This window comes from Ruegeria sp. CH5 (assembly GCF_056537025.1).
In genome coordinates this window covers 899096-954327 of sequence record NZ_JBQFQT010000001.1, presented here as the reverse complement: position 1 = coordinate 954327, position 55232 = coordinate 899096, and the positions used below count along the sequence as shown (strand labels likewise).

Sequence of the window (55232 nt, the reverse complement as noted above, 5' to 3'; positions counted from 1 at the left end):
GCGTCCGCGCGCGCAACCAATCCGAGCTGCGGTCGAACACGCGGCTCAACCGGCCCGAGACACCGCCCATCACCGGCAGGTAGATCAGCGCCACGATCAGCGAGGCCGACAGAACGAAGATCAGCGTGACCGGCAGCATCCCCATGAATTCACCCGGAATGCCCGGCCAGAACAGCATGGGCAGAAAGGCGCACAGCGTCGTAGCGGTTGACGAGACGATGGGCCAGAACATCCGCTGGGCTGCCTCGACATAGGCGTGCATCGGGCCGACGCCTTCCTTGATGCGTTTGTCGGCATACTCCACGACCACGATGGCGCCATCGACCAGCATCCCCACGGCCAGGATCAGGCCGAACATGACGATGTTCGAGATGCTGACCCCCATGATGGCCAGGAATGCGAAACACAGCAGGAACGAGGTCGGAATCGCGAAGCCCACCAGGAGTGCCGCACGTGTACCCAGCGAAGCCAGTACCACGATCATCACAAGCGCGATGGCTGTCAGGACCGAACCTTCCAGCTGGCTGACCATCGAGCCGACGATGCGGCTCTGGTCATTCGACGTGCCGACATTCACGGCAGCCTGCAGCTCGGCCGGCCACTTGGTCTCGGCCTTGGCGACGGTCTCTTTAACCTGCGCCACGGTGTCGATCAGGTTGAAACCCTTGCGTTTGACGACCTGCAGCGCCACGGTCGGTTCGCCGTTGAACCGGGCGGTCCCTTCGCGGTCTTCGAAGGTGTAGTTGATCTCGGCCAGTTCGCCCAAGGTCACGACCCGGTCGCCATTGACCTTGATCGGCAGTCCGTAGACATCCTGTGCGGTCTTGAAGGACGAAGGAATCTTGACCGAAAACGCACCCTGTTCGGTTTCGACCTCACCAGCGGCGATCAGCTGGTTGTTGTTCTGCACGACGTTGATCAGCTCGGCCGCGGTGACGTTGTACGCCTCAAGCCGCAGCGGATCGATGACCACTTCCAGCATTTCATCGCGGTTGCCGGCGATCCCGGCCTCAAGGACCGAATCCAGCGCCTCGAGCTCGTCCTGGAGATCCTTGGCGACCCGCGCCATCGTGCGTTCGGGCACGGCACCCGACAGGTTCACGATGACGATCGGGAATTCCGAGAAGTTGATCTCGGTCAGCGTGTATTGCTCGGCGCCTTCGGGGAAGTCGGCCTGCGCACTGTTCATCGCGTCGCGCACGTCAGCGGTAATGGCTGTCTTGTCCCAGCCAAAGTCGAACTCAAGCGCGATCCCGGCATAGCCCTCGGCGGCGGTGGCGGTCATCTCCTTCAGGCCGTCCAGATCCGCAAGCTCGGTTTCCATCGGCTTGATCAGCAGGTTTTCACTGTCTTCGGCCGAAATGCCCGGAAACTGAACCGACACGAACAGGGCCGGAATCTCGATGTCCGGCTCGCCTTCTTTGGGCAGGCTGACATAGGCAAACCCGCCGATGATCAGCGAGATGGCAATGAATGCCAGAACCATTCGGGCCCTGTCGGCGGCCCAGCTGACTATGCCAGTCATTGGGAAACGTCCTTGTAGGTGGGCGCTACGACCACACCGGCGGTCACGAACTCTTGTCCGACCACGATGATGTCTACGGTTTCCGCAAGACCGCCGACCTATACACCGTCGGCCGTGTCACGCAACAGGCGGATGGGTACGAAATCGACCACATTACCGGCTCCGACCGTCCGAACGCCCAGCTGACCTTCATTGTTCAGCGTCAACGCCGATTGCGGCAGCAGGTGAGCCTTGGCGCCTTCGGCCGCGATGCGGATACTTGCGGTCTGCCCGTCCCGGATCAGAAGCTCGGGGTTCGGAACGGTGATTTCCACCTCGAATGTGCGGGTGGTGTCGTCCGCCGAACGGCTGAGGAAGGTCACACGGCCCTCGACCTGCAATCCGGTCACCAATTGTGCCTGCGCCGGAGCGCCGACGGTGACACGGTTCACTTCGGTTTCGGGAACAAAGCCGACCAGCTTGATCGGATCAAGCTGGATCACGGTTGCGCACAGCGATCCGGGCTGCATCAGGCTGCCCAATTCGGCGGCATCGCTTTCCAGAAGGCCCTGAAACGGGGCCTCGATGGTGATGCGATCCAATTCCAGTTCGGCAGCCGAAACCGCCGCTTCCGCAGCCTCGATGCCCGCCTCCGTAGCCTTCAACTCGGCCTCGGCCGCCTTGATACCGGCCTTTGCGGTACTCATCTCGGCCTCAGCCGCGATCCGCCGGGTTTCGGAGCCGAAGCCAGTTTCCGACAGTTTGCGGGCTGCAATCAGGTTTATTTCGGCCTCGGCAACGCGCGCATGCGCTTCCTCCAGCCGTGCTTCGGCTTCGGGCACACGGCTTTCCGCCTCCAGCTTGGCCGCCTTGGCTTGGGCAAGCTGTGCCGGGCGTGAGCCGGGATCCAATTCGCACAGCAGATCGCCGGCCTCGACGAAGGTGCCCTTACGCTTGGGTTCCGAAATGACGGTCGACGTGGTTTCGGCCAGAACTTCGACCTGACGGATTGCTTTGGTTTCACCGCGCAGCAGAACGGCGCTGTCGATTTCGCGCGCAGTGGAGCGCAACGCAACAACCCCAACGGCCTGCACGGCGGAGGCGTCGCTTGCCTCAGCGCCAGCGTCAGACTGGCTCGCAGCATCTTCGCGACCGGCAAATGCAAACAGGGCATCGCGCTCGAAAACCACGAAATACAATGCAACGATGACCAATACGGCGTTGACGAGGGATATCAATCGCATGCCGTCATTCTCCTTAAAATATTATGTCCGCACAAATGCCGGTGGGCACGCAATGACATGGGGGCGTGCGTGCGCGAAGTCCATACTGAACTGAATAGTTTGGTTTGATTTTTTTCGCAAGAGCGCCCTGACGCTGAGCAATTGTGCATTTCGGGTACTTGGCTTGCTGATGGCGCCGGGGTATGACATGGCGCCAGAAAGCTGAATGCAACGCCCGGGGGCAGGAATGAGCGACGTCGACAGTTTCATTGATGAGGTCACCGAAGAGGTGCGCCGCGACCGGCTTTACCTGCAGCTGCGTCGATGGGGCTGGGTCGGTGTTCTGGCCGTTGTTCTGATCGTGGGCGGTGCGGCTTTCAATGAATACCGCAAGGCGCGCGACGCCAGTCAGGCCCAGAAGCTGGGCGACGATATTCTGGCCGCGATGCAGCTGAACGACGCTTCCGCACGTGCGGATGCGTTGGCGCAGGTCACGGCCAATTCGGCCGGCGAGCAGGCTGTTTTGGGCTTTCTCCTCTCGGGCGCATTGTCCGAGTCGGGATCGGCCGAAGAGGCGGTTGAACAGCTGAATGCGATTGCAGTTCAGGGTGACCTGCCGGAAATCTACCGCTCGATCGCTGCCTTCAAGGCCCTGTTGTTGCAGTCCGAAACCATGCCCGCCGCCGAGCGCCGGCAACAGTTCGAGGCGCTGGCCGCTCCGGGCGCGCCGCTGCGTCTGCTGGCAGAAGAACAACTGGCCCTGATCGACCTCACCGATGGCGACACTCAGGACGCGCTGGAACGTCTGCAGGCCATCCGTCAGGATGCAGAGGTCAGTGCCGACATCCAGCAGCGTGCAACCCAATTGATCGTCGCGCTGGGCGGAACGCCCGAACCGATCACCGCACCGCAGGGTTGATACGCGGCCCATTTCAGTGAACCAATACAGGCGAGTTCGGAGTTTCATGGCAAAAAGACTATTTTCCCGATTTGGTTTGCCGGTCGCAGCCCTGGCGCTGACGGCGCTGAGCGCCTGCGAGGAACCCGAAGTGATCCTGCCGGGCGAGCGTGAAGACATCCGCCCGGCCCAGGATCTGGAAACCGTTCAGACAACCGGTGCCAAACCGATCAGCCTGCCGGCCGCAAAGCGCAATGCCGAATGGTCACAAAGCCCGGGCACCGCGGCTTTCCGTACCACCAACGCGGCGCTCAGCCCCGCGCCGCAGCGCATCTGGTCAACCTCGATCGGGGCCGGCGACGGGCGCAAGCAAAGGATCACCGCTGATCCGGTTGTCGCAGGTGGCCTGATCTACACCCTGGACGCGGCGGCAACCGTTTCCGCGGTTTCTCCTCAGGGGCAACTGGTCTGGAGCACAAACCTGGTCCCTGCCACGGATGGCGAAGAGCAGGCGACCGGGGGCGGCATCGCCTATGCAGACAATACCTTGTACGTTTCGTCCGGTTTCGGCCGTCTGACCGCTCTGGATGCGCGCACCGGTGGTATTCGCTGGCAAAAGAAACTGAACGCGACCGGTAGCGGAGCACCGCTGGTTTCTGGCGGCCTGCTTTACCTTGTGGCGGGGGATCAGACCGGCTGGGCGGTTGATGCAAAGGACGGGCGCATTGCCTGGCAGATCGAGGGCACGCCCAGCGTCGGCAATGTCCTGGGGGCTCCGGCGCCGGTATTGGCGAACGAGTTCGCAGTCTTTGCGTTTGGGTCCGGTGATGTGGCGGCCGCTTTCCGAAAAGGCGGAATCCGTCGCTGGAACGCGTCGGTCGCCGGCGGCCGCAGGGGGCGGGCCGCAGCGCAGATCGTGGATGTGACGGGCGGCCCGATCGTATCCGGAAACTCGATCTACATCGGCAACCACTCAGGACGCACGGTCGCCTTCGACGCCAGCTCGGGCGAACGGATCTGGACCGCTTTCGAAGGCGCGGTCGATACCGTCTGGCCGGTCGGCAACAGCGTATTCCTGATCAGCGACCGCAGCCAGTTGGTGCGGTTGGACGTGTCAGACGGGTCTGTGGTCTGGGCCATCGACCTGCCGGGCTTCGTCAAGGACAAGCCCAACCGTCGCGGACCGATCTTTGCGCATTACGGCCCCATCATGGCGGGTGGACGCATCGTCATCGGCTCGAACGACGGTTATCTGCGGTTCTACAACCCCGTGGACGGCACGCTTGTGCATCAGGTCGAGGTTCCGGGCGGGGCGACAACGGCACCGGTGGTTGCGAACCAGACCCTCTACGTGGTTTCGACCAAAGGGCAACTGCACGCTTTCCGTTGACGACAAGATGCGTTAAACGGCGCGTCTGAGTCTTGAAAGTTGAGTATCATGTCTTTGACCCTCGCCATCGTGGGGCGCCCCAATGTGGGCAAATCCACCCTGTTCAATCGCCTTGTGGGCAAGCGCCTTGCGCTGGTGGACGACCAGCCCGGCGTTACCCGCGATCTGCGTGAGGGCGAAGGGCGGCTGGGTGACCTGCGCTTTACCGTGATCGACACGGCCGGGCTGGAGGATGCCACCGACGACAGCCTGCAGGGCCGGATGCGGCGCCTGACCGAGCGTGCCGTAGACATGGCCGATGTCTGCCTGTTCATGATCGACGCCCGTGTGGGCCTGACCCCGACCGACGAGATGTTTGCCGAGATTCTGCGCAAGCGCTCCAAGCATGTGATCCTGGCGGCCAACAAGGCCGAGGGGGCGGCGGCGGATGCCGGTGTTCTCGAGGCCTACAACCTGGGTCTGGGCGAGCCGATCCGTCTGTCGGGCGAGCATGGCGAAGGCATGACCGACCTTTACGCGGCGTTGATGCCTTTGGCCGACGCCATGGCAGAAAAGCAGCCAGAGGACGTTCCGCAAACGGATATCGATCTGGACGAGGATGGGGAAACCGAGGGCGAAACCCCTGCAATTACGCCGGACAAGCCGTTGCAGGTGGCCGTTGTTGGGCGTCCGAATGCGGGCAAGTCCACACTGATCAACAAGATCCTGGGTGAAGATCGTCTTCTGACCGGTCCCGAGGCCGGCATTACCCGTGACGCCATCAGTCTGAAGTTGGACTGGGGTGGCACCCCCATGCGCATCTTTGACACCGCCGGTATGCGCAAGAAGGCCAAGGTACAGGAAAAGCTCGAGAAACTCTCGGTGTCGGACGGCCTGCGCGCCGTCAAGTTCGCCGAAGTCGTGGTTGTCCTGCTGGATGCGGCGATCCCGTTCGAGCAGCAGGACCTGCGCATTGCCGATCTGGCCGAGCGTGAAGGACGTGCCGTGGTGATCGCGGTGAACAAGTGGGATGTCGAGGATAACAAGCAGGAGAAGTTGCGCGAGCTCAAAACCTCGTTCGAACGCCTGCTTCCCCAACTGCGCGGCGCGCCTCTTGTGACCGTGTCGGCCAAGACGGGCAGGGGGTTGGAGCGGCTGCGTGATGCGATCCTGCGCGCCCACGATGTGTGGAACCGTCGGGTTCCCACCGCGGCCTTGAACCGCTGGCTGACCGCCATGTTGGAGCAGCACCCACCGCCAGCCCCCCAGGGGCGCAGGATCAAGCTGCGCTATATGACTCAGGCAAAGACGCGCCCGCCGGGTTTTGTCGTCATGTGCTCGCACCCGGACAAGATGCCGGAAAGCTACTCGCGGTATCTGGTCAACGGTCTGCGCGAGGATTTCGACATGCCCGGAACCCCGATCCGGCTGACGCTGCGCGGCCAGGGGGACAAGAACCCCTACAAGGGGCGCCGCAAGAAAAATGCGGGTGCGCTGGCCAAACATCTCAAGGGCAAGGCGTAACTGCGCCAATTTTCAGCATTTTCGGGCTTGGGGCGTGACAGCCCCCAAGCATCGCGCTAGCATTCGCATGCGTGCATTCATTTCGCGCGCGGTTTGCGCGTGCCTGTGACGTGCAAAATTTCGCAAGGACTATTGAACCGGACCATCGTGGGGAGCGGGCTGGATGGACCTGAGAGAATATACGAGACAGTACGCGGTGCAGGACAACCGGCTGGCCGCGCTCAGCTATTTCGGGACGTTCGTGGTGTATTTCGCATCGCTGACGCTGGCGATCGTCTATGTGGATCAGTGGTTCATCATGATCCCGGCCGGGATCGTGTTCGCCTTTTCGGCAGTGCGTCTCTATGTTCTTCAGCATGATTGCGGTCATCATTCGCTGTTCGAAACCCGACGGCAGAATGAATGGGCTGGCCACGTGCTGTCGCCGTTCACCTTCGCTCCTTTCGAAGTGATGAAACAGAACCACAATCTGCATCACGCAGGCATCGGCAATCTCGAACATCGGGAGACCGGTGAAATCAACACGATGACCTTGCGGGAATGGAATGAAGCGGATTGGAAAACCCGTCTGTTCTACAGGCTTTACCGCAATCCCTTCATCTTGGTGCCGGTCGGGGCCCTGTTCACGTATTTCATCCGCTATCGCTGGCCCAAAAACACGGTGCGGTTCGGTGTCCGCGGGGTCGTGCTGCACAACCTGTCCATCGTGGTTTTCCTAGGTTTGTTGTATTGGGTTGCTGGCATGACAGGCGTACTCGTCTGGCTGGCCTTTTCGTTTCTCGGCGGAATGCTGGGTGTGTTTCTGGTGTATCTTCAGCACAACTTCGAGGACACCTACTGGGATCGCCGCCCGGATCTGGACCCGCAACTGGCGGCGCTTCAGGGTTCGTCAGCGCTGGATTTCGGATGGTGGTTCGACAATGCGGTCGCCTGCATCACGCTGCATGACATCCACCATTTCAATGCGCGCATTCCGTCCTACCGGCTGCGCGCCTGTCACTACAACTTGCCACCCGAATACACACCCCGCCGGATCAAATTTCCCGAGGCGGTGGCCGCGCTGAACCTGAAGCTGTGGGATGAAGATGCCAAGCGGCTGGTTCCCTTTCCGCGACAGGGTGAAACCGGTGAGCTGGCACGGGGCAGTTAAAGGCGGTTCTCCAAAGGTTGTGCAGACCGAGGCCTTGTCTTGCCGCCTACCGGACGTAGTTTTTAAGTTGGATCGTTTAGGAGTTTTGGAATGACAGCGGTGACCAAGATTCGCGGCATCGGAGAAGCACTTGGCCGCGCTCTCAACGACAATGGCTTCAAGACGGCCGAGGACCTGGCTAGGGCCAAGCCGGCTGTGCTGGTCGCCGTTCCCGGTATCGGAGCGCGCCGGGCGCCCGGATTGATCGCCGCCGCCAAACAGGCCACCTCCGGCGCTGCACTCGTGGCCAAGACCCGACCACCGAAGGCCCCAACGCGCCAGACGGCGCAATCTCGGACCTCAGCTGCTGCGCGCAAGGCCGACGCAGAGGCCAAGGTGGCAGCCGAGAAAGCCGAAGCAGAGGCCAAGGCCCGGAAGAAGGCCAAGGCCAAAGCCAAGGCCGAAAAGGCAGCAAAGAAAAAGAAAGAGATGGAAGCGGCGATCTCGAAGGCGAAGGAAAAGATAAAATCCAAGGCCAAGTCGAAAAAAGACAAGAAGTCCAAGAAGGCAAAAGAGAAGGCCGACGGTAAGTCCAAGAAAGACAAAAAGGACAAGAAGGCCAAGAAAAAGGCAAAGAATTAGTCACTTCCTTGCCTTGATCTGAAGCAATGCGGTCGCGGCTGGGGTGACCGCCAAAGGTTACGCCAGCGTGCCGTCAGCCTGCAGGGTCAGCTTGCCGCCAAGATACGGCGAAAGAACCTCGGGCAAGGTCACGGTGCCATCGGCGTTCTGGCCGTTTTCCAGAACCGCAATCAAACAGCGACCTACAGCCAGGCCCGATCCGTTCAGCGTGTGCACGAATTCAGGTTTGCCCCCACCTTCAGGCCGGAAGCGCGCATTCATGCGACGGGCCTGGAAATCTCCGCAGGTCGAAACCGAGCTGATCTCGCGATAGGTGTTCTGGCCGGGCAGCCAGGCCTCGATGTCGAAGGTCCGGCGCGCGCCAAACCCCATGTCGCCGGTGCACAAGACGACGGTACGATAAGGAATGCCCAGCTTTTCCAGGATGCCTTCGGCACAGCGCAGCATGCGCTGCTGTTCGTCGTCCGATTTGTCGGGATGCGTGACCGAAACCATTTCGACCTTTTCGAACTGGTGCTGGCGCAGCATGCCGCGCGTGTCCTTGCCGGCCGAGCCCGCCTCGGAGCGGAAGCACAGCGAATGTGCCGTGTAGCGGCGCGGCAGATAGCTTTCCTCGATGACGCAATTGTTGACGATGTTGGTCAGCGACACCTCGGAGGTCGGGATCAGCCACCACCCCTCGCGGGTTTGGTAGCTGTCTTCGCCGAACTTCGGCAGCTGGCCGGTGCCCTGCATCATCTCGGAGAGCACCAGAACCGGGCCGTTCACTTCGGTCAGACCGTTCTCGTTGGTATGCGTATCCAGCATGAACTGCGCGAGCGCCCGGTGAATGCGCGCCACACCGCCCGACAGCAGCACGAAACGAGATCCTGCCAGCTTGGCCGCGGTTTCGAAATCCATGCCGTTCTGAACCGAGGCGATCTCGAAGTGTTCTTTCGGTTCAAAGTCATAGTCCCGCGGCGTGCCCCAGCGTTTGACTTCGACATTGTCATTCTCGTCTTTGCCGTCGGGTACGTCCTCGGCCGGCAAGTTCGGGATGCGAACCAACTGGTCAGTCAGAAGGGCGTCGATATCCTTGGCCTCGGTCTGCATACGGGCGATTTCGGCTTTTTTCTCGGCCACAAGTCCCCGGAGACGCTGGAACTCGGCTTCGTCGCCGCGCGCCTTGGCTGCGCCGACTTCCTTGCTGGCCGTGTTCTGTTCGGCCTGCGCCGTTTCGGCTGCCAGGATCTTGGCCCGACGGCTTTCATCCAGGCGCAGCAGGTCTGACGATACCGGAGCTTCCCCCCGGCGCGCGAGCGCGGCGTCGAAAGCTGCTGGGTTTTCGCGAATTGCGCGGATGTCGTGCATAGGTCAGATCCTTGGCAAGTGAATCACTAGGGCCGCTTATGCACCATCTGACGGGCAGGGTGTAGCACCGGGTTGGAAAATCGGCCTAGTTGTCCGTGTCTTCAACCGCTTCATGTGCCAGTCGACCGTCCCATGGATGGTTCGGGATCTTCGGCTCGGGAGGGTCGGCAACGTAAGATGGCGTCATGATCTGAACGCCGTTCTCGTTGAACACCTCCACGATGTTGCGGTGCAGGTCGGACTTGATCCGCGGGATCGAGTTGCCACGGGTCGTGTAGGCGTTGATCTGGTAGTTGATCGCGTAATCGGCCAGCGCGGTCCACAGGACAAATGGCTCGGGGCGGGCGCGAAGGCCATCGGTACGGCGGGCTGCCTCGATCAGCATGGCTTCGACCTTTTCGGGGGGCTCTTCATAGCCGATCCCGACCGTCGTGTGCAAAAGCAGGCCCTTGCCGTCGGTCTGCTTGGAAAAATTGACCACGTCCGAGTTCATCAATTGGGCGTTGGGAATCGAGATCAGCTCGTTCTTGATGGACTTCAGGTGGGTTTCCATAAGTTTGATCTGCACGACATCACCGATGTGGTCACCGATCTGGATGCGGTCACCGATCGACGTCGACCGGCGATAGATTACGAACAGTCCAGCCAGCATGTTGCTGACAACCGAGTTCGCGCCCAGCGAGAGCATTGCACCAACCAGGATGGTCAGCCCCTGAAAGGCCGCCGAGTCCGAGCCCGGGATGTACGGAACCGCAAAGACAAGGGCGATCAGGATCACCACGACACGCGCGATGTTGAACGTGGGATTGACCCAATGTTTCTCGAAATCGCCCATGTCGAAAGTGCCGGCCTCGACCGCGTCGAAGAACACCCGCATGCCCTTGATGATGTACATCGTCACCCAAGCGATCAACGCCAGCATGATCATGTTCGGGATGTAGCTGAGAATACCCCGGAAAATCAGCAGAACCGGTTCGGTCAGGTAGGTCAGTAGCAGCTGCGCAAAGTACCGCGACTCGGCAAATGCCAGCAGGACGAACGACAGATAGTAATAGAAACCCAGAAAGAAGATGATCAGCAGGCCAAAATTCAGCCCGTATCGGATCAGTGCGGCAATCGCCTCGGCCTGTACACTTTTCGCGGTGGCTTCCTCCACGTCCCTAAGGTATCGCCGGACAAAGATCAGCGTGCGTCGCCGAATGCGCCTGTGCAGCCACAGGATCACCAGGACGAAGACGATGAACCCCAACGTCCACGCCGCCGCTTCGATCGCACCGGACACACGTGCCTCGTCCGTGCGGTTTGCCCGGTAAGCCATGATCGCGTCCCGGATGGCGTCGCCATGCAAGACCGTCAGGACGCTCAGTTCCATTTGCTCCAGCTCGGCATCGGCCTCGGTGACGATGGTGACCATCTGACCGTCCGCCAGAATGCGGGTGCCTATCTCGGTGTCCTGATAGGTGATGTCGACATCCGTGGCATCCGAGGATTCGGCGACCTTGATGATCGCGTCCTGAATGTTCTCGGCCCTTTCCGGCGCGGGCAGGGCGCTGGAGCCTCGAATGTGGAACAAGGTGTCGCCGTCAACGATGACCGGAGCCATGAAGGTCTCGGCGGCGGCGCTGTCGGCTTCGGGTCCGTCCTGCGGGGCATCCTGCGCCATGACAGGCACCGAAAAGGCCCAAGCCGCAAACAGCATGGACAGCAAAACACCCAATGGAAATGGGGCCTTGACGATACTCCGCATGGGTCCTCCCTGACTTTGACTATACCCAAAGCCCCGCACCATCCTAGTGGATATCTGCGGCGTAATTCATCATCTTCGGGGATCGTGACACTGTTGCACGGCATGCCAAGTCGGCCATCGCTTGCAAAGGTTGATTTCAAGGCATAGTTTCCCGGCAAATTCGCGGTGCTCACTCCGCGACCTCAAGAAAAAAGGAATGTCCCATGGAAGGTGGCGCAATCGCCCAGTTTCTCCCGCTCATCCTGATCTTCGCGATCATGTACTTCCTGCTGATCCGTCCGCAGCAGAAGAAGATGAAGGAACATCAGGCCATGGTCGAGGCAGTGCGCCGCGGCGATCAGGTCGTCACTCAGGGTGGCCTCATCGGCAAAGTGTCGAAGGTCAAGGAAGGCGAAAACGAGATCGAGGTCGAGATCGCGGACGGCGTCCGGGTTCGTGTGGTCAAGTCGACCATCGCTCAGGTGCTGAACAAGACCGAACCGGCGAAGTAACTTCGCGTCGCAACTTCCTGAAAAGGCAGGGTAATGCTGCAAATTGATACCTGGAAACGGGTCCTGATCTGGCTGGTCTGCGTGGTTGGCCTGCTGATGGCCCTGCCGAACGCGTTTTACACGCGGGTCGAACAATCGAACGACGCCAAGGCCGCCATCGAACTGGGCATCGACACGCCCGAGATGCAGGCGCAAGCGGGGCAATGGCCCGATTGGCTGCCGTCGTCATTGGTCAACCTGGGGCTTGATCTTCGCGGTGGGGCGCATCTGTTGGCCGAAGTTCAGGTTGGCGATGTCTACGAGACGCGGATGGAGGCCATGTGGCCCGAAGTTCGTGATGCCCTGCGGGACGAACGGGCGACGGTCGGAACCATCCGCCGTCAACCCTCGGCCCCGGATGAGATTCGCGTTCGCATCAGCCAGCCGGACGGGATGCCAAGCGCTCTGGAAGCGGTGCGCGGGCTGGCCCGTCAGGTGCAGACGCTGACCGGCGTCGGTGCCACGGATATCGAAGTCAGCGCCGACGGCGACACCCTGATCGTCAAGCTGTCCGAGGCGGAAAAACTGGCCTCGGATGATCGCACGGTGCGTCAGGCTCTGGAAATCGTGCGCCGCCGGATCGACGAGGTTGGCACTCGTGAGCCGACCATCCAGCGTCAAGGCACCGACCGGATCCTGATTCAGGTGCCCGGGATCGGCAGTGCCAGCGAGTTGAAGGACATCATCGGTACCACGGCGCAACTGACCTTCAATCCGGTCGTGGCCCGCGGCACCGATCCGGACGTCGTGCCCGGCGTCGGTGAAGAGGTCGTGCCGTCGATCGACGAAAACGGCGTGTACTACACCATCGAATCCGCACCCGTCGTGACGGGCGAGGAATTGGTCGACGCACAGCCTTCATTCGATCAGAACGGACGCCCGGCGGTCAGCTTCCGGTTCAACACATCCGGCGCCCGCAAATTCGGCGATTACACCCGTGACAATATCGGTGCTCCGTTTGCGATCGTGCTGGATGACGAGGTGATCTCGGCTCCGGTGATCCAAAGCCATATCCCCGGCGGTTCCGGCATCATCACCGGCAACTTCACCGTCGAAGAAAGCACGAACCTTGCTGTTCTGCTGCGTGCAGGCGCGCTGCCGGCGGGACTTGAGTTCCTCGAAGAACGTACGATCGGCCCCGAACTGGGCCAGGACAGCATCGACGCGGGTAAGGTCGCCACCACAGTCGCTTTTGCAGCGGTCTTGATCTTCATGGCGCTCAGCTATGGTCTTTTCGGCATCTTCGCCAACATCGCTTTGCTTATTAACGTCGGGCTGATCTTTGGGCTGTTGTCACTGATTGGCGCGACACTGACGTTGCCGGGCATTGCCGGGATCGTGTTGACGGTCGGTATGGCGGTGGATGCCAATGTGCTGATCTTCGAACGTATTCGAGAAGAGCTGAAATCGGCCAAAGGCCCCGCTCGGGCAATCGACCTGGGCTATGAAAAGGCCCTGTCGGCCATTCTGGATGCCAACATCACGACCTTCATCACCGCCGTTATCCTGTTCGCCATCGGCAGTGGCCCGGTTCGCGGCTTTGCCATCACGCTTGGCCTGGGCATTTTGACGTCGGTCTTCACCGCGATCTTCGTGACGCGACTGATGATCATCATGTGGTTCGAACGGCGCCGCCCGAAAACGATCGAGGTTTGACATGAGACTGAAACTCGTACCCGAAAACACCTCGTTCGATTTCTTCAGCCGCTGGAAGGTCTGGCTGGGCATTTCGGGCCTGATGATGGTCATCGCATTCGCTTCGTTCATGCTCCAAGGTTTGAACTTCGGGATCGACTTCCGGGGCGGTACCACGATCCGGACCCAGAGCACGCAGGAATTGGATGTCGGTGTTTACCGCGACGCCATTGCGCCGCTGGGCCTCGGGGATGTCACCATCACCGAAATCTTCGACCCGACATTCGGGCCTGATGAGAACGTGGCCATGATCCGCATTCAAGCGCAGGACGGTGCCGAATCTGTCACGGCCGAAACCATCGCGGCAGTCGAAGGCGCCTTGCAGGCTGTAATCCCAGATATCCAGTTCGTTTCGGTGGAATCCGTGGGCCCGAAAGTATCGGGCGAGCTGATCCAAACAGCCGTGATTGCTGTGGTTCTGGCGATCGGAGCGGTGCTGGTCTACATCTGGCTGCGGTTCGAATGGCAGTTCGCGCTGGGGGCGGTCGCCGCGCTGGTGCATGACGTGTTGCTGACGATCGGTATTTTTTCCGAGCTGCAGATCCGCTTCGACCTCGCGATTATCGCCGCGCTTCTGACAATCGTCGGTTACTCGCTGAACGATACCGTGGTCGTATTCGACCGGGTGCGTGAGAACCTGCGTAAATACAAGAAGAAGGACCTGAAAGAGGTGCTGAACCTCTCGATCAATGAAACGCTCAGCCGAACCGTCATGACCTCGGTCACCACGTTGCTGGCGCTTGTCTCGCTGTATGTGCTCGGCGGTGACGTGATCCGCGGGTTCGTCTTCGCGATGATCTGGGGCGTGATCGTAGGGACCTATTCGTCGGTTTTCGTGGCCTCGACCATCCTGCTGTGGCTGGGGGTCAAACGCGATTGGTCCAAGCCATCGAACACGGCCGGCAACCAGTTTGCCAATATTGATGCCTGATGTGTTCGGCCAATCCCCAACGGGATTGGCCGTCATCATTTTTGCAGCCCTCGCGGGTGGAATCGTTCGAGGGTTTTCCGGGTTCGGCACCGCGCTGATCTTTCTGCCGCTGTCGACGCCTTATCTTGGTCCGTTCGGGGCTTTGATCGCGTTGACCTGCATGGATGTCTTCGGGCCACTTCCCAATCTGCGCCGCGCCTGGGTTGATGTCGACAAACGCGATCTCGTGCGACTTGTCGTCGGGTGTGCACTTTTGCTGCCGGTCGGACTGTCGATATTGACCCGAGTCCAGCCTGAGGTTTTTCGCTACGCCGTCAGCCTCGTGACCCTGTTCATGCTGGTCGTGCTGATTTCGGGGCTGCGGTACAACGGCGAAGTCCGGCGCAACATGGTAACTGCCATCGGCGCTGCGGCCGGCTTTTTGGGGGGCGTTGCAGGCATCCCGGGTCCGGCGGTAATCCTGTTCTACATGTCTCGCCCGTTGCCTGTGGCAGTTGTTCGGGCCACGATCCTGCTGTTCCTTCTGGCCTTTGATTTTCTGATCTTCGGATATCTCGCTGCGTTCGGGCAATTGACCTGGTCAACGGTTGGGTTGGGGCTGGCGCTTGCCGTTCCGAATCTGGCAGGAAATTGGCTGGGCGGCTGGATGTTTCAGCCTGCCAGGGAACGGGTCTACCGCGTGATCGCGTATGCAGTCATCGCTGCTGCGGCCTTGTCGGGCTTGCCGCTTTGGGGATAGAAGATCACATGCGTCTGAACGAGATCACATATACCAACGCAGTTCCGATTGATGGCTATGGGCCGGGATTTTTTCGGATAGGCGGCGAGGTTCACGAAGGCAGTGTTCTGACAGGCCCCGGAGGGACCGGACCTTGGGGCGGTTTTGCGGACAGCGAGAGCCTTCTAGGGCTGGCCAATCAGGTTGACGTTCTGTTCATCGGCACCGGCGCTGATCTTTCTCACATACCATCTGATTTGCGGTCGACCCTCGAAGAGGCCGGCATCGGGGTCGAGATCATGAACTCGCCCGCCGCCTGCCGCACCTACAACGTGCTTTTGTCCGAGGGGCGCCGCATCGCTCTGGCCCTGTTGCCGGTCTGACCGCTTCATCTGGCCCCTCACATCCCGCCCCGCCAAAAGGCCCTGCGGCAAATCCGTCCTTTTTCCCCCGCAACCAATCGGATAAGCGGGTCTCATGACACTGACCGTGACCGACCTTGCCATCGCCCGAGGGGGTGTGCCCGTGCTCGAAGGCCTCAGTTTCGCGCTGCCCCCGGGCAAGGCGCTGATCCTGCGCGGCCCGAACGGGATCGGCAAGACCACCCTTCTGCGCACGCTGGCCGGTCTGCAACCGCCGCTCTCGGGCCGGATCGAGGGGGCCGAAGACCGGATCGCCTATGCCGCCCATTCCGACGGGCTGAAACCCACCCTGACCGTGACCGAGAACCTGACCTTCTGGGCCTCGGTCTTTGGCACGCGTGACACACAGCCGGCGCTGGAGGCCTTCGCCCTGAACGAACTGGCCGATCGTCACGCAGGCAACCTGTCGGCGGGCCAGAAACGCCGGCTGGGTCTGGCCCGAATGCTGGTGACCGGCCGCCCGATCTGGATGCTGGACGAACCCACCGTGTCACTGGACACGACCGCCGTGGCAATGTTCGCCGATGCAGTGCGGACGCATCTGGGGCAGGGCGGCTCGGCCCTGATTGCCACCCATATCGACCTGGGCCTTGATGGTGAGGTCCTGGATGTCGGCCTCAACAAGGCGCGCCCCAAGGCGCTGGATGACTTCGACGGAGGCTTTCTGTGATCGCCCTGCTGTTGCGCGACCTGAAACTGTCCTTCCGCGCGGGCGGAGGGTTCGGCCTCGGGCTGGCCTTCTTCCTGATCGTCACCGTTCTGGTGCCGTTTTCGGTGGGTCCGCAATCCTCGCTGTTGGCGACAATCGCGCCGGGGGTGCTGTGGCTGGGCGCATTGCTGGCCTGCCTGCTGTCGCTGGATCGCCTGCTGGCACTGGATTGGGAGGACGGGTCGCTCGATCTGCTGGCCACCGCGCCGCTGCCGTTGGAATCGGTGGTCACGATCAAGGCGCTGGCGCATTGGATCACCACCGGCCTGCCGCTGGTGCTGGCCGCGCCGGTGCTGGGTGTGCTGCTGAACCTGCCCGGCCCCGGTTTCGGCTGGTTGGTCGTCTCGCTGCTGATCGGCACGCCCGCGCTCAGCGTGATCGGCACTTTCGGCGCAGCCCTGACCGTTGGGCTCAAACGCGGAGGCCTGCTGCTGTCGCTGCTGGTGCTGCCGCTTTACGTGCCCACGCTGATCTTCGGGGCCGAGGTCGCGCGCCGTGGTGCCACCGGGATGGAGGTCCAGACCCCGCTGCTGATGCTGGCCGGGATCACCGCCGCCACGGTCGCCCTTCTGCCTTTTGCCAGCGCGGCGGTGCTGCGCATCAACCTCAGATGATTGGGGCACGTTGACCGATGTCAATTGAGAACGCCCCCGACTCGGACTAGATAAGGCCCATGTCGATAGCAGCCAAAGCCAACGCCCTGTGGGAATACGCCAACCCGCGCAAGTTCCTCGCCACCAGCGAGCGGGTCCTGCCGTTCTTCTGGATCAGCTCGGCCCTGTTTCTGGTCGTCGGGCTGGTGTGGGGGTTCTTCTTCACGCCGGATGACTACAAGCAGGGGTCGACCGTCAAGATCATCTATCTACACGTGCCATCGGCGCTGATGGCCATCAATTGCTGGCTGATGATGCTGGTCACCTCGCTGGTCTGGCTGGTGCGCCGGCACCATGTCAGTGCCCTTGCCGCACGCGCCGCAGCGCCGATCGGCATCGTGATGACCCTGATCGCGCTGGCCACCGGCGCCATTTGGGGGCAGCCGATGTGGGGCACCTGGTGGGCCTGGGATCCGCGCCTGACCTCGTTCCTGATCCTGTTCCTGTTCTATCTGGGCTACATCGCCCTGTGGGAGGCGATCGAAGACCCCGACACGGCGGCGGACCTGACCTCGGTCCTGTGCATCGTGGGCTCGGTCTTTGCCATTCTCAGCCGCTATGCGGTGAATTTCTGGAACCAAGGCCTGCATCAGGGCGCATCGGTGATGCGCGCAGGTGCGATCACCGGCACGGACACCACCGAGAAGGTCAGCAACGTGTTCTTCTACCCGCTGCTGACCTGCATCATCGGCTTCGTGCTGCTGTTCATCGCGCTAGTCCTGTACCGAACCGGCACCGAAATCCGCGCGCGGCGCATCAAGGCGCTGCTGGCACGGGAAAGGGTAAACGGATGATGCCTGATCTGGGAAAATACGCCGAAACGGTTCTGTCCTCCTACGCGGCCTCGATCGCCCTGCTGGTGGCGCTGGTGGTTTTCAGCATCCTGCGTGGCCGCAAGGTCCGGGCCGAGATGGAAAAGATCGAACAGAGGATGTCGCGCAATGGCTAAGATCTCGCCGTTGATGATTGCTCCGCCGCTGATCTTCGGTGCCTTCGCCGTGCTGGCGGCCATCGGCATGTTCCGCGAAGACCCCAACGCGCTGCCCTCGGCCCGCGAAGGCCAGCCCGCGCCGCCCGTTGTCCTGGCCGAGTTTCCAGGCAAACAGGGGTTCGACGACGCAACCCTGCGCGACGGCCAGGTCAAGCTGGTGAACTATTGGGCCAGCTGGTGTGCTCCCTGCCGCGCCGAGCATCCGAACCTCGAGAAACTGGCGCAGGAAGGTATTCCGGTCTACGGCATCAACTACAAAGACAAACTGGCCAACGCCGACGCTTTCCTTAGCGAACTGGGTGATCCTTATGCCGCCATCGGGCGCGATGAAAATGGCCGCATGGGATTGGATTGGGGCGTCTACGGCGTGCCCGAGACCTATGTGATCGATGGTGACGGCACGATCATCCTGCGGTTTGCCGGTCCGATCACCCAGCGCGTGATCGAGAGCACTATCCGACCCGCATTGGAAAAAGCCGCGGCGCAGTAACGCCGGGGTTAAAGGCGATACCCGCCAGAGACGGTCAGCACCTCTCCGGTGATGAAGGACGCGTCTTCGGATGCGAGAAAGCGAACTGCGCGCGCTATGTCCTCGGGTATCCCAACACGCCCCAGCGCCGTGTTCTGAACGAATAGGTCGGTCAGATCGTCGGGTCTTGGGGCTTCGGGGATGTTGATCGCTCCGGGTGCCACCGCGTTGACGCGAATGCCGTCTGGGCCAAGTTCTTTCGCCATGGCGCGGGTCCACAGGTTCAGCGCGGCCTTGCTGGCCCCATAGGTAGCGGCGTCGCGTGGCGGGAGTTCGGCGTTGACTGACGAGATACTGACGATCGACGCTCCCCGCTGCAGGTGAGGCAACGCGGCGGCCAGCAGCGCGGCCGGTACCAGCAGGTTGAGATCAAGAATAGCCCTGTGGTCCTTTTGGCTGAAGCTGTCCTTCGGCGTGGCCTGAACCAACCCGGCATTGTTGATGATCACATCCAGCCGGCCGAACCTGTCGATGACGCGGCGCACCACGTCTTCGGGCTGACCTTCTTGCGTGAGATCGCTTTGCAGGGTCAGGGCCGGTCGGTCATCGGGCAAGGGCTGCGGTTCGGTCTTGTGCCACGTCAGGGCGAGGCGATGATCCACGGCCAGATCAACCGCGATGGCCCGGCCAATTCCGCGAGCACCACCAGTTATCAAGGCAACTTTTTCCATGCCCCCAGCAGACCGCTTATCTGCACGGAACACAACGCGATAGTGGCCAGACCTGAATCGAAAAAGGGCGCCCGTTCGGGGCGCCCTTGCGTTCTTGGCTTTGTGCCGGCTTAGCTGGCCTTGGCCAGGTTCCGCAGCACATAGTGCAGCACGCCGCCGTTTTCGATGTATTCGATCTCGGGCGCGGTATCGATGCGGCACTTGAGCGTAATGGTCTTCTCGGTCCCGTCTGCGTAGGTGATGGTGCAGGGCACCTCTTGCAGCGGCTGGATCGTGTCCAGACCGTGGATCGAGAAGGTCTCGTCGCCTTTCAAGCCCAGCGTCTTGCGGTTGTCGCCCGCGGTGAACTCGAACGGGATGACGCCCATGCCCACCAGGTTCGAGCGGTGGATACGCTCGAAGCTTTCTGCGATCACGGCTTTGACGCCCAGCAGCGCGGTGCCCTTGGCCGCCCAGTCCCGCGAGGAACCGGCGCCGTACTGTTCGCCACCGATCACGACCAGCGGAGTGCCTTCTGCCTGATAGGCCATCGATGCGTCATAGATCGAGGTCTGCTGACCATCCGGGCCTTTGGTGTAACCACCCTCGACGCCGTCCAGCATCTCGTTCTTGATGCGGATGTTGGCGAAGGTGCCGCGCATCATGACCTCGTGGTTGCCACGGCGCGATCCGTACGAGTTGAACTCGCGCGGTTGCACCTGGCGCTCCAGCAGGTATTTGCCCGCGGGGCTGGTGGTTGCAAACGAACCAGCCGGCGAGATGTGGTCGGTGGTGACCATGTCGCCCAGAATGGCCAGAACCTTGGCGCCTTCGATGTTCGAGATGGTGCCCGGCTGTGCCCCCATACCCTGGAAGTAGGGCGGGTTCTGGATGTAGGTCGACGTCGGCGGCCAGTCATAGGTCTCGGCATCGGTGGTTTCGACCGATTGCCATTTCTCGTCGCCCTTGAAGACATCGGCGTATTTCGACTGGAATGCCTCGCGGGTTACGGTTGCCTCGACCAGTTCGGCGATCTCTTTCTGGGTCGGCCAGATGTCCTTCATGTAGACGTCGTTGCCGTCCTTGTCCTGACCGATCGGTTCCGAGGTCAGGTCGATGTCCAGCGTACCGGCCAGCGCATAGACCACCACCAGCGGCGGCGAAGCCAGGTAGTTGGCGCGCACGTCCGGCGAGATCCGGCCTTCGAAGTTGCGGTTGCCCGACAGGACCGAGGTCGCCACAAGGTCGCCCTCGGCGATGGCTTCCGAGATCTCTTTCTGGATCGGGCCCGAGTTGCCGATGCAGGTGGTGCAGCCGTAACCAACGAGGTTGAAGCCGACCTTGTCCAGATCTTCCTGCAGGCCAGCGGCCTCAAGATATGCGGATACGACCTGCGATCCTGGGGCCAGCGAGGTTTTCACCCACGGTTTGCGGTCCAGGCCCAAAGCCGCCGCCTTGCGTGCGACAAGGCCCGCACCGATCATCACATAGGGGTTCGAGGTGTTGGTGCACGACGTAATCGAAGCGATCACGACTTTGCCCGATTCCATGGTGTAGTCTTCGCCTTTGACCGGCACTTCCTTGCCCATCGGGCGCTTGAAAGTGTTTTCCATCTCCTGGCGGAAGGCGGCCTTGGCGTTGGTCAGCGGCACATAATCCTGCGGACGCTTGGGGCCCGAGATCGCGGGAACGATCGTGCTCATGTCCAGGGACAACGTGTCGGTGTAGACCGGAGCATAGTCCGCCCCACGCCAGAATCCGTTTTCCTTGGCATAGGCTTCGACCAGCGCGATGCGGTCCTCGTCACGGCCGGTGTTGCGCAGGTAGCGCAGGGTTTCGTTGTCGATCGGGAAGAAACCGCAGGTCGCGCCGTATTCCGGCGCCATGTTGGCGATGGTTGCGCGGTCGGCCAGCGGCAGACGGTCCAGGCCTTCGCCGTAGAATTCAACGAACTTGCCCACCACGCCCTTGGCGCGCAGCATCTCGACGACCTTCAGAACCAGGTCGGTTCCGGTGGTGCCTTCGACCATCTCGCCGGTCAGTTCGAACCCGATTACTTCGGGGATCAGCATCGAGATCGGCTGACCCAGCATCGCGGCCTCGGCCTCGATCCCGCCAACGCCCCAGCCCAGAACGGCCATGCCGTTGACCATGGTGGTGTGGCTGTCGGTGCCGACCAGCGTGTCGGGATATGCGACTTCTTCGCCGTTCTGGTCGGTGTCGGTCCAGACGGTCTGGGCCAGGTATTCCAGGTTCACCTGGTGGCAGATGCCGGTGCCCGGCGGTACCACGCGGAAGTTGTTGAACGCGCTCTGGCCCCATTTCAGGAACTGGTAGCGCTCCATGTTGCGCTCATATTCGCGGTCCACGTTCATCTGGAAGGCGCGCGGGTTGCCGAACTCGTCGATCATGACCGAGTGGTCGATGACCAGGTCAACGGGGTTCAGCGGGTTGATCTTCTGGGCGTCGCCCCCCAGCGCCTTGATGCCGTCGCGCATCGCGGCCAAGTCGACAACGGCCGGAACGCCGGTGAAGTCCTGCATCAGCACGCGGGCAGGGCGGTAAGCGATCTCGCGCGGGTTCTTCCCGTTGTTGGCACCCCATTCGGCAAAGGCCTTGATGTCATCGACCGAGACCGAGAAACCGCCGTCCTCGAACCGCAGCATGTTTTCCAGCACCACTTTCAGCGCGGCGGGAAGCTTGGAGAAATCGCCCAAGCCGGCCTCTTGCGCGGCGGGGATGGAGTAATACGAGATGGACTTGCCATTCACGCTCAGGCTGCGGCGTGTCTTGGCGGTATCCTGTCCGACTTTGATGGGCATCTGTGGCCTCCCTCTCAAATGACGTGGAATTGGGATTCGCTGAGCGGTATCTGCATCACCATGGCCTGCGGTTCAAGGTCCAACAGGGCGGGTGCGGCAATTTTTGTATACCATTGCACACATTTTTGCGGATTGCCGCCGAAACCTGTCTCAAGAAACCTTGATTGGCGCTTGATCCGGTGGCGGAGTACACCGGTGCTTGCAGGCCCCTCAAACCGAGAGTGAAATGAATAGATCAGCCCTGACCACAGTTCTTGCGTCCGTATTCCTGTCGGCGTCTTCGGCCTGGGCGGACAGTCCGGTGGTGGTCGAATTGTTTACCTCGCAGGGGTGTTCGTCCTGTCCGCCGGCAGATGCGATCATGCACGATCTCGCCATGCGCGACGACGTGATCGGCTTGGCGCTGCACGTGGACTATTGGGACTACATCGGTTGGAAGGACGAGTATGCCGATCCGGCGCATACGGACCGTCAACGAGCGTATGCGCGGCGCGGCGGCCGTTCGATGATCTATACCCCTCAGATGGTGATCAACGGACAGCAGGATGTCGTTGGCGCTAAATCCCGTGACTTGAACCGTTTGATCGACGCGCATTTGACCGCTGCGCCCACCGCGTCGGTTTCGGCGCAGAGGTCCGGGAACATGGTAACGGTCCGCGTTGCTCCGGTCGATCTCGCCGCTGCGAAAAACTATGACGTGGTGGTCGTGCAATACACGCCCTTGCGCCACGCGTCGATTCGACGGGGCGAGCTGGCCGGACACGATCTGGACTACGCGAATGTCGTTGAGGAATGGCACGAAGCGGGCCGATGGAACGGGTCGGCTGAACAGGATTTTCAGATCGAACTGTCTTCGGACCTGCCCGCGGTGGTTCTGATTCAGGGCACCGGCAGTGGCCCGATCATCGCCTCAACAAGGGTGAAGTAGAGGGCGGCTCAGGGCATGTCCTGAGGCTGCACACCCAGCCCATTCCAGGCTTTCCACCGTCGGTGAATCCAGAACCATTGGCCCATGTGTTTCCGCACCATGCCTTCGAGGTCATCGTTGATGAATTGGGTCATGGTCTTGGGGTCCGTATGCGGCACCGGATCATGCAAAACGATCTCGAAATCGATACCGTTGGCTTGGCGCACCGCGTAACAAGGAATGAGAACGGCATCGTATTTCATCGCCAATTCCGCGTTCAAAACCGACGTGACTGCGGGTTTGCCAAAAAACGTCAATTCTTCACCGCCATGGGCGTGCAGGTCCGATACGATGGCGATGATGCCGCCCTTTTTCAGGGACCGAACCATTTCCACCATGCCGCGCCGACCTTGTTCGAACATCGGCTCGCCGGTTTTGTGGAAGGCGTCGACATACATCTCGTTGAAATACGGATTGGCCATGCGGCGGTACAGGCAGCCAATCGGCTTGCCGCTGCGCGCCTGCAAAGCGATCCGCGCAGCAAGGTAGTGGCCGAAATGTGCGGTGATCATCATCACCGGCCGACCTTCGGCCACCGCTTGTTCAAATGCGGCGATTCCTGAACCTGATACTTTTGCGTTCTTCTGCCGTTCAGTGAAATCCTCGGGCGAGAAGTGTTCCATGATCGCGCGGCCTGCGTTGTCGGGCACCGCACGGCAAATGCGTTTGACTTCGGCTTCAGGCAGGTCAGGGCAGGTCAGTTTCAGGTTGCTTCGCACACGTTTGGTGAACCCAACCGCCGGGGCCAACCCGCGCACGATCGCCCCCATCGTCGCAATGCGCCGTTCATAGGGCAAAAGGCGCATTGCGCCGATCATGCCTTTCAGGAACAGGTTGGCGACATAGTATTGACCAAGCTCAAAGCGGCTTAGTTCCGACTTTTCGACGGGCATCGGGGGATCTCACCGGGTGTTGTGAATTGCGGATTCAGACATACAGCCGGCGCGCAACAACCACAAGCATTGTCCCGAGCCCTGGTTCTACGGCATCCGAGCCAGCGGCGGGCAGCCCTTAGTCCTCGTTGCCATCGGCGTCCGCTTCGACCAAGGTGATTGTGCCTGCGTCCACGAGTGTGCGGATCGCACCGACAATCTGGGTCATGGCCTCCTCTGCTTCGGCCTGCTTGACCTTGCCGCGTTCAGCAATTTCCTCGCGCAGGTTGTCGGCCATCCGTGCGGATATGTTGGACAGCAGATGGTCGACCGAGGCCTTGTCATCCTCGGTTCTTGCGCCAGCCAGAGCGGCTATCAGAATTGGCTGATCGACTTCGCGCAGGATGGCAGGCACATCCCGTGCAGCGATGCGCGTTGCGATGTGGGCAAAGGTGAAGATGGACTTTCGAACAGCGCTGGCGAACTCAGAATCCTCCTCATCGAGCGCGTCCAGAAGCCCGTCACGCGTGGATGGGGGGGATTGGTTCAAGATCGCCCCGACGCGCGTGTCGGGTGAATCGGTGAAGGCCGGAACTGGGCGTTGATCCAATAGCGCGGCCAGTGACCAGCCGATCCGCTCCACCGCCTCGGGCGTCACGTTGGCGGTTTTTGACACGGCATAGGTTATCCGTCTGGCCACCGGCCCGGGCAATTGCGCCAACAACTGTGCTGCTTTCGCCGTATCAAGCTTGGATAGCATGACGGCTGCAACTTCGGTGCTTTCGGCCTGAGCCATACGCGCAAGGTCTTCGGCAGGGGTGTCACGCAGGCGCAGCCATGGATCGCCGACCTGGCGCACACCCGCGACCTTGCGCAGCCGGGCGGCGGTCGCCGGGGCAATCTTGCCATTTACTGCGTCAAGCGCCCCAGCCAAGCCGTGCGGGAAGGCAAGTCCGACGCTGTCCAGCGCATCTGCGAATTCTTGCGCGACCGCAGCGAGGGTTACACGGTCAACCAGCCCCATCCGGCCCAGTTGGAGGGTCAGCCGTTCCTGCAGTTCGTCGGGCAACTCCTCCAACGGAAGATCGGCCCCCTCGTTCAACAGCAGGCGTACGATGATGGCGGCCTTCTGACCGGGCGTGAGTTGGCGAGGTATGACGCGAGGGGCGTCATCCGTCTGTTTCTCGGCCGGAGCAGAATTGCCCGGCGCGGTCTGTACCAAAGCATGTGAATCTTGCATCTGCCTGCGGTGTCAATTTTTGTTCCGCAGGCAGACTAGCGAGAGTCGAGTAAAGAAAGACTGAACCTAGTAGCTGTAAGTCAGCCCCGTGCGGATCGCCTCGCGCAGAGACGCTTCGGCCCAGGTGCCTTCGCCTCCGCGTGCCTTGATCTCGCGCCATTGCGCGATGGCCAGTTCGGTTTTCCCTTCGGTGACATATCCCTGACCCATGTAGCTGCGGGCCAGAATGTTGTCAGGATTGGTTTTGATTGCGCGTTGGTAATAGGTGTTGGCCAGCTCGGCTTCGCCCATTTTGCGGTAGGTGAAGCCCCAATACGTCAAAACGCGATCATCGTCTTGATCCATGACCCGCAACACGTTCTGCGCATTTTCGAACTGGCCGTCATAAGCAAGCTCGCGCACGGCCTGATACAATTGCTCTTCGCTGAAATTGGTCTTGTTCGGTTTGACGCACCGGCCGGCTGCTTCGTCATAGACGCGGCCGAATAGGCATTTCTTGGTGGTATTCGTCGGTTTTGGGGGGCTGCTGTCACCGCCGGCGGCACTGACCGCGGGGGCAAAGGCAAAGGTCTGAAGGGCTAGTGCCGTGGCCATCAAAAGGCGCATTGTCCTACTCCGTTCCAAGGGCTGCTCGCAAGAAGCATAGTGCGTTCTTCAAAAAAGCTAACAGCCAATGGCTCGCTTTTATTCACAAGTAGGACAAGAAATCAGCTGCTGGCGTTTTTCACGCAGCTTTCCGAGGCCGAATCCCAAGTCGTACCGGGCGCACAGGATTGCGATTGCTTGCTGTGGCCTTGGCATGCGAAAGCGGACGAGGCGGACAGGGCAAGGGCCAGTGCGCAGAGGGTCGTGCGGATCATGGTGGGCTCTCCTTGAACGGAAATTGCCCACTCAGCATAGCCGATTTCGGACGCTTCCGCAAAAGACAGGGGCCCGGATCACGCTGTGCGACCCGGGCCCGGGCAAAAGCCGTTCCTGCGTCGAGGGTTACTCGCCGAACACCCGCTCGAAGATCGTGTCGACATGTTTGGTGTGATAACCAAGGTCGAATTTTTCTTCGATCTCTTCCTTGCTCAACGCTGCGGTCACGTCCGGATCGGCCAGCAGTTCGGTTTTGAAGTCCTTGCCTTCTTCCCAGACCTTCATCGCGTTGCGCTGCACCAGGCGATAGGCGTCCTCGCGGCTGACGCCGGCTTGAGTCAGGGCCAGCAGCACGCGCTGGCTCATGACCAGACCGCGGAACTTGTTCATGTTGGCCAGCATGTTGTCCGGATAGACCACCAGCTTGTCGATCACGCCGGTCAGGCGCGACAGGGCGAAATCCAGGGTCACGGTGGCGTCGGGGCCGATGTTGCGCTCGACCGAGCTGTGGCTGATGTCGCGCTCGTGCCACAGGGCCACGTTTTCCATCGCCGGGATCACGGTCATGCGCACCAGCCGGGCCAGGCCGGTCAGGTTTTCGGTCAGCACCGGGTTGCGCTTGTGCGGCATCGCCGACGAGCCCTTCTGGCCTTTGGAAAAGAACTCCTCGGCCTCCAGAACCTCGGTGCGCTGCATGTGGCGGATTTCGATGGCGATGTTCTCGATGCTGCTGGCGATCACGCCCAGTGTGGCAAAGAAGGCCGCGTGGCGATCGCGCGGGATGACCTGCGTGCTGATCGGCTCGGGCACCAGGCCCAGCTTTTCGCAGACATGCTCTTCGACGCGGGGGTCGATATTGGCGAAGGTGCCGACCGCGCCGCTGATGGCGCCGGTGGCGATCTCGGCGCGGGCGTCGCGCATCCGCGACAGGTTGCGGTCCATCTCGGCGTAGAAGCGCGCGAAGGTCAGGCCCATGGTGGTGGGTTCGGCATGAATGCCGTGGCTGCGGCCGATGCGGACAGTGTCCTTGTGCTCGTAGGCGCGGCGCTTGAGCGCGGCCAGCAAGCCTTCGAGATCGGCGATCAGGATGTCGGCGGCGCGGGTCAGTTGCACGTTGAAGCAGGTATCCAGCACGTCCGAGCTGGTCATGCCCTGGTGGACAAAGCGGGCCTCATCGCTGCCGACATGCTCGGCCAGATGGGTCAGAAAGGCGATGACGTCATGCTTGGTCACGGCCTCGATCTCGTCGATGCGGGCCACGTCGAATTCCACGTCCTTGGCCTTCCAGACGGCCTCGGCGTTTTCGCGCGGGATGACGCCCAGATCGGCCATCGCGTCGCAGGCATGGGCCTCGATCTCGTACCAGATGCGGAACTTGGTCTCGGGCGACCAGACGGCAACCATTTCGGGGCGGGAATAGCGGGGAATCATGGGCGGCGGCACCTTTTTCGGTTGGCAATGGGTGTTGGCGCGGGTGATAGACTCGCCGGACCGTTGGGACAAGGCAGGAGACGCGGGATGAGACGGTTTGCCCTGATTTTGTTGGTTTGGCCCGGAATTCTGGCGGCCGACACGTTCCTACCGCTGACGGGCGCGCAGATTCTTGACGCTCTGTCGGGCCGGACGCTGGCTTATGACAACGGAGCCACACAGGTCTTCGAGCCGTCTATGGCCACGCAGTATTTCTCGGGTCGACCCAGCTCGGGGCGCTGGGCGGTGCGGGATGACAGATACTGTTCGATCTGGCCACCGTCTGACTTTTGGGCCTGTTACGATGTTCAGTCGGACGGTACGCGGATCCGATTTGTGGGAGAGGCCGGCGATGCGACAGTCGGCGTATTTGCAGACTAGGCGGCAATACAGGTCAGGCGGGCCCCTGAGCAAAACTCTTTAAAAACTGGACAAGCGCGGGTTGCATCGCTCATCCTTGGGACGATGACACCAACAAATAGAGATATCAGCTTGTTTAAGAAAAACCTTTTTGCCATCGGCGCGGCTTTTTGGGTCGGCATGACGGGTGCGGGGCTGAGCGATACGCCGGTCACCTACACCGAAGGGGGGCGTGCGCTGTTTCAGTTCGATGTCCCGGATTTCTGGATGCTGCGCACGGGCGGCCCACGCGATCTTGAGGATACACAACTGGGCGATACCCGGTCCGTAAGCCGGGTGATGGCTGCGCGCCCGGTCACAGATGACTCGGTCTGGATCGGGTTCGTTTCGCCGTTCGGCGTTGCCAGCATCGAGGACGGGGTCCGTTACTTGCAGGATGTCGACAAGTTTCTGGTGAAAAACCCAGAGGTGACAAGTGATGCGAACATGCGCATCGGCGGTTTGCCGGCCCGGGTCATTCGCGGCACCGGCACCCGTGACGGGCGCGGGATCAACTTCACCGCGACGGTGATCGACCTGCCGCGAAACCGTGTTGCGGTTGTGGTGACCATCCTGCGCGACGGTGCAGATCCTGGCTATGTCGAGGATCTGAATGCCATCTTCGCGTCATTCCGGTCAGTGCAGTGAGGGCGTGAAAATGGCAGGAACCTTTTTGAAGCGATCCGTCATCGTTCTGGGGCTTGGGGCCGGGGGTTTCACCCTCTCGGGCTGTGAAGGCGTCACGGTCGGTGTAGGATACGGATATGACCCGTTCTATGACTCGATGCTGTGGAACGACTATTACCGCAACGTGAATGTCGACATTGACGTGGACCGCCCACCGCCGCCGGGTAAACCGCCAGGTGGGAAACCGCCGCCCAAACCCAAGCCGCCAATTGCGAAACCGCCCGCGCGGCCGAAACCTCCGATCGCCAAGCCGCCGGCGCGTCCTCGACCGCCCGTGGCCCGCCCACCAGCGGCACGGCCCCCGATCCACAGGCCTGCGCCTCGGCGATAGGTCGTCCGGAACCGGTATCGGTTCACGCCGGAGCCGTAACAGGTTCCGGCGGCAGCAGTTCGGTGGTGATATGCGCCGAATTTTCAAGCGTGCGGTGCACAGGGCATTTGTCGGCGATCTCAAGAAGCTTGGTCCGCTGGTCATTGTCCAGCGGTCCGTCCAGTCGGATCTTGCGGCGGAACTGGTCGACCTTTCCATCCCCCGCCAACCCCGCGTCCTGCGCGTGCACCTTGTTGTGACATACATCCACGCTGATCCCGGTCAGGGGCCATTGCTTGCGTCGCGCATACATGCGGATGGTCATAGAAGTGCACGCCCCAAGCCCGGCAGAAACGAAGCCATAAGGCGACATGCCGCGATCGGTCCCGCCGTAAGAGGCCGGCTCATCTGCCACGGCATGATGGCTTGGACCTGATTGAATGTCCTGAAGAAATCCGCCCGGGTCCACTTCGGTCACGCGCACCACGCCTTCGGGCGCGCCCGGCGGCGGGGCGGGCGGCGACAGCGGGACATAGCGCGATACCCAGGCCGCGATGACGTCGGCGGCGTATTCTGCATCCTTCGAACGTGTGATCAGGTGGTCTGCGTCGTCCAGCGTGACAAAGCTTTTGGGGTGCTTGGCGGCCAGAAAGATCGTGCTGGCATTGTCGATGCTGACTGTTTCGTCACGCGGCGCATGCAGGATCAGCAGCGCGGCCTTCAACTCAGCAATCGAGGGCGTCAGTTCGGATTCAGAGATGTCGCGCACAAACTCTCGGCCGATGCGGATGGGACGCCCACCCAGCAGAACCTCGGCGCTGCCATCCTGTTCGATCTGGCCCTGCGCGTATTCGAAGTGATGAGCCACATGGCCGGGGTCGGCCGGGGCGCCGATCGTGACCACCGCCTTTACCGAGGGTATACCGGCCCGCGCCCGCAAGACCGCGGCCCCGCCCAAAGAATGCCCGACAAGCAGGTCAGGCGCCATGTTCCGACCCGCAAGAAACTGCGCAGCGGCGATCAGATCCTCAACGTTCGAAGTGAACGTCGTGTTGGCGAACTCGCCTTCGGAATGGCCAAGGCCCGTGAAGTCGAACCGGAGAACGGCAAATCCCATCGCGGCCAGCCGCGCGCTGATGCGCCGGGCCGCGGGAATGTCCTTGGAGCAGGTAAAGCAATGCGCAAAAAGCGCAGTTGCCAGCACCGGCCCATCGGGGAGATCCAGCCGAGCAGCCAGTTTGCCACCATCGTGACCGGAAAATGTGACGCGTTCTGTTGGCATGTCGGGTCCTCAGGCTGTGATGCTAGGCGCAATACTGTGAACAAGGCAGTGCAGTCTCAACCCTTGTGACAGGACCGTCACGGGAAGGTGAGGGCGCAGGCGGTGATCGTGAGGCGCCCTTTGTCAGGTCGTTGATCACAATCTGTGAAGTCGGAGCGAACAACAATTCGTTTTAATAATGATTCAGAAGCTCCCATGTTCGGCCTAACCGAAACAGAGGATCAAGGAGCGCGGAGATGACACATTCGACAAACGTAGCGCATTTCGAAGTTGCACAGGTCGGTACGGCGGTTGCCGTCTTTCTGGCCACGGCCATCGGATTTGCCGCCGGACTGCACTGGCCCCAAGACACGTTTTCGCCGGGCGCATCGGCAGAGCCGGTGCTTGAGGATTGGCACGGAAATGTGCGTCGCTCTCACTGGGCGGATTGAGGCCTAGTCGAGCCCCATGAGGGCGGAATCGAACGGGTAGCGGGTCAGGTTTTCGTAGCCATCTTCGGTGATCAAAACCTGATCCTCTAGCTTGATCGAGAAATCGCCGCCGACTTCGCCCACGGCGGCCTCGACGCACAGCACCATGCCGGGTTCCAGCGGATAATCATATGAGCCTGGCACTGCCTTGTCGGGATAGGCCACCAACGGCCATTCATCACACAGGCCCACGCCATGCATCAGGCAGCCGTATTTCTGCGCCTGGAACTTGTCGTCCAGCCTGTGGCAGTTGGCAGTCAGGTCGGGGATCATAACGCCGGGCTTCAGCATCTCCATGTTGGTCATGATGTGCTCGTGCGCGTGCTGCATGGCATAGACCATGTCGGGGCGGGGTTTTTGATCCCCAATCCACCAGGTGCGCGAGATGTCGACGCAAATGCCGTAGCTGCCGATCAGATCGGTATCAAAGGCGATGATCTCGTTCTTCTGAGTAATCCGCGGCCCGCATTCCTGAAACCACGGGTTGGTACGCTGGCCTGAGGCCAGCAGACGGGTTTCGATCCACTCGCCGCCGCGCTTGATGTTCTCGGCGTGCAGAACGGCCCAGATGTCATCTTCGGAGGTCTTGCCGTCGCCCACATGGGCGCGGGCGAACTTCTCCATCTCGGCCACGGCGGTTTCACAGGCGTGGCTGGCGCAGCGCATGGCCAGGATCTCGTCAGGGCCCTTGATGGCGCGGGTTTTTTCGGTGACCTCTTCGCCCTCCATGATCTCGAAGCCCTGCGCCTCGAGCGCGCGGAGGCCGTGCAGCATGATCTTGTCCACCGCCAGCCGGGTGTGGCCGGGGGCGTGGTCCTGCATCAGCACGCGCACCTCGTTGGCGAACACGTCCGCCTGTACGTCCACCTTGTCGCCCCGGTCGAAATAGAACAGGTCCGCGCCCGAGCGCTGCTCGCGCACCAGCGGGTTGAATTTCGACAGGAAGGGCGAGTTCTTGTAGTCCCAGATCACCATGTAGCCATCGGCGCACAGCAGCACCGCCCGGAACGGGTTGTGCGTGTTCCAAAGCTGCATGTTGGTGCTGTCGGTCGCATAGCGGATGTTGAGCGGGTCGAACATCAACAGCCCGCCATAGCCCCGGTCGACGATCGCCTGGGTCAGCCGCTTCCAGCGATAGTCGCGCATGCGGTTCAGGTTGGGCAGTTGCAACCCGGCGGCGGCCCATTCGCTGAATGCAAGTTGGGTGGGGCCGATCTCGATCCGGTCATTGTCGTTCGGCGTGCCGTCGCCCAGCGTCGCGCCGCGGCTGGGGTCGATCTTGCGGGTGTCTCGGTAGTGGTGGTTCACGGCGCGCCTCCCTGCTTGCCGGTTCAGCCTGAAGGGGCAGGGCGGCCCCGTCTGGGTGAATTGCGACGATTTGCCAGTCGCTTTTTGACCGACATGGCCTGTTTTGAGTGCTAACCCAACGCCATGACAGTCATTCTGCAACAGACACTGCCCTACGATCCGACCCAACAGCGCCCGCTGCCGGGGATCGCGCCGACCACGATGGAGGACTGGCTGCATCGCGATGATGCCTTTGCCGCGCAGATGCGCCACCGCCAACAACTGCTTGAAACCCGCCGTGACTACGTTCTGGCGCTGGACGCGCAGGCGCACCCAGCCGCCGTCGAACTGCTGGATCTGGTCTTGGCGCAGGCCTATCCCGAGGCGACCGACACCGCGCAGCGTCCGGACGGGGTCGCCGTGCCGATTGACCGCGACACCCCTTTGGATACGCTTTGCCTTCTGGCACAGGAGGATTTCTGCATCCTGCAGAAACAGGGCGACGAGCATGTACTGACCGGGGCCATCCTGTGCTTTCCCGCCAGCTGGCGCCTGTCCGAGAAATTCATGCGACCGTTGATCGACATTCACGAGCCGGTCGACAGCTATGATCCCAACATCGCGCGTCGGGTACAGCGCTTGTTCGACGGGATTCAGGTCGGCCGCCCTTTGTGGCGGTTCAACGCGCTGTGGTATGACGATCCCGAACTGCACCAGCCCCGAAGCGCCAGCGCCCCGCGCGAGATCCGTGACAGCGGTACCACCCGTTATCTACGCAGCGAGCGGCAAACGCTTTTGCGGTTGCCCGAGACACGGGCCGTGGTGTTCTCGATCCACACCTATGTCGTGTCGGTCGAGTATCTGCCAGAAATGGAAAACCCCGCCTGATGGCGGGGCCTCCAAGGAGGGTCTTCTGGTAATTCAGTTACAGTCCGATCGCATTGGCGACATCGGCAAACGCGCCACTTGAGTTCAGCGACACGATGGCGACCGTATAGGCCAGGACCTGAGTGTTCAGGCGAAAGTCTTCGCCCCGGATGAGGTTTACAGCGGCCATCGACAGAGCGATCGGCGCCGACAGGCTGGCCACGGCACCGGTCAGGGCCCAGCTGGTCAGTCGCAATGCGTCACTGGGCCGGTCTTCATCGCCATCCGTCGCGGCCGGCGCATCGGAAACGGGTGCGTCGGCCTCGTCGGAACGGAAGGCGATGCTGAGCAATTGCTCATCGGTCAATTGAATCGGGCGCGGCGGCTTTGCCGGTGCTTTGACGGCCTCCTGGTCATCAGTTGCAGCGGGCTCAAGGCCCGCGAAAGGTCCGCTGACCGCCTCGAACGCCTCGCGGCGGTTCCGCTGCTTGCGTGGCATCAACGAGTCAAACGCGCCCATGAACTGTTCGATCGTCAAAACGGTTTTCGGCGACAGCCATTCCACTCGTTGCGTCGAGCAGATGTCGACCATCCGATACAGCATGACGACAAGCATCAATTCGGAGATCTCGGGGTCATCCACCAGGCCGGAAACAGGCGAGACCGAGATCACCAATCGGTTGCGCGGTCGTGCCGCCGATGGGCGCACCATGGTCTTCAGACCAACCGTACGGTCCAGACGCCCATAGCGGTCGCTGGTCTCCCGGGGTTCGGACTCGAGGGTCAAACGGACAAGGTACTGGCTGGACACGATGGTTGCCTCGGTCTGGCTCAGAAGGGTCTTACGTTCCACAAGATGCCCGTAGTCCTCAAGAGTTGCCACCACGATATGGCCGAACCGCTCCAACGCGCCGTTCGTGTCGCCGTTGAATTGCAGGCCGCCGTGGTATCTGTGCTTCGTGGTCACAGTCTTGCCCTCTGCCGTACGAATACTGAACCAACACTCTAGTTGGTGATGAGGGTCAAATTTTGACCATATTGCAAAAAAATGAATTTTTGCGACGATTGATTACGCTTTGGAAACCAAGAAATTAGAGCTTTCCGCCCGACACTGTGGCAGCAATGTGGCGGAATTGAGTGCGGCGGTCAGGTTGCTGACAAAGCCTCAGTTGTCGATTCGAGCGGCCATGATCGCAATTGATTTTTGGTAAACCGATGCGGCATTCCATTGCTGGATCACCGCAAAATTCGGTTCGCCGGGTTGATAGCCCCGGCCGGGTTTCCACCCTTTCTGCCGAAGAAAATTTGCGGTTGAGGCCAACGCATCCGTCATGTTGTAGAAGTCCACGCGCCCGTCACCCGTGGCGTCCACGCCATAGGTCAGAGCATTGCCGGGCAGAAACTGGGTGTGGCCCAACTCGCCATGTTTTGCCCCTTTTGTTGCCACCGTGATCGCCCCCTGATCGACCAGTTTCAGCGCTCCGATGGCATGGGGAACAAAGAAGTCGGACCGGCGACAATCGTAGGCCAATGTTGTGATTGCGGAAACAACCTGGCTGTCGCCCATGAAGTTTCCGAACCCGGTTTCCATGCCGTGAATGGCAATCAGAACGCCGGCCGGGACACCGTACTGACGCTCCAGCGCCGCGTAGAATTCCGGGTTTCGGGCCTTTCGCTTGCGGCCCTGGGCCACGATCGTATCCGCCCCTCGAACCTTCATGAACTTGTCGAGGGAGTATTTGAAGCTTTTCTGCCCCCGATCCGCGGCGATGGTTCGCGTGGCGTATTGGGTTTGCGCCAGAGCCTGCAGCCCTTTTTTCTTTACTCCGGCTTTGCGCGCCTGCTTGGCAAAATCGGCCTTCCAGGCTTCAAAACCAGCGCCTGTGTTCCCGCAGGGAGCGGACTGCGCCGCAATGGGTGCACTCAGTGCAATGAAAACGGACAGGACCGTAAGGCGCATGGGGACCTCCTGGAAATCAGGGCAGGGTGGGTGCGATAACGTACAGGGCTTTCAGGGCCTCGCTGGGTTCAATCCCGGGCAGCGCGGCGCGAAAGATCTCTTCCATCGTGCCTTGGGCATACATCTGCGACAGGATCTCATCGACCATCAGGCGAAAGTCATCATCGCCCCGCGCAAGGGCCAGGCCTTGCTTTTCAATCGTCAGAATCTCTTGCGAGATTTTGAAGTCGTCCTTCAGTCCAGCTGCCAGATAATTCACCAAAAGGATGGATTGGTCGGCGAAATAGGCGTCGATCTCTCCGTCCCTCAAAGCCTTGATCCCGTCGGGATGTGAGGCGAACCGAACGAGCTTTGCCTCGATCCCCGCTGATCCGAACGAGTTGAACACGGCTTCTTCGGTGGTCGTGCTGCTGCGCATGCCGACTTTCTTGCCGGAAAGCGATGCCATCGTGGTTTCCGCATCTATCGGCAGCAAAACCGATGTTCCGTCTACGAAGATCGGGATCGAAAAATCTACGGTTTCCCGCCGCGACAGTGTGATTGTCGCCGCGCCGCATAGCAGGTCGATCTGGCCAGAGGCGACCATGTCAAAGCGCGTATCCGACTGCACCGGAATGAACTGTGCGGTTAGGTCATCCGCACCAAGTCGGCTGGCGATAGCTCGGGCAACCTGGTCGCAGACCATCACGGACAACCCGTCGGGTCGCTCCTTGTCGTTGATGAACGAAAGCGGGGCAGCATCTGTACGAAACCCAAATCGGATTTCGCGCGTTTCTTTGATCCGGTCGATCGTCTGCGCAGCAGCGCCTGAAACAAGAAGTGCAGCAGAGAGGGTCAGGGCGAGAAGGCGCATGAAAAATCCTGATAATTGAATTGATCTTCAGCCTAGCGGCAAAGGCGCCTGTCACAAAGGGAAATATGGGGGCCTTGCACCACTGAAAAGGGGCGCCCGACAGGACGCCCCCAAGGTCTTTTCATTGGACTTCCGACCGGGGTCAGCAGCTGTAGTACATGCCGTATTCGACCGGGTGCGGAGTGTGCTCGTAGGTTTCGACCTCTTCCATCTTCAGTGCGATGTAGCCGTCGATCTGGTCCTTGGTGAACACGTCGCCCTGCAGCAGGAAGTCGTGATCGGCCGCCAGACATTCCAGCGCCTCGCGCAGGCTGCCGCAGACGGTCGGGATACCGGCCAGTTCTTCGGCGGGCAGATCGTACAGGTTCTTGTCCATGGCTTCGCCCGGATCGATCTTGTTCTTGATGCCGTCCAGGCCGGCCATCAGCAGTGCCGCAAACGCCAGGTAGGGGTTTGCCGACGGATCGGGGAAGCGGGCCTCGACGCGCTTGGCCTTCGGCGATTCAGTCCACGGGATACGGACGCAACCCGAACGGTTGCGGGCCGAATAGGCGCGCAGAACCGGCGCTTCGAAGCCCGGGATCAGGCGCTTGTAGCTGTTGGTCGACGGGTTGGTGAAGGCGTTCAGGGTCTTGGCGTGCTTGAGGATGCCGCCGATGAACCACAGGGCTTCGTCCGACAGATCGGCATATTTGTCGCCTGCAAACAGCGGCTTGCCGTCCTTCCAGATCGACATGTTGACGTGCATGCCGGTGCCGTTGTCACCCGCGATCGGCTTCGGCATGAAGGTGGCCGATTTGCCGTAGGCGTGCGCGACGTTGTGGATGACGTACTTGTATTTCTGCAGCTCGTCGGCCTGCTTGGTCAGGCTGTCGAAGATCAGGCCCAGCTCGTGCTGGCACGAGGCCACTTCGTGGTGGTGCTTGTCGACCTTCATGCCCAGACGCTTCATGGTCGACAGCATTTCCGAACGCAGGTCCTGCGCCTCGTCGATCGGGTTGACCGGGAAGTAGCCACCCTTAACGCCCGGACGATGGCCCATGTTGCCCATCTCGTATTCGGTGTCGGTGTTCCAGGATGCATCGGTTGCATCAACTTCGTAGGACACCTTGTTGATGCTGTTCGAGAAACGGACATCGTCGAACAGGAAGAACTCGGCCTCGGGGCCCATGTAGGCCACGTCGCCAACGCCCGAAGACTTCAGGTAGGCTTCGGCCTTCTGCGCGGTGCCGCGCGGGTCACGCTCATAGGCTTCGCCGGTATCGGGTTCCACGACCGAGCAGTGCAGGCAGATTGTCTTTTCCGCATAGAATGGATCGACATAAGCGCTTTCGGTATCGGGCATCAGTTTCATGTCCGATGCTTCGATCGACTTCCAGCCGGCGATGGACGAGCCGTCGAACATGAAGCCTTCCTCAAGGAAGTCTTCGTCGACCTGGTCGGCCATGACGGTCACGTGCTGAAGCTTGCCACGCGGATCGGTGAAGCGGATGTCGACATACTCGGCACCCTCGTCTTTGATCAGCTGAAGAACTGCGTCCTTGCTCATTACTATGTTCCTCTAGATTGCAGAATTGGTTTTACAGCGCGTCCGAGCCGGTCTCGCCGGTCCGGATGCGAATGGCTTGTTCAACGGACGAGACAAAGATCTTGCCGTCCCCGATCTTGTCGGTCTTGGCGGCCGACACGATGGCTTCGATGGCCGCATCGACCTGATCGGCATCCAGAACGACCTCGACTTTGACCTTGGGCAGAAAGTCCACCACATATTCCGCGCCGCGGTACAGTTCGGTGTGTCCTTTCTGGCGGCCGAAGCCCTTGACTTCGATCACGCTGAGGCCCTGGACACCAACGTCCTGCAGGGCCTCTTTCACTTCGTCCAATTTGAACGGCTTGATGATCGCTTCGATCTTTTTCATCCGGGCTCACCTCGCATGGTTGTCAGAATGGCAGTGATCACGTCTAAGATCGGGCAGCAATGCGATTGCCGAATTGACCGTCTGCTGGTGAAGGGATTCTGGGTGACGGGCCAAATTTTAGGCAAGTTGCACAAAAAGTAATCAGATTTGAATCGCGAGAGGGTTTCGGATGCCAAAACTGCTGACTTCGTCCCAGATGAGGGCGGCTGAACGCGCCGCAATCGAATCCGGCCTTGTCACCGGCTTGGAACTGATGGAGCGCGCAGGTCGTGGTGTGGTCGAGGCCGTCTTTGAAACATGGCCTGACCTCGCGGCCGGGTCCGGGCGGGCCGTGGTGTTGTGCGGGCCGGGCAACAATGGCGGCGACGGTTTTGTAGTTGCGCGCATTTTGAAAGAGTGGGGGTGGACCGTGGACCTCTTCCTGTTGGGCGACCCCGAGAAATTGCCTGCCGACGCGCGGGCGAATTATGAGCGCTGGTGCGTGATGGGTTCGTGCCATAGGCTGTCCGATGACGCGCTCGAAGCCTACGCCGCGGCCCGCTCAGATACTGTTCTGGCGGTTGATGCCTTGTTTGGAACCGGGCTAACGAGACCCGTAGCGGGACTGCCCCGCACAATGCGTAAATTGGGCCAATGGAAAGCGTCACAGTCGGAAGGTGGTTGCCCCCGTGTCGTCTGTGTGGACATTCCCAGCGGCCTATGTGCGGACAGTGGTCGGCGTCTGGTGTCAGAGGGAGTTGCCCCCGAAGATTGCGCCGCTTCGGCCAACCTGACGGTGACGTTTCATACCGCAAAGCCGGGCCATTATCTGGCCGAAGGACCAGAGTGCTGTGGCAGGATGTCCGTTGTCGATATCGGTCTGCCGGCTCTGTCAGTTGAAGAAACGCCAGATCAACGGCCGAGCGTGTTGTTGGGCCCCGAAAATCTGCCTGATCTGCGGAAATCGGCTTTCGATCACAAATACGGCCACGGTCATGCGCTGATCCTGACAGGCGACACTGGTAAAACTGGTGCTGCGCGATTGGCTGCGCGCGGAGCGTTGCGCGTGGGCGCTGGTCTTGTCACGCTGGGTGTCCCTCCCGCCGCACTGCAGGAAGTCGCCAGCCAAGTCACCGCGGTCATGATTGAGCAGATCGCAGGCGCGGATGGGCTGGCCATTGCATTGCGGGACCAACGCCTGAACGCGCTGTGCCTGGGGCCCGGATTGGGCCTGGACAAGGCCCGATCGCTGGTCCCCGTGGCATTGGAGGCCGGAAAGGCAATCGTGCTGGATGCTGACGCTCTTTCGGCATTTTCTGAAGATCCAGCGTCACTGATGGCGATCCTGCATGAAAACTGCGTCCTAACACCTCACGGCGGTGAATTCGCCCGTCTGTTCCCCGACATCTCGGCCAAGCTTTCCGTGCACCCCAAGGATGGACCAGCTTTCGCAAAGGCTGATGCCGTGCGCGAGGCGGCCGGCAGGGCAGGGTGCGTGGTTCTTTTCAAGGGACCGGACACTGTGATTGCGGGTCCGGACGGTCAGTGCTCGATCCATTCAGCCCAAAATGATCGGGCCGCGCCGTGGCTGGCGACTGCAGGCGCGGGCGATGTGTTGGCGGGTTTTTTGACAGGGCTGCTGGCACGTGGATTGCACCCGCTGAAAGCCGCCGAAACCGCCGTCTGGCTTCACGTGGAGTGCGCGCGCGCTTTTGGCCCGGGATTGATCGCGGAAGACCTTCCCGAGCAACTGCCCGGTGTGCTCAAGCGTCTTCAGGTATGAAGTTCTTGCGTGTTCCCAAGGCGCAAGGCTAAAATATCGGCGGGTTTTTGCTGTCAAGACCGCGCAAATGCATAGCGAGTGTTTGCCAAACGCATGGCCGGATGGCAGAATTCTCTTGCGGGCCGTCTGAAGCCTGCACGCGTTTGTTGTTAAAATATTGATAACACGGACATTTTGCTTTGCTGCCACTCTGTCTTTGTGGCGGATTTGCAATGATCGAGCTGAATGGCGTAGGGGCCTCTGGAACCGGACAGTTCCACTGAACATCTGGGCAGTACCTGAAACCCGAACCTTTCATGGTGAGTGCTATGACATTGAATATCAAACTCTCCTCAGTCGTCGCTGTTCTGGCAGCCACCACGGCCATCCCCGCCGCGGCAGAGCTGAAATACGAGAACAACAGCGGTGGCTATGTTCTGCTATATGGGCAGTTCAACCCGGCAATCATCTCGGTTGACGACGGCCAAGAGACCGATACCCGCCTGCTGGACAACGACCTGTCCAACAGCCGCGTCGGCCTGAGCCTGATGCAGCCGTTTGGCCAGAACGAATTCACCTTCCGCTTTGAAACCGCGCTGGGTCTGCCGAACTCCAGTGAGTGGAACCAGCTGGGTACCGATTTCAGTGGCTGGACCCGGGAAGACATTCGTCACGTGGATTTTGCGCTGAAAGGTGGCTGGGGTAAATTCTCGGCCGGTCAGGGCAGCATGGCGTCTGACGGTGCAGCGGAAACTGACCTGTCTTATGTCGGCACCGCGCTGTATTCGTTCACCAACGATGAAAACTCGGGCTTCTTCTACCGCGGAACCGACGGAACCCTCAGCGACATCACCATCGGCGACTCCAGCAGCAACTTTGACGGCGCGCGCCGTGGCCGCGTGCGGTATGACACGCCGGACTTCAGCGGCTTTTCGGCAAGCTTCGCCTATGGTCAGAACATCCTGTCCAGCAGTGATGACGACGACTATTACGATGTTGCACTGAACTACAACAACACCTTTGCCGGTGGAGTAGAGTTCGCGGCAAGCGTGGCCTATGCGGTGCGTGATTTCGACGATGGTTCGGGCGACCGTGAAGACACGATCGGCTCGGCATCGGTACTGCTGCCCAGCGGCTTCAGCTTCACCGCTGCTGCCGGTACCCGAAACAACGTGTCGGGCGAAAGCGATCCCAACTTTTGGTACACCAAGATCGCCTATGAGGATAATTGGGTGTCCTGGGGCAAGACCGGTATCGGCATCGACTACTATGATGGTTCCGATTTCAACACGGACGGGTCCAGCACCGAGTCCTGGGGTATCGCAGTGGTGCAGCGCATCGACAGCATCAACACCGATGCCTACCTGAAGTATCGCAACCACGACTTCAACGACGGGACGTCGTTTGACAAGAACGAAGCTTGGGTCCTGGGGGCCCGCTGGAAGTTCTGATCCTGATGTTGTTGTGAATTCATGGCGCCCCGGCTCTGTCCGGGGCGTTTTTTGTGGGGCAGGGTGGCAAAACAAGGCCAATCGGGCACCTTGCCCCTTGCCCTTCGGCGGCTAGGCAAATAGAAGGCGTCAAATTTGCCCGGCGCGCCCGTTTTGCGCGCCCCGAATCCTATGGGGACTACCAGAATGCAGGTTACCGAGACGCTGAACGAGGGTCTGAAACGCGGCTACAACATCGTTGTCACCGCCGCCGAGCTGGACGAGAAGGTCAATGAGAAACTGATCGAAGCTCAGCCGGAAATCGAGATGAAAGGCTTCCGCAAGGGCAAGGTTCCCATGGCACTGCTGAAAAAGCAGTTTGGCCAGCGCCTGTTGGGCGAAGCAATGCAGGAAACCATCGACGGTGCGATGAACAAGCACTTCGAAGACAGTGGTGATCGTCCGGCGCTTCAGCCTCAGGTCAAGATGACCAACGAAGACTGGAAAGAAGGCGACGACGTTCACGTCGAAATGTCCTATGAAGCTCTGCCGGAAATCCCCGAAGTTGATCTGAAATCGGTCGAGCTGGAAAAGCTGGTCGTCAAGGCGGACGACGCAGCCGTGGAAGAAGCCCTGCAGAACCTGGCTGAAACCGCTCAGGATTTCAAAGCCCGCCGCAAGGGATCAAAGGCGAAGGAAGGCGATCAGGTCGTCATCGATTTCGTCGGAAAAGTTGACGGCGAGGCCTTCGAAGGCGGTTCGGCCGAGGATTACCCGCTGGTGCTGGGCTCGAACAGCTTCATCCCCGGTTTCGAGGATCAGCTGGTTGGCGTGAAGGCCGAGGAAGTCAAGGACGTCACCGTTACCTTCCCCGAAGAATACGGTGCCGAGCACCTGGCCGGCAAAGAGGCCGTGTTTACCTGCACCATCAAAGAGGTGAAGGAACCTGTTGCCGCCGAGATCAACGACGAACTGGCACAGAAGTTTGGCGCTGAGGATCTGGCTGCGTTGAAGGCGCAGATTGCCGAGCGTCTGGAAGCCGAATACGCGGGTGCGTCGCGCGCGGTGATGAAGCGCGCGCTGCTTGATGCGCTGGACGAGAAAGTGTCGTTCGACCTGCCGCCGACCCTGGTCGAAGCCGAAGCCAAGCAGATCGCGCATCAGCTGTGGCATGAAGAAAACCCCGAGGTGACCGATCACAACCACGATGAGATCGAGCCGACCGAAGAGCACAACAAACTGGCCGAGCGCCGCGTGCGTCTGGGCTTGTTGTTGGCCGAGCTGGGCCAGAAGGCTGAAGTCGAAGTCACCGACGCTGAGATGACCCAGGCGATCATGAACCAGGCTCGCCAGTACCCGGGTCAGGAGCGTCAGTTCTTCGAGTTCGTTCAGCAGAACGCTCAGATGCAGCAGCAACTGCGCGCGCCGATCTTTGAGGACAAGGTTGTGGACTACGTGGTCGAGCTGGCCAAAGTGACCGAAAAGGAAGTCAGCAAGGAAGAGCTGCAGAAGGCAATCGAAGCCCTCGAAGAGGAATAAGCCGCGTTTTCAGGTCGGTCCGGGTGCCGCCGCACCCGGCCGCCGGTCAAACGGCGATTGCTTGAACATAAAGAAGTGAAATCAGGCCCTCTTCGGAGGGCCTTTTTTGTTGCTGCCGAGAACCGGAACGTATGCGTCAGCGGCGGATCGGTTGCCAAAATTAGAGCGGAGCCGCCTGGAATGAGACGGCTCCGCATGGGTGGCTTTTGGACTTATGAGGTGAGGGGGTCAGGCCTCATGAGCAAAAGCACGGGGGGTTTGCAACAGAGCGGTTTTCTGCTCTGGGGTAAATCGGTCCGACAGGCTCTCGATCAATTTGAGTACGGCCTGGACCTCTTCTTTCGTCGTCGCAGCATGCATCTGCTCGACGAAGTATTTCTCAAGATCGGTCAGTGGCTGGTGGTCAAGATTGGCGGCACCGGCCTGTGCAAGCTTGGCTTGCTGACCCGAATTGAACAGTTCGAGCGCCTGATCGTCGGTCAGGAACACGTCGTAGTCGATGCTCGAATACTCGCGGATCGATTGGATGCGCTCGTCCGAACAATCCATAAGGGCGGCCATTGCGACCACTTTGCCCATCGGCTTGGCCGTTCCGACATAGTCGTACGGAGCATTTCCGGACCGTTGCAGCACCCGGTTCATAACCGGATCAATGACCGCGACCGAGTCGAGCACTCCAGCTTCCTGAGCGTATTCGAATGACCCAATCATGACCTCGCTGGTCACGTAGGATACAGAATTCTTGGCACGTCCCCGGCCGAGCCGTTTCGTGTCGACGCAGAACCGCGTGGCTTCCCAGACCTGAGCGCTGCGGATCGGCGGCTCGCCATCAAGGATCGAGCTGAAAACATCGGCCAGCATGTGCGGGCCGGTCGTCTGCAAGAGGCGCATGCACCCAACGACGTCCCCCTCGTCGTTGATGCTGACCACGTGTGCAGGATTGAGCGAGTCGAACTGATCGAATTCGCGCCCGTCCTGGATGTTCACTTCCCAGCCCAAGCGATCCCCGAACACGCGTGCTCGCAGCTTGAACATCTCATCCAAGACGTCTTTGAACTTATGCTGGTTGATGCCATCAATAACGATGATCATTCCATCCCCCTACAGTTTGGTTACCGTAAGGAGCAGATTAACCAAGTTTCGAAACAAGACTATTGGGGATATCCCGTATTTTTCTGCCTTAATTGTTAACCGGGGTAAATTAACCCCAGACCAATGGCACGGCCGATCGCCTGGGCGGTCGTTAGTGCGCCCAGTTTCTCTCGCCCGGAACGCATGTGTACCTCGACCGTCCGGTGCGAAATGCACAGAATGTCCCCGATATCCTGCTGGGACTTGCCCTCGGCGACCCATTGCAGAATTTCTTTTTCGCGCGAGGAAAGTGTCGGAAGGTATAGAGCCTTGGCCAAAAGGCCAGACTGCATGACTGTGTCATGTGCGTGAACCGCGGCCATCTGCAGGTCGCCCATCACGTGCTTTTTAAGCTTCTTCCATTCCTCGTCCGTGCAATCCTTGGTCACGCTGAGCAAGCCAGTTTCGCCATAAGGTCCCCGAACCGGAACCGTCAGGCCGCGGTCGGTGATCCCGAAATCATGAGCGTCGCGGAACACCGCGTTGAACTTGTCGTCGTGATTGAAGCGGCCCCAGTCCACCGGCGCGATGCTGAGCGCCGACTGATATAGGGTGGGATCAAGGTGATGGTAGCCTTGCGTGGCGTAGTGGATCTTCCACTCGTCCGGGTAGTTCGCGTAACCTTGGACGTCACCATTCACGGGATGGGTCGTCGCATAGGACGCATAGTCGAACCCAAGTTCGTTGCAGACAGAATTGATGATGTCGTAAGCCGACCGTTCATCATGATCAATTGTGGCCAAGTCAATAAGTTTCACTCGTCCAACCTTTGTCCCTACGGCATTTCCCCCGAAAAATGCCGTATCTGCCCGTATCACAGCCTACGTTGCGTCAATCTGAATAGATTGCGCAACCCATTTGTACATATCACATGGAGTTATTGAGTACTAATGGCAACAGACAACCTCCGGATTATTTCGTCCTGTGAGGTATTCTCGGTCAAATTGAATGCTGTATAGATCGGTGTCGATTGCCCCGTTCAAGCTATTCGGACCGCAAGCCAGTTTCAACCAGCATTCCGCGAGCCTTGGCTTCGGGGTAGTACCCCTTTGCATAGAGGAAGATCGCGCGCTGCTGGTCGCCGTCGGCCAACATCCATGCGCCGCGAAGATACTTGCCCGCATACTCCAGGTTGGTGTCAGCATCCAGAAGACCTTTGGCGTCGCCCTTGTAGCCCATCGAACGAGCGGTGGCAGGAAGGATCTGCAACAGGCCGTAATATGGCCGGTTCGTTGCCCAGGGGCGATGCGTGCTTTCGCGGATCGCCAGCTTATGGACCAACTCTCGCGGAAGTTCGTAGTGATCAGCCCATTTGTTGATCGATTCGCGCAATTCGGGCGTTTCGTTGGGGTGGAGCGGCGGCTCGAATGCCTGTTCCTTCGTCGCTTTGCTAGATGGGTCGCTGCAGGCGGCAATCGGGGCAGCCAGAAGCACTGAAAGCAATATTCGACGCAGGACCTTTGCCATGCAACTTCTCCGGGTTGTTACGCGGCTGGATGATACGAAAGTGGCCCCGGGTCGCAAGTCCGGCGCGCTGCGGCGGCCAAAAATTGCCAGTAAAAAGAAAAAGGCCGCGCAATGCAGCGCGGCCTTTAAGATCAACAGACCTGATTGGATCAGGCTTTGGGTTCGTCTTCTTCGGTCGAAGCATCGGCGGCAACCAATTCTTCGTCTTCCGAAGCGGCCGAGCCGATGTCGTCGAACAGCTCCGCGATTTCAAAATCTGCGGCAGCCTCTTCTTCAGCGGCCAGTTCCTGGATCGACTTGCCCGATGCCTGAAGTTCGGCTTCTTCTTCCGAGCGGGCAACGTTCAGTTTGATTTCGACCTCGACTTCGGGGTGCAGCTTGACGGAAACCGTGTGCAGACCCAGCTCTTTGATCGGCGAGACCAGAACGACCTGCTTCTTGTCAACGGTGAAGCCAGCAGCGGTTGCGGCATCGGCTGCGTCACGCGGGGTGACCGAGCCATACAGCGCGCCAGCGTCCGATGCCGAGCGAATCACGATGAACTGCTGACCGTCCAGCTTTTCAGCCAGAGCTTCAGCTTCTTTCTTGGTTTCCAGGTTGCGGGCTTCCAGCTGTGCTTTCTGGGCTTCGAACGAGGCGATGTTGGCCTCGGACGCGCTCAACGCTTTGCCTTGCGGCAGCAGGAAATTGCGGGCGTAGCCGGGCTTGACGTCGACGACATCGCCCATCTGACCCAGTTTCGCAACGCGTTCCAGAAGGATAACTTGCATATCAGTCTCTCCTTACTTCACGGCGTAGGGCAGCAGGGCGAGGAAGCGGGCGCGCTTGATGGCGCGGGCCAGTTCACGCTGCTTCTTTGCCGAAACGGCGGTGATGCGCGAAGGCACGATCTTGCCACGCTCGGAAATATAGCGCTGCAGCAGACGGGTGTCTTTGTAGTCGATCTTCGGCGCGTTCTCGCCCGAGAACGGGCAGACCTTGCGGCGGCGGAAAAACGGTTTTGCGGCCATGGTTTGGTGTCCTTTCCTCAGGCGTTGATCAACGGCGCTCGCGGCGGCCATCGCGCTCATCGCGCTTCTGCATCTGGACCGAGGGGCCCTCGGGATGTTCGTCGACCTTGATGGTCAGAACGCGCATCACGTCTTCATGCAGGCGCATCAGGCGCTCCATTTCCTGAACGGCGCCCGACGGTGCGTCGGTCTTCAGGAAGGCATAGTGGCCCTTGCGGTTTTTGTTGATCTTGTAGGCCATCGTTTTGACGCCCCAGTACTCGCTGTCGACGATCTTGCCGCCGTTGTCAGCCAGTACGGTGCCAAAGTGTTCGATCAGGCCCTCGGCCTGCGCGTTGGACAGATCCTGACGCGCGATCATTACATGCTCATACAGTGGCATGTTCACTCCTGTTTATATCAAGGCGCATTTCATAGGCGGGGCCAGCAACCCTTCGCGACCCTGCCACGAGAGGCTGCGCGGTTCATGCGTATTGCGAAGGATGGCCCCGTATACACGTTTCTGGATGGGGGGCAAGCCCTACCATGAATGCCTTTCTCACGCCGCCCAATTACCTTTGGGCTGCCCAAATCCTGACGCTTTTCGGCTTGAGGTTGTTTGCAAGCCCGGCGTTACCCGGGGGGTCTCAAGAAACTTGGACAGGGCAAAAGCGATGGCCGTCATGAACACGAACACATTTCAACAGTCCGCAGCCGGCGCAGCATACGACAAATCCGTGCCCGTGCTTATTTCCTTTGCACCGAATTGGAAGGCCCGGTTGGTCCTGTTCCGTGTGCTGGGTGCATTTCTGATCGTATCGGCCTTTTCGATGTGGCTGATGCCGGGTTCGGTCATCGGGGCCGACGTCTGGACCATCAAGCTGGCCGCGTCTCTGATGTTCCTGATCCTCGGGGTGAGCCTGCTGACCATCGAGGTTCTGGATCCGCGCCCCGACGCATATTTCGACCCGATCCGCCGCGAGGTTCGGGTGCTGCAGAAGAACGAAAACGGGCGTCCGCAGACCGTACTGCGCCGCAGCTACGATACTTTGGGCGGAGCCCGGTTCGTGGACGACCAGGTTGAACTCTTTGAAGTCGATGGCAGCCTTCTGATGAAGCTGCCGCTGGAATCGGCGGATGTCAGCCGAGCGCTGAAAGGGCAACTCAGCGGAAGCGTAACAATTTTCGCCTGAATTTTATTCTGTTCATTGAGGAACAGAATTTGTGAGAGAATGAAGGTTGTGTGCCGCCCATGGGCGGCACATCTTTGTTTTGGAGCAACCCAACCGGTTTGCGCTTTGAAAACTTTCGGAGATTGTCATGAAATCCACCCTTATTGCAGCAGCACTTGCCACGGCGGCGACCTCGGCCATCGCGGCCCCGGAAAAATACGTTCTGGACCCGAGCCACAGCCAGGTTGTTTTCAGCTACAACCATCTTGGCTTTTCGACCACCACCGGCATGTTCTCGGGTTTCGAGGGCGAAATCATGTTTGATCAGGAAGATCCTGCAGCGTCGAGCGTGACGGTTTCGATGCCCGTGGTCGAGATGATCACCGGCTGGAAGCCCCGTGAAGATCATTTCATGTCCGAAGATTTCTTCGCGGCGACCGCCGAGGAAATGGTGACATTTACCTCGACCTCGATCGAGGTGACGGGTGAGAACACCGCAAAGATCACCGGGGACCTGACCTTGAATGGTGTGACCAAGCCAGTGGTTCTGGACGCCAAGCTGAATCAGGTCGGCGAGCATCCGATGGCGGGCAAGCCTTGGGCCGGGTTCGATGCCACCACCACCCTGGTACGCAGCGATTTTGAACTGGGCAAGTTCGCGCCTTTCGTCGGAGACGAAGTTGCCATCGCGATTTCGATCGAGGCGCAGAAGGCCGACTGAGCCGGACTTCAGCAATAGAGAAACCGCCGGTGGCCGATGCCCCGGCGGTTTTTTCGTGTCGTCGGCTTACTGAGCGTTGCGTGTTGCCGTCAACTCGACCGAAACGGTGACGGCGAAGGCCAGCGAATCCTCTTTCGGCATCGATTGGCCAACCCCGAAGTCGAGGCGGTTGAGGTCCACCGTGCCGGACATTTTGGCAGTCTCGCCTTGGATGTCCAAAGAGAAGGGCAATACAACGTCCAGTGTTTGATCGCGGATGGTCAGCGGTCCCCTTGCTTCATACCCCGTTTCGGTTTTGTAGATCTCGGCATCGAACTTGGCCGTCGGGAATTGCGCCTTGTCGAAAAAATCAGCCCCCATGGCCTGATCGGTCACGGTACCCAGGCTCAAAGATCCGATGGAGACCGTGACCTCTACCGACCCGGCCGGACCGGGTTCGACGGGGTCGTCAAAGGTGATTGCGGCGGTCCAGTCTGAAAACTGACCGGTAACCGGGTTGCCCAGTTGTGTGATCGTGATGGCAAGCGTGCCTTCTTCCACCTGCCAATCCGATTGAACGGCCGCCAACTCGGCCGTTGCAACCTCGGCATCAGGCTTGTCTGAAAAACTGCCGGTCAGCAGGCCGGCTGACAGAACGCCAACCCATACAAGCCCAGCAGCTGCGGCGGGAATCATCGAGTGCTTCTGTTCCGGCGGAACCGGCGCAGCGGACGCCCCGGGCAACATTCGCCGCAGGGTGCTGTCCTTGTCGATGACGTGGTGTTTCAATGCTCCGGCGATGTGCAGGGCCAAAGCTGCGACGAGAACCAGCATGAAAAGCCAGTGCAGCGTTGCCATCACCTCGGCCAGATGCTCGGACTTCGGCACCAGTGGCAGGTTCTGCCCAAATGGCCAAAGGATGGGCGCGAAGCCTTCGGTAGCAGCGTGGTCAATCCAACCCGACAGAGGAACCAGAACCAAGGACCCGTACAGCAGCCAATGGACCGTTTCAGCCGCAAAGGCCTCGGGCTTGTTGTCGGCGTTCAGCAGTCCGGGCTTGGTTTGGGTGAGCGACCAGAGAATGCGTGCCAGCGCAACGAAGAAGACGGTGATCCCAACGGTTTTGTGCAGGGAAAACAGCCGTGCGGCTTGGGCAAGATCGGCCTCGGTGGTGGGGATGGTCGGGTCATAGATTGCATGGGCGAGGTTGTTGGCGAACCACCCCAACGGCAAGGCGGTGAAGATCAACAATGCGGTCAGCCAGTGGAATGTCTTGGTCACGCTGCCATAGCTGACATTGGTGTTGGTTAGGGACATTGATCTTGCGCTCCGGGTTTTCTGCTGTGGCCAAGGTAACCGTGTGACGCACATAGACAATAGCGTGTGGCGCACAGACCCGGTGCCGTCACGCAGAGTGCAGGCAGTGCTTGTGCCGGAACCTCACTCGGTTTACACCCCGGCGCAACCTAACGTCATCCAAGAGGTTGCAATGACACTTGCGTTCGTTTTTCCGGGGCAGGGCGCCCAGACCATCGGCATGGGCAAGGCGCTGGCCGACGCTTTTCCGGCCGCCAAGGCCGTGTTTGACGAGGTGGACGAAGCGCTGGGCGAAAGCCTCAGCAGCCTGATCTGGGATGGCGACATCGAGACCCTGACTCTGACGCAGAACGCGCAGCCGGCGTTGATGGCCACATCGATGGCGGCGATGCGCGCGCTTGAGGCCGAAGGGGTCGATGTGACAAGGGCCGCCTTCGTGGCCGGTCATTCGCTGGGCGAATACTCGGCCCTTGCCGCAGCCGGCGCGCTGAGTGTCGCGGACACTGCTCGCCTGCTGCGCACCCGCGGTCAAGCCATGCAGAGCGCCGTTCCGGTGGGCGAGGGCGCGATGGCCGCGATCCTGGGACTGGACCTCGACGCCGTTCGCGCCGTGGCCGAAGAGGCCGCACAGGGCGAGGTGTGCCAGGCTGCCAATGACAATGACCCTACGCAGGTCGTGGTTTCAGGTGCCAAAGCCGCCGTTGAACGCGCCGCTGAAATCGCCAAGGAAAAGGGCGCGAAGCGCGCTGTGATGCTGCCGGTCAGCGCTCCGTTCCATTGTGCCCTGATGCAGCCTGCCGCCGACGTGATGGCCGAAGCTCTGGCGGGTGTCGAAATCAAGGCGCCGGCGGTTCCACTGGTTGCCAATGTCCGCGCCGAGGCGGTGACCGATCCCGACCTGATCCGGCAATTGCTGGTCGAGCAGGTCACCGGTTCGGTCCGGTGGCGCGAATCCGTTCAGTACATGGTGGCGCAGGGTGTGACCGAAGCGTGGGAGATCGGTGCGGGCAAGGCTCTGTCGGGCATGATCCGCAAGATCGACCGAGCCGTGGCCTGTTCCGCGGTTGGTACGCCGGAAGACGTTCAAAAAGCGCGGCAGGCAGGCGATTAACTCAAAGCTGGTCCGACAGGACACTCGAAAAGGATACCGGTATGTTTGATTTGACTGGAAAATGCGCCCTTATCACCGGGGCTTCGGGCGGGATCGGGGGCGAGATTGCACGCACCTTGCACGCCGCAGGGGCTACTGTTGGTCTGTCCGGCACGCGCGTCGAACCGCTGCAAAAGCTGGCGGATGAACTGGGCGAGCGCGCTCATGTCCTGCCGTGCAATCTGGGTGATCCCGAGGCCGTGGCCGCGTTGCCGAAACAGGCCGCCGATGCCATGGGGTCCGTTGATATTCTGGTCAACAACGCAGGCATCACCCGCGACAACATCTTCATGCGTATGTCTGACGAGGAATGGCAGAGCGTGATCGACGTGAACCTGACCGCCACCGCCAAGCTGTGCAAAGGCGTTCTTCGCGGCATGATGAAGGCGCGCTGGGGCCGCATCATCAACATCTCGTCCGTTGTCGGTGCAACCGGCAACCCGGGGCAGGTGAACTATGCCGCGTCCAAGGCGGGCATGGTTGGCATGACCAAATCGCTGGCCTATGAGGTCGCGAGCCGTGGCATCACCGCCAATGCCGTCGCGCCGGGTTTCATCACGACCGCGATGACCGACAAGCTGACCGATGAGCAGAAATCAGGCATCCTGACGCAGGTTCCCGCCGGTCGGATGGGCGAGCCATCTGAAATTGCGGCGGCCGTTCTGTACCTTGCAAGCCCCGAAGCGGGCTATGTTACCGGAACCACCTTGCATGTGAACGGCGGCATGGCCATGTTGTAGGCGCAGCCAGAGGCAGATGCGAAAGCGTTTGCCTCTTGCGTCGTCTGTGCTATAGGCGGCGCATGTAATCAGGGGTCGGTCGTTCAGGTCGGCCTTCTACTTTCCCGGAGACCCGGGACCCAAACCGCCCGGATCGGGCAAACCAAGGCCACCCCGAGCGGGCAAGGGCAGAACCGGGCAGACCGCCCTGAAATGGAATGAGGAATAGACATGAGCGACGTCGCAGATCGCGTTAAAAAGATCGTTGTTGAGCACCTGGGTGTTGAAGAGGACAAAGTCACCGAGAACGCGTCCTTCATCGACGATCTGGGCGCGGACAGCCTGGACACCGTTGAGCTGGTCATGGCTTTTGAAGAAGAGTTCGGCATCGAGATCCCCGATGATGCAGCCGAGACCATCCAAACCTTCGGCGACGCCGTGAAGTTCATCAGCGAAGCTTCCTGATCGCTTTGAATTTGACCGAAAACGGCGCTTCCGGGCAACGGAAGCGCCGTTTTTTTTTGCCCGCTCGAATTCCCGCTTGCCTCGTGGAAAATCGGTTTGCACTGTTTGCGATGAGGCAACAAAACACCGGGTAAGGGCATGAAAAGATCCGCCCCGATGATCAACACCGCGCGCCTGATGATGTGCGCAATGCGCCCCGAGGACTTTGAACGGTTCGCGGAGATTTGGCGCGACCCCTGCGTGGTACGTCATATCGGCGGCAAACCCCGCACCCGGGGCGAGGCGTGGGACGCGTTCCTGCGCAATGCGGGACACTGGCAGATGGCTGGATTCGGTCAATGGGCCGTGTTCTTGCAGGCGAATCGCAAATTGATAGGTCAGGCCGGGTTCTTTTACGGCAACCGCTGTCTGGGCGAGGATTTCGACACCTTCCCCGAGGCCGGTTGGGTGTTGGCGCCCGAGGCGCATGGCCTGGGATACGGGCACGAGGCCGTTCAGGCCGCGCATGACTGGTTCGACCGGATCATGCCCGGGCCGTTGGTGTCGATGATTGACGCGGATCATGAGGCCTCGCAAAAGTTGGCGGCCAAGCTTGGGTATAAATTGCTTCGCGAGACAGAGTATCGGGACAGCCCGGTGAAACTGTTTCGACGCGACGGCCCTCCGGCCCGGAACTGAAACGCTTCTTTTTTCGCGGTGACGCAAACGGATCGTCGTTTGCCGAAACTGAGAAACGCGAACCTGCGCGCGACCAGTATGCTATTGTGGATATCCGGAACGATTGAGCGGAGGAGTGTGCTCATGAGGGTTTATCCTACAATGGAATTGCAGAACGGCCGCTGTGTCACGCTGGACAAGGGCCGTCTGGACGAACCGATGATCTGGCATGTCGATCCGGTGGAAACGGCCCAAGGCTGGGCCGCCGCAGGTGCCGAGTGGATGCACCTGACCGATTTCGATGCGATCGAGGGGCGGGACACGAACTCTGCGCTGGTCGAACAGATCATCCGCAGCGCCGAGCTGCCTGTTCAGTTGGCGGGCGGGTTCCGCTCGCGCGAGCAGATCGAGCGTTGGATCGACAAAGGGGCAGGCCGCATCGTGATCGGCACCCTGGCGGCGCGTGATCCCCATCTGTTCAAAGAGTTGGCCAAGCTATACCCGGACCAAATCGTATTGGCCGTGGACGTATGGCAGGGCTACGTGATGACGGACGGCTGGCGCACCCAAAGCGCGTTCACCCCGGAGGCTTTCATCGAAGCGTTTGCCGATGCTCCACTGGCTGCCATTCTGGTCACCGATATCGATAGCGACATGGTGGATGTCGAGGCGCAGCTGGGCCTGATTTCGGGGCTGGCCGCGCATTCGCGCACACCGGTGATCGCCAGCGGCGTCGTGCGCAGCAGCGACGACATCTCGCGTCTGGCGTATATTCCCAATATCTCGGGTGCGTTGGTCGGACGGGCGCTGTTCCGCAAGACGGTCGACCTGTCCGAGGCATTGGCAGTGGCCAAAACCGCCCATGAACCAGTGGCACAGTTCCAGTAACGCAGCCTGATCCGTCCGAGCCGCCCCTGACAGGTCGTCGGGGGCGGCTCGTGTGATTCTGCTCTGGCCGGGCGCGGCGTGCGGCGCGGAGGCAGGCGGCAAGCTGCCGGTGCGGAATACGCTGTTGCTCTTGCCCCCGGACCCCGGGCCGGGGTATGAGCGTTTCTCAAACAGGAAGCAGGCAAGAGGCATTTCATGCGCAGAGTCGTTGTAACCGGTCTGGGATTGGTCACTCCACTGGCCAGCGGGGTCGAGGAAACCTGGTCGCGGCTGCTGGCCGGAGAGTCGGGTGCCGGCCCGATCACCTTGTTCGATGCCGAAGCTGCAGGGGTCACCACGACCTATGCCTGCGAGGTGCCTCGCGGTGACGGGACCAACGGGACTTTCAACCCCGATGACTGGATGCCGCCCAAGGAACAGCGCAAGATCGAGGACTTCATCCTGTATTCGATCGCCGCAGCCGAGATGGCCTGCAAGGACGCGAACTGGCTGCCCGAGGACGAGGAAGAACGTCTGCGCACCGGCGTTCTGATCGGGTCGGGCATCGGTGGTCTGGGCTCAATCGCGGAAACCGCCAACCTGATCCGCGACAAGGGTCCGCGCCGCGTTTCGCCGTTCTTCATCCCGGGCGCGCTGATCAACCTGGCGTCGGGTCAGGTCTCGATCCGCTTTGGCTTCAAAGGTCCGAACCACTCCGTGGTGACCGCCTGTTCGACCGGTGCTCACGCGATCGGCGATGCCAGCCGGATCATACGGTCGGGCGATGCCGACGTGATGATCGCCGGTGGCGGCGAGGGCTGCATCTGCGAGATCGGGATTGCCGGTTTCAACGCCTGCAAGGCGCTGTCGACCAAATATGCCGACAACCCAAAGGCCGCGAGCCGCCCCTATGACGTCGACCGCGACGGTTTCGTGATGGGCGAGGGCGCTGGGATCGTGGTTCTGGAGGAATACGAGCACGCCGTGGCCCGCGGCGCCAAGATCTATGCCGAGGTTCTGGGCTATGGCATGTCGGGCGATGCCTATCACATCACAGCGCCGGCCGAGGATGGCGACGGGGCGGAACGCTCGATGAAGGCGGCACTGCGCAGCGCAGGGCTCGAGCCGAAGGATCTGGACTATATCAACGCGCATGGCACATCGACCATGGCCGACACGATCGAGCTGGGGGCCGTTGAACGGCTGCTGGGCGAACATGCCAGCAAGGCGACGATGAGTTCGACCAAATCGGCCACAGGACACCTGCTGGGGGCCGCGGGCGCGATCGAGGCGATCTTCTCGATCCTTGCGATCCGCGATCAGGTGGCCCCGCCGACGATCAACCTAGACAACCCGGCGGTGGAAACGCCGATCGACCTTGCGCCGAATGCCAAGCGCGAGCGGGAAATCAACGTGGCGCTGTCGAATTCATTCGGCTTCGGTGGCACCAATGCCAGCGTGATTTTCGGGAAAGCATCGTAAATGTGGCGGGCTCTGGCATCCAATGCGCTGACCTTTCTTGTGGTCGCCATGTTTCTTCTTGGCGGTCTGATCCTTTGGGGGCAGTCGCAGTACAAGGCCGAGGGCCCGCTCGATACCGCCATTTGCCTTCGGGTGAAGGGTGGTTCGAACATGAACAAAGTCAGCCGTGATCTTGAAGATCAGGGCGCGATCAGCAGCGCAACCATCTTCCGTATGGCGGCAGACTACACCGACAAGTCGCAGCAGCTGAAAGCGGGTAGTTTCCTGATCCCCGAAGGCGCTTCGATGGCGGAAATCATCGACGAAGTCACCCGCAGCGGCGCCAGCACATGCGGAACCGAGGTCGAGTACCGCATCGGTGTGACCCGCACTCAGACGCGGGTTCGCGAGCTGGACCCTGCAACATTGAATTTCGTCGAAGTCGCGTCATTTGTCGTTGGTGAGGACGAAGTCCCTGAAGTCTATCAGGAAAAGCGTAACCAAGCCGATACGCGATACCGCGTGTCCTTGGCCGAAGGTGTCACCAGTTGGCAGGTCGTTGAGGGGCTGAAGGCGGTGGATGCCCTGACCGGAGAGGTCTCGGAAATTCCGCCTGAAGGCATGTTGGCCCCGGACAGCTACGAAATCTCACCGGGTGATGAGCGAACGGCTTTGCTGCAAAAGATGCAGGACCGACAGCAAGAGCGGATTGCGCGGGTTTGGGAGACGCGTCAAGACGGTTTGCCCCTGTCCAGCCCCGAAGAAATGCTGATCCTCGCCTCGATCATCGAGAAGGAGACAGGCATTCCGGAAGAGCGCGGTCAGGTTGCCAGCGTCTTTGTGAACCGCCTGAAGCAAGGCATGAAGCTGCAGACAGATCCCACGGTGATCTACGGCGTGACCAAGGGTCAGGGCACGCTGGGCCGAGGCCTTCGCCGCAGCGAGCT

General features: G+C 60.5%; 57 protein-coding genes and 1 pseudogene (2 of these 58 running past the window's edge). 33 read left to right on the top strand and 25 right to left on the bottom strand.

Annotated elements, in window-relative coordinates; genetic code table 11:
- Both ACR0JC_RS04715 and ACR0JC_RS04710 read right to left on the bottom strand, forming a co-directional pair.
- Positions 1-1525 carry the 5' end (the start) of an efflux RND transporter permease subunit gene (locus tag ACR0JC_RS04715; protein ID WP_170338498.1) on the bottom strand. The gene continues 2252 nt to the left of window position 1, outside the view, so 1525 of the gene's 3777 nt are visible here — the first part of the coding sequence; the start codon lies at positions 1523-1525; its stop codon lies off the left edge, out of view.
- A pseudogene (locus tag ACR0JC_RS04710) lies at positions 1522-2748 on the bottom strand (efflux RND transporter periplasmic adaptor subunit). The gene ACR0JC_RS04715 and the pseudogene ACR0JC_RS04710 overlap by 4 nt, the downstream one beginning before the upstream one ends.
- 226 nt (positions 2749-2974) lie before the next feature.
- Here ACR0JC_RS04710 and ACR0JC_RS04705 point away from each other — a divergent pair.
- The 5 genes from ACR0JC_RS04705 (at position 2975) to ACR0JC_RS04685 (ending at position 8289) form a co-directional block, all read left to right on the top strand.
- Positions 2975-3646: a hypothetical protein gene (locus ACR0JC_RS04705; RefSeq protein ID WP_170338502.1), complete on the top strand. Its 672-nt coding sequence runs from the start codon at positions 2975-2977 to the stop codon at positions 3644-3646.
- A 46-nt stretch (positions 3647-3692) separates the two neighbouring features.
- Positions 3693-5015, top strand: coding sequence for a PQQ-like beta-propeller repeat protein (locus ACR0JC_RS04700; RefSeq protein WP_170338504.1), 1323 nt, complete (start codon positions 3693-3695; stop codon positions 5013-5015).
- Between the two features lie 48 nt (positions 5016-5063).
- Complete coding sequence (gene der / locus ACR0JC_RS04695; RefSeq protein ID WP_170338506.1) at positions 5064-6518, top strand: ribosome biogenesis GTPase Der; 1455 nt, start codon at positions 5064-5066, stop codon at positions 6516-6518.
- A 163-nt stretch (positions 6519-6681) separates the two neighbouring features.
- Entirely contained in the window at positions 6682-7668 is a 987-nt protein-coding gene (locus tag ACR0JC_RS04690; RefSeq protein WP_170338508.1) for a fatty acid desaturase, read from the top strand.
- Positions 7669-7758: 90 nt separating this feature from the next.
- A complete protein-coding gene (locus ACR0JC_RS04685) occupies positions 7759-8289 on the top strand; it encodes a helix-hairpin-helix domain-containing protein (RefSeq protein WP_170338510.1) in 531 nt (176 codons plus the stop codon).
- 57 nt (positions 8290-8346) lie between these two features.
- Here ACR0JC_RS04685 and serS read toward each other — a convergent pair whose 3' ends face one another.
- Together serS and ACR0JC_RS04675 are read right to left on the bottom strand one after the other, a co-directional pair.
- The gene (serS, locus tag ACR0JC_RS04680) at positions 8347-9639 is read right to left on the bottom strand and encodes a serine--tRNA ligase (RefSeq protein ID WP_480763349.1); all 1293 of its coding nucleotides are present in this window, start codon (positions 9637-9639) and stop codon (positions 8347-8349) included.
- 85 nt (positions 9640-9724) lie between these two features.
- Positions 9725-11386: a mechanosensitive ion channel family protein gene (locus ACR0JC_RS04675; RefSeq protein ID WP_480763347.1), complete on the bottom strand. Its 1662-nt coding sequence runs from the start codon at positions 11384-11386 to the stop codon at positions 9725-9727.
- A 203-nt stretch (positions 11387-11589) separates the two neighbouring features.
- On the opposite strand from ACR0JC_RS04675, the gene yajC reads away from it, so the two are divergent.
- The 10 genes from yajC (at position 11590) to ACR0JC_RS04625 (ending at position 18525) form a co-directional block, all read left to right on the top strand.
- Positions 11590-11877 (top strand): preprotein translocase subunit YajC, encoded by a 288-nt coding sequence (gene yajC, locus ACR0JC_RS04670; RefSeq protein ID WP_093962445.1) that lies wholly within the window; start codon positions 11590-11592, stop codon positions 11875-11877.
- A gap of 33 nt (positions 11878-11910) precedes the next feature.
- Positions 11911-13572, top strand: a complete 1662-nt coding sequence (gene secD, locus ACR0JC_RS04665) for a protein translocase subunit SecD (RefSeq protein ID WP_170338516.1) — start codon at positions 11911-11913, stop codon at positions 13570-13572.
- Between the two features lies 1 nt (position 13573).
- Positions 13574-14542 carry a protein translocase subunit SecF gene (gene secF / locus ACR0JC_RS04660; protein ID WP_170358702.1) on the top strand — a complete coding sequence of 323 codons (969 nt, stop codon included), beginning with the start codon at positions 13574-13576 and terminating at the stop codon, positions 14540-14542.
- A complete protein-coding gene (locus tag ACR0JC_RS04655) occupies positions 14535-15281 on the top strand; it encodes a sulfite exporter TauE/SafE family protein (RefSeq protein ID WP_170338013.1) in 747 nt (248 codons plus the stop codon). Before secF ends, ACR0JC_RS04655 begins: the two co-directional genes overlap by 8 nt.
- Positions 15282-15289: 8 nt before the next feature.
- On the top strand, positions 15290-15643 hold the full coding sequence (locus ACR0JC_RS04650) for an Mth938-like domain-containing protein (protein ID WP_170338015.1): 354 nt from the start codon (positions 15290-15292) through the stop codon (positions 15641-15643).
- 94 nt (positions 15644-15737) lie between these two features.
- Positions 15738-16352 carry a heme ABC exporter ATP-binding protein CcmA gene (gene ccmA / locus ACR0JC_RS04645; protein ID WP_170338521.1) on the top strand — a complete coding sequence of 205 codons (615 nt, stop codon included), beginning with the start codon at positions 15738-15740 and terminating at the stop codon, positions 16350-16352.
- The gene (gene ccmB / locus ACR0JC_RS04640) at positions 16349-17005 is read left to right on the top strand and encodes a heme exporter protein CcmB (protein ID WP_093962439.1); all 657 of its coding nucleotides are present in this window, start codon (positions 16349-16351) and stop codon (positions 17003-17005) included. The genes ccmA and ccmB overlap by 4 nt, the downstream gene beginning before the upstream one ends.
- 59 nt (positions 17006-17064) lie before the next feature.
- Positions 17065-17838, top strand: a complete 774-nt coding sequence (locus tag ACR0JC_RS04635) for a heme ABC transporter permease (RefSeq protein WP_005982368.1) — start codon at positions 17065-17067, stop codon at positions 17836-17838.
- Complete coding sequence (ccmD, locus tag ACR0JC_RS04630; RefSeq protein WP_170338523.1) at positions 17835-17993, top strand: heme exporter protein CcmD; 159 nt, start codon at positions 17835-17837, stop codon at positions 17991-17993. The genes ACR0JC_RS04635 and ccmD overlap by 4 nt, the downstream gene beginning before the upstream one ends.
- Positions 17986-18525, top strand: coding sequence for a DsbE family thiol:disulfide interchange protein (locus ACR0JC_RS04625; protein ID WP_170338525.1), 540 nt, complete (start codon positions 17986-17988; stop codon positions 18523-18525). Before ccmD ends, ACR0JC_RS04625 begins: the two co-directional genes overlap by 8 nt.
- Positions 18526-18533: 8 nt before the next feature.
- Here the strand turns inward: ACR0JC_RS04625 and ACR0JC_RS04620 are convergent, their stop codons facing one another.
- Together ACR0JC_RS04620 and acnA are read right to left on the bottom strand one after the other, a co-directional pair.
- Positions 18534-19235, bottom strand: a complete 702-nt coding sequence (locus ACR0JC_RS04620) for an SDR family NAD(P)-dependent oxidoreductase (protein WP_170338527.1) — start codon at positions 19233-19235, stop codon at positions 18534-18536.
- Positions 19236-19345: 110 nt separating this feature from the next.
- Positions 19346-22036, bottom strand: a complete 2691-nt coding sequence (acnA, locus tag ACR0JC_RS04615) for an aconitate hydratase AcnA (protein WP_170338529.1) — start codon at positions 22034-22036, stop codon at positions 19346-19348.
- A gap of 226 nt (positions 22037-22262) precedes the next feature.
- On the opposite strand from acnA, the gene ACR0JC_RS04610 reads away from it, so the two are divergent.
- Positions 22263-22964 carry a DUF1223 domain-containing protein gene (locus ACR0JC_RS04610; RefSeq protein WP_170338531.1) on the top strand — a complete coding sequence of 234 codons (702 nt, stop codon included), beginning with the start codon at positions 22263-22265 and terminating at the stop codon, positions 22962-22964.
- 8 nt (positions 22965-22972) lie between these two features.
- On the opposite strand, the gene ACR0JC_RS04605 is transcribed toward ACR0JC_RS04610, so the two are convergent.
- The 5 genes from ACR0JC_RS04605 to purB all read right to left on the bottom strand — a co-directional run bounded on the left by ACR0JC_RS04605 (position 22973) and on the right by purB (position 27407).
- The gene (locus ACR0JC_RS04605) at positions 22973-23896 is read right to left on the bottom strand and encodes a lysophospholipid acyltransferase family protein (RefSeq protein WP_170338026.1); all 924 of its coding nucleotides are present in this window, start codon (positions 23894-23896) and stop codon (positions 22973-22975) included.
- 118 nt (positions 23897-24014) lie between these two features.
- Positions 24015-25115, bottom strand: a complete 1101-nt coding sequence (locus ACR0JC_RS04600; protein ID WP_170338534.1) for a flagellar motor switch protein FliG — start codon at positions 25113-25115, stop codon at positions 24015-24017.
- Between the two features lie 66 nt (positions 25116-25181).
- The gene (locus ACR0JC_RS04595; protein ID WP_170338029.1) at positions 25182-25721 is read right to left on the bottom strand and encodes a tetratricopeptide repeat protein; all 540 of its coding nucleotides are present in this window, start codon (positions 25719-25721) and stop codon (positions 25182-25184) included.
- Between the two features lie 101 nt (positions 25722-25822).
- Positions 25823-25975 carry an adenylosuccinate lyase gene (locus tag ACR0JC_RS04590; RefSeq protein WP_141138470.1) on the bottom strand — a complete coding sequence of 51 codons (153 nt, stop codon included), beginning with the start codon at positions 25973-25975 and terminating at the stop codon, positions 25823-25825.
- A gap of 127 nt (positions 25976-26102) precedes the next feature.
- Positions 26103-27407, bottom strand: coding sequence for an adenylosuccinate lyase (purB, locus tag ACR0JC_RS04585; protein WP_170338031.1), 1305 nt, complete (start codon positions 27405-27407; stop codon positions 26103-26105).
- Positions 27408-27494: 87 nt separating this feature from the next.
- On the opposite strand from purB, the gene ACR0JC_RS04580 reads away from it, so the two are divergent.
- From ACR0JC_RS04580 to ACR0JC_RS04570, 3 genes are all read left to right on the top strand, one after another.
- Complete coding sequence (locus tag ACR0JC_RS04580; protein ID WP_170338537.1) at positions 27495-27827, top strand: hypothetical protein; 333 nt, start codon at positions 27495-27497, stop codon at positions 27825-27827.
- Between the two features lie 111 nt (positions 27828-27938).
- Positions 27939-28493 carry a hypothetical protein gene (locus ACR0JC_RS04575; protein ID WP_244952358.1) on the top strand — a complete coding sequence of 185 codons (555 nt, stop codon included), beginning with the start codon at positions 27939-27941 and terminating at the stop codon, positions 28491-28493.
- Between the two features lie 10 nt (positions 28494-28503).
- Positions 28504-28863 (top strand): hypothetical protein, encoded by a 360-nt coding sequence (locus ACR0JC_RS04570; protein WP_170338034.1) that lies wholly within the window; start codon positions 28504-28506, stop codon positions 28861-28863.
- A gap of 22 nt (positions 28864-28885) precedes the next feature.
- Here the strand turns inward: ACR0JC_RS04570 and ACR0JC_RS04565 are convergent, their stop codons facing one another.
- Positions 28886-30124 carry a bifunctional alpha/beta hydrolase/OsmC family protein gene (locus ACR0JC_RS04565; protein WP_170338539.1) on the bottom strand — a complete coding sequence of 413 codons (1239 nt, stop codon included), beginning with the start codon at positions 30122-30124 and terminating at the stop codon, positions 28886-28888.
- Between the two features lie 236 nt (positions 30125-30360).
- Here ACR0JC_RS04565 and ACR0JC_RS04560 point away from each other — a divergent pair, with 236 nt between their 5' ends.
- Positions 30361-30555, top strand: a complete 195-nt coding sequence (locus tag ACR0JC_RS04560) for a hypothetical protein (RefSeq protein ID WP_170338541.1) — start codon at positions 30361-30363, stop codon at positions 30553-30555.
- Positions 30556-30558: 3 nt separating this feature from the next.
- Here ACR0JC_RS04560 and dddP read toward each other — a convergent pair whose 3' ends face one another.
- Positions 30559-31902 carry a dimethylsulfonioproprionate lyase DddP gene (gene dddP / locus ACR0JC_RS04555; protein ID WP_170338543.1) on the bottom strand — a complete coding sequence of 448 codons (1344 nt, stop codon included), beginning with the start codon at positions 31900-31902 and terminating at the stop codon, positions 30559-30561.
- A gap of 123 nt (positions 31903-32025) precedes the next feature.
- Between dddP and ACR0JC_RS04550 the strand changes: the two genes are divergently transcribed.
- Positions 32026-32769 carry a heme-dependent oxidative N-demethylase family protein gene (locus ACR0JC_RS04550; RefSeq protein ID WP_170338545.1) on the top strand — a complete coding sequence of 248 codons (744 nt, stop codon included), beginning with the start codon at positions 32026-32028 and terminating at the stop codon, positions 32767-32769.
- Between the two features lie 37 nt (positions 32770-32806).
- On the opposite strand, the gene ACR0JC_RS04545 is transcribed toward ACR0JC_RS04550, so the two are convergent.
- The 5 genes from ACR0JC_RS04545 to ACR0JC_RS04525 all read right to left on the bottom strand — a co-directional run bounded on the left by ACR0JC_RS04545 (position 32807) and on the right by ACR0JC_RS04525 (position 37480).
- A complete protein-coding gene (locus tag ACR0JC_RS04545) occupies positions 32807-33715 on the bottom strand; it encodes a hypothetical protein (protein WP_367647273.1) in 909 nt (302 codons plus the stop codon).
- Between the two features lie 198 nt (positions 33716-33913).
- The gene (locus ACR0JC_RS04540) at positions 33914-34708 is read right to left on the bottom strand and encodes a lytic murein transglycosylase (RefSeq protein ID WP_170338547.1); all 795 of its coding nucleotides are present in this window, start codon (positions 34706-34708) and stop codon (positions 33914-33916) included.
- 16 nt (positions 34709-34724) lie between these two features.
- Positions 34725-35561, bottom strand: a complete 837-nt coding sequence (locus ACR0JC_RS04535; protein ID WP_170338549.1) for an amino acid ABC transporter substrate-binding protein — start codon at positions 35559-35561, stop codon at positions 34725-34727.
- A gap of 142 nt (positions 35562-35703) precedes the next feature.
- A complete protein-coding gene (gene glnA, locus ACR0JC_RS04530) occupies positions 35704-37110 on the bottom strand; it encodes a type I glutamate--ammonia ligase (RefSeq protein ID WP_093962421.1) in 1407 nt (468 codons plus the stop codon).
- A gap of 31 nt (positions 37111-37141) precedes the next feature.
- The gene (locus tag ACR0JC_RS04525) at positions 37142-37480 is read right to left on the bottom strand and encodes a P-II family nitrogen regulator (protein ID WP_093962420.1); all 339 of its coding nucleotides are present in this window, start codon (positions 37478-37480) and stop codon (positions 37142-37144) included.
- A gap of 169 nt (positions 37481-37649) precedes the next feature.
- On the opposite strand from ACR0JC_RS04525, the gene ACR0JC_RS04520 reads away from it, so the two are divergent.
- The 3 genes from ACR0JC_RS04520 to tig all read left to right on the top strand — a co-directional run bounded on the left by ACR0JC_RS04520 (position 37650) and on the right by tig (position 42190).
- On the top strand, positions 37650-39242 hold the full coding sequence (locus ACR0JC_RS04520) for an NAD(P)H-hydrate dehydratase (RefSeq protein ID WP_170338551.1): 1593 nt from the start codon (positions 37650-37652) through the stop codon (positions 39240-39242).
- Positions 39243-39550: 308 nt separating this feature from the next.
- Entirely contained in the window at positions 39551-40672 is a 1122-nt protein-coding gene (locus ACR0JC_RS04515; protein WP_170338553.1) for a porin, read from the top strand.
- Positions 40673-40858: 186 nt separating this feature from the next.
- A complete protein-coding gene (tig, locus tag ACR0JC_RS04510) occupies positions 40859-42190 on the top strand; it encodes a trigger factor (protein ID WP_170340026.1) in 1332 nt (443 codons plus the stop codon).
- A gap of 228 nt (positions 42191-42418) precedes the next feature.
- Here tig and ACR0JC_RS04505 read toward each other — a convergent pair whose 3' ends face one another.
- The 6 genes from ACR0JC_RS04505 to rpsF all read right to left on the bottom strand — a co-directional run bounded on the left by ACR0JC_RS04505 (position 42419) and on the right by rpsF (position 46180).
- Positions 42419-43282, bottom strand: coding sequence for an acyl-homoserine-lactone synthase (locus ACR0JC_RS04505; RefSeq protein WP_170338555.1), 864 nt, complete (start codon positions 43280-43282; stop codon positions 42419-42421).
- 95 nt (positions 43283-43377) lie between these two features.
- Positions 43378-44079 carry a helix-turn-helix transcriptional regulator gene (locus ACR0JC_RS04500; protein ID WP_170338055.1) on the bottom strand — a complete coding sequence of 234 codons (702 nt, stop codon included), beginning with the start codon at positions 44077-44079 and terminating at the stop codon, positions 43378-43380.
- Positions 44080-44305: 226 nt separating this feature from the next.
- Positions 44306-44788, bottom strand: coding sequence for a lytic transglycosylase domain-containing protein (locus ACR0JC_RS04495; protein ID WP_170338558.1), 483 nt, complete (start codon positions 44786-44788; stop codon positions 44306-44308).
- 149 nt (positions 44789-44937) lie between these two features.
- Positions 44938-45558 (bottom strand): 50S ribosomal protein L9, encoded by a 621-nt coding sequence (gene rplI, locus ACR0JC_RS04490; RefSeq protein WP_093962414.1) that lies wholly within the window; start codon positions 45556-45558, stop codon positions 44938-44940.
- 12 nt (positions 45559-45570) lie between these two features.
- The gene (rpsR, locus tag ACR0JC_RS04485; protein ID WP_005608650.1) at positions 45571-45798 is read right to left on the bottom strand and encodes a 30S ribosomal protein S18; all 228 of its coding nucleotides are present in this window, start codon (positions 45796-45798) and stop codon (positions 45571-45573) included.
- A 28-nt stretch (positions 45799-45826) separates the two neighbouring features.
- Positions 45827-46180 (bottom strand): 30S ribosomal protein S6, encoded by a 354-nt coding sequence (rpsF, locus tag ACR0JC_RS04480; RefSeq protein ID WP_093962413.1) that lies wholly within the window; start codon positions 46178-46180, stop codon positions 45827-45829.
- Positions 46181-46460: 280 nt separating this feature from the next.
- Between rpsF and ACR0JC_RS04475 the strand changes: the two genes are divergently transcribed.
- Both ACR0JC_RS04475 and ACR0JC_RS04470 read left to right on the top strand, forming a co-directional pair.
- Complete coding sequence (locus tag ACR0JC_RS04475; RefSeq protein WP_254430700.1) at positions 46461-46970, top strand: hypothetical protein; 510 nt, start codon at positions 46461-46463, stop codon at positions 46968-46970.
- A gap of 127 nt (positions 46971-47097) precedes the next feature.
- Positions 47098-47670 carry a YceI family protein gene (locus ACR0JC_RS04470; RefSeq protein ID WP_093962996.1) on the top strand — a complete coding sequence of 191 codons (573 nt, stop codon included), beginning with the start codon at positions 47098-47100 and terminating at the stop codon, positions 47668-47670.
- A gap of 66 nt (positions 47671-47736) precedes the next feature.
- Here ACR0JC_RS04470 and ACR0JC_RS04465 read toward each other — a convergent pair whose 3' ends face one another.
- A complete protein-coding gene (locus ACR0JC_RS04465) occupies positions 47737-48966 on the bottom strand; it encodes a cytochrome b/b6 domain-containing protein (RefSeq protein WP_170338562.1) in 1230 nt (409 codons plus the stop codon).
- Positions 48967-49138: 172 nt separating this feature from the next.
- Between ACR0JC_RS04465 and fabD the strand changes: the two genes are divergently transcribed.
- The 7 genes from fabD to mltG all read left to right on the top strand — a co-directional run.
- On the top strand, positions 49139-50077 hold the full coding sequence (gene fabD / locus ACR0JC_RS04460; RefSeq protein ID WP_170338564.1) for an ACP S-malonyltransferase: 939 nt from the start codon (positions 49139-49141) through the stop codon (positions 50075-50077).
- Between the two features lie 41 nt (positions 50078-50118).
- Positions 50119-50856: a 3-oxoacyl-[acyl-carrier-protein] reductase gene (fabG, locus tag ACR0JC_RS04455; RefSeq protein ID WP_170338567.1), complete on the top strand. Its 738-nt coding sequence runs from the start codon at positions 50119-50121 to the stop codon at positions 50854-50856.
- A 210-nt stretch (positions 50857-51066) separates the two neighbouring features.
- Positions 51067-51300 (top strand): acyl carrier protein, encoded by a 234-nt coding sequence (locus ACR0JC_RS04450; protein WP_005982462.1) that lies wholly within the window; start codon positions 51067-51069, stop codon positions 51298-51300.
- A gap of 138 nt (positions 51301-51438) precedes the next feature.
- A complete protein-coding gene (locus ACR0JC_RS04445; protein ID WP_093962408.1) occupies positions 51439-51978 on the top strand; it encodes a GNAT family N-acetyltransferase in 540 nt (179 codons plus the stop codon).
- A gap of 123 nt (positions 51979-52101) precedes the next feature.
- Positions 52102-52845, top strand: a complete 744-nt coding sequence (locus ACR0JC_RS04440; RefSeq protein ID WP_170338569.1) for a 1-(5-phosphoribosyl)-5-[(5-phosphoribosylamino)methylideneamino]imidazole-4-carboxamide isomerase — start codon at positions 52102-52104, stop codon at positions 52843-52845.
- A 195-nt stretch (positions 52846-53040) separates the two neighbouring features.
- On the top strand, positions 53041-54306 hold the full coding sequence (fabF, locus tag ACR0JC_RS04435) for a beta-ketoacyl-ACP synthase II (protein ID WP_170338075.1): 1266 nt from the start codon (positions 53041-53043) through the stop codon (positions 54304-54306).
- Positions 54307-55232: the 5' portion of an endolytic transglycosylase MltG gene (mltG, locus tag ACR0JC_RS04430; protein ID WP_170338572.1), read on the top strand. Its footprint extends 235 nt past the window's final position; the window shows 926 of its 1161 coding nt (coding positions 1-926); its start codon is at positions 54307-54309; its stop codon lies beyond the right edge, outside the window.

Excerpts from the sequence above, each read along its gene's own strand:
- ACR0JC_RS04705 (WP_170338502.1), top strand. The coding sequence starts at position 2,975 with ATGAGCGACGTCGACAGTTTCATTGATGAGGTCACCGAAGAGGTGCGC.
- ACR0JC_RS04700 (WP_170338504.1), top strand. The coding sequence starts at position 3,693 with ATGGCAAAAAGACTATTTTCCCGATTTGGTTTGCCGGTCGCAGCCCTG.
- der (WP_170338506.1), top strand. The coding sequence starts at position 5,064 with ATGTCTTTGACCCTCGCCATCGTGGGGCGCCCCAATGTGGGCAAATCC.
- ACR0JC_RS04690 (WP_170338508.1), top strand. The coding sequence starts at position 6,682 with ATGGACCTGAGAGAATATACGAGACAGTACGCGGTGCAGGACAACCGG.
- ACR0JC_RS04685 (WP_170338510.1), top strand. The coding sequence starts at position 7,759 with ATGACAGCGGTGACCAAGATTCGCGGCATCGGAGAAGCACTTGGCCGC.
- serS (WP_480763349.1), bottom strand. The coding sequence starts at position 9,639 with ATGCACGACATCCGCGCAATTCGCGAAAACCCAGCAGCTTTCGACGCC.
- ACR0JC_RS04675 (WP_480763347.1), bottom strand. The coding sequence starts at position 11,386 with ATGCGGAGTATCGTCAAGGCCCCATTTCCATTGGGTGTTTTGCTGTCC.
- yajC (WP_093962445.1), top strand. The coding sequence starts at position 11,590 with ATGGAAGGTGGCGCAATCGCCCAGTTTCTCCCGCTCATCCTGATCTTC.
- secD (WP_170338516.1), top strand. The coding sequence starts at position 11,911 with ATGCTGCAAATTGATACCTGGAAACGGGTCCTGATCTGGCTGGTCTGC.
- secF (WP_170358702.1), top strand. The coding sequence starts at position 13,574 with ATGAGACTGAAACTCGTACCCGAAAACACCTCGTTCGATTTCTTCAGC.
- ACR0JC_RS04655 (WP_170338013.1), top strand. The coding sequence starts at position 14,535 with ATGCCTGATGTGTTCGGCCAATCCCCAACGGGATTGGCCGTCATCATT.
- ACR0JC_RS04650 (WP_170338015.1), top strand. The coding sequence starts at position 15,290 with ATGCGTCTGAACGAGATCACATATACCAACGCAGTTCCGATTGATGGC.
- ccmA (WP_170338521.1), top strand. The coding sequence starts at position 15,738 with ATGACACTGACCGTGACCGACCTTGCCATCGCCCGAGGGGGTGTGCCC.
- ACR0JC_RS04635 (WP_005982368.1), top strand. The coding sequence starts at position 17,065 with ATGTCGATAGCAGCCAAAGCCAACGCCCTGTGGGAATACGCCAACCCG.
- ccmD (WP_170338523.1), top strand. The coding sequence starts at position 17,835 with ATGATGCCTGATCTGGGAAAATACGCCGAAACGGTTCTGTCCTCCTAC.
- ACR0JC_RS04625 (WP_170338525.1), top strand. The coding sequence starts at position 17,986 with ATGGCTAAGATCTCGCCGTTGATGATTGCTCCGCCGCTGATCTTCGGT.
- ACR0JC_RS04620 (WP_170338527.1), bottom strand. The coding sequence starts at position 19,235 with ATGGAAAAAGTTGCCTTGATAACTGGTGGTGCTCGCGGAATTGGCCGG.
- acnA (WP_170338529.1), bottom strand. The coding sequence starts at position 22,036 with ATGCCCATCAAAGTCGGACAGGATACCGCCAAGACACGCCGCAGCCTG.
- ACR0JC_RS04610 (WP_170338531.1), top strand. The coding sequence starts at position 22,263 with ATGAATAGATCAGCCCTGACCACAGTTCTTGCGTCCGTATTCCTGTCG.
- ACR0JC_RS04605 (WP_170338026.1), bottom strand. The coding sequence starts at position 23,896 with ATGCCCGTCGAAAAGTCGGAACTAAGCCGCTTTGAGCTTGGTCAATAC.
- ACR0JC_RS04600 (WP_170338534.1), bottom strand. The coding sequence starts at position 25,115 with ATGCAAGATTCACATGCTTTGGTACAGACCGCGCCGGGCAATTCTGCT.
- ACR0JC_RS04595 (WP_170338029.1), bottom strand. The coding sequence starts at position 25,721 with ATGCGCCTTTTGATGGCCACGGCACTAGCCCTTCAGACCTTTGCCTTT.
- ACR0JC_RS04590 (WP_141138470.1), bottom strand. The coding sequence starts at position 25,975 with ATGATCCGCACGACCCTCTGCGCACTGGCCCTTGCCCTGTCCGCCTCG.
- purB (WP_170338031.1), bottom strand. The coding sequence starts at position 27,407 with ATGATTCCCCGCTATTCCCGCCCCGAAATGGTTGCCGTCTGGTCGCCC.
- ACR0JC_RS04580 (WP_170338537.1), top strand. The coding sequence starts at position 27,495 with ATGAGACGGTTTGCCCTGATTTTGTTGGTTTGGCCCGGAATTCTGGCG.
- ACR0JC_RS04570 (WP_170338034.1), top strand. The coding sequence starts at position 28,504 with ATGGCAGGAACCTTTTTGAAGCGATCCGTCATCGTTCTGGGGCTTGGG.
- ACR0JC_RS04565 (WP_170338539.1), bottom strand. The coding sequence starts at position 30,124 with ATGCCAACAGAACGCGTCACATTTTCCGGTCACGATGGTGGCAAACTG.
- ACR0JC_RS04560 (WP_170338541.1), top strand. The coding sequence starts at position 30,361 with ATGACACATTCGACAAACGTAGCGCATTTCGAAGTTGCACAGGTCGGT.
- ACR0JC_RS04550 (WP_170338545.1), top strand. The coding sequence starts at position 32,026 with ATGACAGTCATTCTGCAACAGACACTGCCCTACGATCCGACCCAACAG.
- ACR0JC_RS04540 (WP_170338547.1), bottom strand. The coding sequence starts at position 34,708 with ATGCGCCTTACGGTCCTGTCCGTTTTCATTGCACTGAGTGCACCCATT.
- ACR0JC_RS04535 (WP_170338549.1), bottom strand. The coding sequence starts at position 35,561 with ATGCGCCTTCTCGCCCTGACCCTCTCTGCTGCACTTCTTGTTTCAGGC.
- glnA (WP_093962421.1), bottom strand. The coding sequence starts at position 37,110 with ATGAGCAAGGACGCAGTTCTTCAGCTGATCAAAGACGAGGGTGCCGAG.
- ACR0JC_RS04525 (WP_093962420.1), bottom strand. The coding sequence starts at position 37,480 with ATGAAAAAGATCGAAGCGATCATCAAGCCGTTCAAATTGGACGAAGTG.
- ACR0JC_RS04520 (WP_170338551.1), top strand. The coding sequence starts at position 37,650 with ATGCCAAAACTGCTGACTTCGTCCCAGATGAGGGCGGCTGAACGCGCC.
- ACR0JC_RS04515 (WP_170338553.1), top strand. The coding sequence starts at position 39,551 with ATGACATTGAATATCAAACTCTCCTCAGTCGTCGCTGTTCTGGCAGCC.
- tig (WP_170340026.1), top strand. The coding sequence starts at position 40,859 with ATGCAGGTTACCGAGACGCTGAACGAGGGTCTGAAACGCGGCTACAAC.
- ACR0JC_RS04505 (WP_170338555.1), bottom strand. The coding sequence starts at position 43,282 with ATGATCATCGTTATTGATGGCATCAACCAGCATAAGTTCAAAGACGTC.
- ACR0JC_RS04495 (WP_170338558.1), bottom strand. The coding sequence starts at position 44,788 with ATGGCAAAGGTCCTGCGTCGAATATTGCTTTCAGTGCTTCTGGCTGCC.
- rplI (WP_093962414.1), bottom strand. The coding sequence starts at position 45,558 with ATGCAAGTTATCCTTCTGGAACGCGTTGCGAAACTGGGTCAGATGGGC.
- rpsR (WP_005608650.1), bottom strand. The coding sequence starts at position 45,798 with ATGGCCGCAAAACCGTTTTTCCGCCGCCGCAAGGTCTGCCCGTTCTCG.
- rpsF (WP_093962413.1), bottom strand. The coding sequence starts at position 46,180 with ATGCCACTGTATGAGCATGTAATGATCGCGCGTCAGGATCTGTCCAAC.
- ACR0JC_RS04475 (WP_254430700.1), top strand. The coding sequence starts at position 46,461 with ATGAACACGAACACATTTCAACAGTCCGCAGCCGGCGCAGCATACGAC.
- ACR0JC_RS04470 (WP_093962996.1), top strand. The coding sequence starts at position 47,098 with ATGAAATCCACCCTTATTGCAGCAGCACTTGCCACGGCGGCGACCTCG.
- ACR0JC_RS04465 (WP_170338562.1), bottom strand. The coding sequence starts at position 48,966 with ATGTCCCTAACCAACACCAATGTCAGCTATGGCAGCGTGACCAAGACA.
- fabD (WP_170338564.1), top strand. The coding sequence starts at position 49,139 with ATGACACTTGCGTTCGTTTTTCCGGGGCAGGGCGCCCAGACCATCGGC.
- fabG (WP_170338567.1), top strand. The coding sequence starts at position 50,119 with ATGTTTGATTTGACTGGAAAATGCGCCCTTATCACCGGGGCTTCGGGC.
- ACR0JC_RS04450 (WP_005982462.1), top strand. The coding sequence starts at position 51,067 with ATGAGCGACGTCGCAGATCGCGTTAAAAAGATCGTTGTTGAGCACCTG.
- ACR0JC_RS04445 (WP_093962408.1), top strand. The coding sequence starts at position 51,439 with ATGAAAAGATCCGCCCCGATGATCAACACCGCGCGCCTGATGATGTGC.
- ACR0JC_RS04440 (WP_170338569.1), top strand. The coding sequence starts at position 52,102 with ATGAGGGTTTATCCTACAATGGAATTGCAGAACGGCCGCTGTGTCACG.
- fabF (WP_170338075.1), top strand. The coding sequence starts at position 53,041 with ATGCGCAGAGTCGTTGTAACCGGTCTGGGATTGGTCACTCCACTGGCC.